Annotated in this window: 56 protein-coding genes (1 of these 56 running past the window's edge); 23 read left to right on the top strand and 33 right to left on the bottom strand. The window is 45.9% G+C overall.

Annotation, left to right across the window (positions count from 1 at the left end):
* From QUA00_RS08990 to nfi, 13 genes are all read right to left on the bottom strand, one after another.
* Positions 1-732, bottom strand: partial view of an HhoA/HhoB/HtrA family serine endopeptidase gene (locus QUA00_RS08990; protein ID WP_333409394.1) — the 5' portion only. The gene continues 558 nt to the left of window position 1, outside the view; only the first 732 of its 1290 coding nucleotides appear in the window; the start codon lies at positions 730-732; its stop codon lies beyond the left edge, outside the window.
* A gap of 91 nt (positions 733-823) precedes the next feature.
* Positions 824-1009 carry a hypothetical protein gene (locus QUA00_RS08985; RefSeq protein WP_333409393.1) on the bottom strand — a complete coding sequence of 62 codons (186 nt, stop codon included), beginning with the start codon at positions 1007-1009 and terminating at the stop codon, positions 824-826.
* Between the two features lie 764 nt (positions 1010-1773).
* Positions 1774-2856 carry an AI-2E family transporter gene (locus tag QUA00_RS08980; RefSeq protein ID WP_333409392.1) on the bottom strand — a complete coding sequence of 361 codons (1083 nt, stop codon included), beginning with the start codon at positions 2854-2856 and terminating at the stop codon, positions 1774-1776.
* A gap of 257 nt (positions 2857-3113) precedes the next feature.
* Positions 3114-4184, bottom strand: a complete 1071-nt coding sequence (locus tag QUA00_RS08975) for a D-alanine--D-alanine ligase family protein (RefSeq protein ID WP_333409391.1) — start codon at positions 4182-4184, stop codon at positions 3114-3116.
* Positions 4185-4381: 197 nt separating this feature from the next.
* Positions 4382-5722 (bottom strand): tRNA (N6-isopentenyl adenosine(37)-C2)-methylthiotransferase MiaB, encoded by a 1341-nt coding sequence (gene miaB, locus QUA00_RS08970; protein ID WP_333409390.1) that lies wholly within the window; start codon positions 5720-5722, stop codon positions 4382-4384.
* A 245-nt stretch (positions 5723-5967) separates the two neighbouring features.
* The gene (locus QUA00_RS08965) at positions 5968-7134 is read right to left on the bottom strand and encodes a DNA cytosine methyltransferase (RefSeq protein WP_333409389.1); all 1167 of its coding nucleotides are present in this window, start codon (positions 7132-7134) and stop codon (positions 5968-5970) included.
* 57 nt (positions 7135-7191) lie between these two features.
* Positions 7192-8880 (bottom strand): ankyrin repeat domain-containing protein, encoded by a 1689-nt coding sequence (locus QUA00_RS08960; RefSeq protein WP_333409388.1) that lies wholly within the window; start codon positions 8878-8880, stop codon positions 7192-7194.
* A 321-nt stretch (positions 8881-9201) separates the two neighbouring features.
* Entirely contained in the window at positions 9202-9630 is a 429-nt protein-coding gene (locus QUA00_RS08955; RefSeq protein ID WP_333143310.1) for a hypothetical protein, read from the bottom strand.
* Positions 9631-9689: 59 nt separating this feature from the next.
* Positions 9690-11693 carry an FHA domain-containing protein gene (locus QUA00_RS08950; RefSeq protein WP_333409387.1) on the bottom strand — a complete coding sequence of 668 codons (2004 nt, stop codon included), beginning with the start codon at positions 11691-11693 and terminating at the stop codon, positions 9690-9692.
* Positions 11694-11695: 2 nt separating this feature from the next.
* Positions 11696-11836, bottom strand: a complete 141-nt coding sequence (locus QUA00_RS08945; RefSeq protein ID WP_333409386.1) for a hypothetical protein — start codon at positions 11834-11836, stop codon at positions 11696-11698.
* 102 nt (positions 11837-11938) lie between these two features.
* Positions 11939-12469 (bottom strand): FHA domain-containing protein, encoded by a 531-nt coding sequence (locus QUA00_RS08940; RefSeq protein WP_333409385.1) that lies wholly within the window; start codon positions 12467-12469, stop codon positions 11939-11941.
* A gap of 621 nt (positions 12470-13090) precedes the next feature.
* Positions 13091-13321 (bottom strand): KGG domain-containing protein, encoded by a 231-nt coding sequence (locus tag QUA00_RS08935; protein ID WP_006631632.1) that lies wholly within the window; start codon positions 13319-13321, stop codon positions 13091-13093.
* 474 nt (positions 13322-13795) lie between these two features.
* Positions 13796-14449, bottom strand: coding sequence for a deoxyribonuclease V (gene nfi / locus QUA00_RS08930; protein ID WP_333409384.1), 654 nt, complete (start codon positions 14447-14449; stop codon positions 13796-13798).
* A gap of 784 nt (positions 14450-15233) precedes the next feature.
* On the opposite strand from nfi, the gene QUA00_RS08925 reads away from it, so the two are divergent.
* The 4 genes from QUA00_RS08925 (at position 15234) to QUA00_RS08910 (ending at position 21160) form a co-directional block, all read left to right on the top strand.
* Positions 15234-16067, top strand: coding sequence for a prohibitin family protein (locus QUA00_RS08925; protein ID WP_333409383.1), 834 nt, complete (start codon positions 15234-15236; stop codon positions 16065-16067).
* Between the two features lie 460 nt (positions 16068-16527).
* The gene (locus tag QUA00_RS08920) at positions 16528-19539 is read left to right on the top strand and encodes an EAL domain-containing protein (protein WP_333409382.1); all 3012 of its coding nucleotides are present in this window, start codon (positions 16528-16530) and stop codon (positions 19537-19539) included.
* 48 nt (positions 19540-19587) lie between these two features.
* On the top strand, positions 19588-20403 hold the full coding sequence (locus QUA00_RS08915; RefSeq protein WP_333409381.1) for a Uma2 family endonuclease: 816 nt from the start codon (positions 19588-19590) through the stop codon (positions 20401-20403).
* Positions 20404-20443: 40 nt separating this feature from the next.
* Positions 20444-21160, top strand: coding sequence for a Uma2 family endonuclease (locus QUA00_RS08910; protein ID WP_333409380.1), 717 nt, complete (start codon positions 20444-20446; stop codon positions 21158-21160).
* A 59-nt stretch (positions 21161-21219) separates the two neighbouring features.
* Here the strand turns inward: QUA00_RS08910 and QUA00_RS08905 are convergent, their stop codons facing one another.
* The 3 genes from QUA00_RS08905 to QUA00_RS08895 are packed head-to-tail and all read right to left on the bottom strand — an operon-like array spanning position 21220 to position 25441.
* Positions 21220-22689: a DUF1802 family protein gene (locus tag QUA00_RS08905; protein WP_333409379.1), complete on the bottom strand. Its 1470-nt coding sequence runs from the start codon at positions 22687-22689 to the stop codon at positions 21220-21222.
* Between the two features lie 2 nt (positions 22690-22691).
* Entirely contained in the window at positions 22692-24671 is a 1980-nt protein-coding gene (locus QUA00_RS08900) for a P-loop NTPase fold protein (protein WP_333409378.1), read from the bottom strand.
* Positions 24672-24718: 47 nt separating this feature from the next.
* Positions 24719-25441 (bottom strand): hypothetical protein, encoded by a 723-nt coding sequence (locus QUA00_RS08895; protein WP_333409377.1) that lies wholly within the window; start codon positions 25439-25441, stop codon positions 24719-24721.
* 413 nt (positions 25442-25854) lie between these two features.
* Here QUA00_RS08895 and QUA00_RS08890 point away from each other — a divergent pair, with 413 nt between their 5' ends.
* Positions 25855-26334 carry a rhodanese-like domain-containing protein gene (locus tag QUA00_RS08890; RefSeq protein ID WP_333409376.1) on the top strand — a complete coding sequence of 160 codons (480 nt, stop codon included), beginning with the start codon at positions 25855-25857 and terminating at the stop codon, positions 26332-26334.
* Between the two features lie 259 nt (positions 26335-26593).
* On the opposite strand, the gene QUA00_RS08885 is transcribed toward QUA00_RS08890, so the two are convergent.
* The 5 genes from QUA00_RS08885 to QUA00_RS08865 all read right to left on the bottom strand — a co-directional run bounded on the left by QUA00_RS08885 (position 26594) and on the right by QUA00_RS08865 (position 31502).
* Entirely contained in the window at positions 26594-27061 is a 468-nt protein-coding gene (locus tag QUA00_RS08885; protein WP_333409375.1) for an NUDIX domain-containing protein, read from the bottom strand.
* 37 nt (positions 27062-27098) lie between these two features.
* Positions 27099-27833 carry a peptidase gene (locus QUA00_RS08880; protein WP_333409374.1) on the bottom strand — a complete coding sequence of 245 codons (735 nt, stop codon included), beginning with the start codon at positions 27831-27833 and terminating at the stop codon, positions 27099-27101.
* 275 nt (positions 27834-28108) lie between these two features.
* Positions 28109-28348 (bottom strand): preprotein translocase subunit SecG, encoded by a 240-nt coding sequence (gene secG / locus QUA00_RS08875; protein WP_333103648.1) that lies wholly within the window; start codon positions 28346-28348, stop codon positions 28109-28111.
* 478 nt (positions 28349-28826) lie between these two features.
* On the bottom strand, positions 28827-30428 hold the full coding sequence (gene gpmI / locus QUA00_RS08870) for a 2,3-bisphosphoglycerate-independent phosphoglycerate mutase (RefSeq protein ID WP_333409373.1): 1602 nt from the start codon (positions 30426-30428) through the stop codon (positions 28827-28829).
* Positions 30429-30854: 426 nt separating this feature from the next.
* On the bottom strand, positions 30855-31502 hold the full coding sequence (locus QUA00_RS08865; RefSeq protein ID WP_333409372.1) for a retropepsin-like aspartic protease: 648 nt from the start codon (positions 31500-31502) through the stop codon (positions 30855-30857).
* 200 nt (positions 31503-31702) lie between these two features.
* Here QUA00_RS08865 and QUA00_RS08860 point away from each other — a divergent pair, with 200 nt between their 5' ends.
* The 4 genes from QUA00_RS08860 (at position 31703) to QUA00_RS08845 (ending at position 36235) form a co-directional block, all read left to right on the top strand.
* A complete protein-coding gene (locus QUA00_RS08860; RefSeq protein ID WP_333409371.1) occupies positions 31703-33637 on the top strand; it encodes a hypothetical protein in 1935 nt (644 codons plus the stop codon).
* Positions 33638-33853: 216 nt separating this feature from the next.
* Positions 33854-34618 (top strand): MORN motif-containing protein, encoded by a 765-nt coding sequence (locus tag QUA00_RS08855; RefSeq protein WP_333409370.1) that lies wholly within the window; start codon positions 33854-33856, stop codon positions 34616-34618.
* A 102-nt stretch (positions 34619-34720) separates the two neighbouring features.
* Positions 34721-35437 carry an MORN motif-containing protein gene (locus tag QUA00_RS08850; RefSeq protein WP_333409414.1) on the top strand — a complete coding sequence of 239 codons (717 nt, stop codon included), beginning with the start codon at positions 34721-34723 and terminating at the stop codon, positions 35435-35437.
* Positions 35438-35614: 177 nt separating this feature from the next.
* Positions 35615-36235 (top strand): DUF6391 domain-containing protein, encoded by a 621-nt coding sequence (locus tag QUA00_RS08845; protein ID WP_333409369.1) that lies wholly within the window; start codon positions 35615-35617, stop codon positions 36233-36235.
* 84 nt (positions 36236-36319) lie between these two features.
* Here the strand turns inward: QUA00_RS08845 and QUA00_RS08840 are convergent, their stop codons facing one another.
* Complete coding sequence (locus QUA00_RS08840) at positions 36320-37069, bottom strand: Uma2 family endonuclease (RefSeq protein WP_333409368.1); 750 nt, start codon at positions 37067-37069, stop codon at positions 36320-36322.
* A gap of 194 nt (positions 37070-37263) precedes the next feature.
* Between QUA00_RS08840 and cax the strand changes: the two genes are divergently transcribed.
* Positions 37264-38364, top strand: coding sequence for a calcium/proton exchanger (gene cax, locus QUA00_RS08835; protein WP_333143346.1), 1101 nt, complete (start codon positions 37264-37266; stop codon positions 38362-38364).
* 200 nt (positions 38365-38564) lie between these two features.
* Here cax and QUA00_RS08830 read toward each other — a convergent pair whose 3' ends face one another.
* The 4 genes from QUA00_RS08830 to QUA00_RS08815 form a co-directional block, all read right to left on the bottom strand.
* Positions 38565-39281: a Uma2 family endonuclease gene (locus QUA00_RS08830; RefSeq protein ID WP_333143333.1), complete on the bottom strand. Its 717-nt coding sequence runs from the start codon at positions 39279-39281 to the stop codon at positions 38565-38567.
* Between the two features lie 99 nt (positions 39282-39380).
* Positions 39381-40025 (bottom strand): hypothetical protein, encoded by a 645-nt coding sequence (locus QUA00_RS08825; protein WP_333143334.1) that lies wholly within the window; start codon positions 40023-40025, stop codon positions 39381-39383.
* 44 nt (positions 40026-40069) lie between these two features.
* Entirely contained in the window at positions 40070-40303 is a 234-nt protein-coding gene (locus QUA00_RS08820) for a hypothetical protein (protein ID WP_333143335.1), read from the bottom strand.
* A gap of 48 nt (positions 40304-40351) precedes the next feature.
* Positions 40352-42016 (bottom strand): DUF655 domain-containing protein, encoded by a 1665-nt coding sequence (locus QUA00_RS08815; RefSeq protein ID WP_333409367.1) that lies wholly within the window; start codon positions 42014-42016, stop codon positions 40352-40354.
* 191 nt (positions 42017-42207) lie between these two features.
* Between QUA00_RS08815 and QUA00_RS08810 the strand changes: the two genes are divergently transcribed.
* Together QUA00_RS08810 and QUA00_RS08805 are read left to right on the top strand one after the other, a co-directional pair.
* Positions 42208-42609 carry a DUF7682 family zinc-binding protein gene (locus tag QUA00_RS08810; protein ID WP_333143337.1) on the top strand — a complete coding sequence of 134 codons (402 nt, stop codon included), beginning with the start codon at positions 42208-42210 and terminating at the stop codon, positions 42607-42609.
* Between the two features lie 75 nt (positions 42610-42684).
* Complete coding sequence (locus tag QUA00_RS08805; RefSeq protein ID WP_333409366.1) at positions 42685-43875, top strand: cysteine desulfurase family protein; 1191 nt, start codon at positions 42685-42687, stop codon at positions 43873-43875.
* A gap of 30 nt (positions 43876-43905) precedes the next feature.
* Here QUA00_RS08805 and QUA00_RS08800 read toward each other — a convergent pair whose 3' ends face one another.
* Entirely contained in the window at positions 43906-44076 is a 171-nt protein-coding gene (locus QUA00_RS08800; RefSeq protein WP_333409365.1) for a hypothetical protein, read from the bottom strand.
* A gap of 39 nt (positions 44077-44115) precedes the next feature.
* On the opposite strand from QUA00_RS08800, the gene QUA00_RS08795 reads away from it, so the two are divergent.
* Positions 44116-45138 carry a tetratricopeptide repeat protein gene (locus QUA00_RS08795; protein ID WP_333409364.1) on the top strand — a complete coding sequence of 341 codons (1023 nt, stop codon included), beginning with the start codon at positions 44116-44118 and terminating at the stop codon, positions 45136-45138.
* Here the strand turns inward: QUA00_RS08795 and QUA00_RS08790 are convergent.
* The gene (locus QUA00_RS08790; RefSeq protein ID WP_333409363.1) at positions 45135-45290 is read right to left on the bottom strand and encodes a hypothetical protein; all 156 of its coding nucleotides are present in this window, start codon (positions 45288-45290) and stop codon (positions 45135-45137) included. The genes QUA00_RS08795 and QUA00_RS08790 overlap by 4 nt on opposite strands.
* Complete coding sequence (locus QUA00_RS08785; RefSeq protein WP_333409362.1) at positions 45275-45439, bottom strand: hypothetical protein; 165 nt, start codon at positions 45437-45439, stop codon at positions 45275-45277. The genes QUA00_RS08790 and QUA00_RS08785 overlap by 16 nt, the downstream gene beginning before the upstream one ends.
* Positions 45440-45773: 334 nt before the next feature.
* Here QUA00_RS08785 and QUA00_RS08780 point away from each other — a divergent pair, with 334 nt between their 5' ends.
* From QUA00_RS08780 to QUA00_RS08750, 7 genes are all read left to right on the top strand, one after another.
* Positions 45774-45902 (top strand): hypothetical protein, encoded by a 129-nt coding sequence (locus tag QUA00_RS08780; protein WP_333409361.1) that lies wholly within the window; start codon positions 45774-45776, stop codon positions 45900-45902.
* Positions 45903-45992: 90 nt separating this feature from the next.
* Positions 45993-47564 (top strand): CHAT domain-containing tetratricopeptide repeat protein, encoded by a 1572-nt coding sequence (locus tag QUA00_RS08775; RefSeq protein ID WP_333409360.1) that lies wholly within the window; start codon positions 45993-45995, stop codon positions 47562-47564.
* A 23-nt stretch (positions 47565-47587) separates the two neighbouring features.
* Positions 47588-48436, top strand: coding sequence for a CHAT domain-containing protein (locus QUA00_RS08770; RefSeq protein ID WP_333409359.1), 849 nt, complete (start codon positions 47588-47590; stop codon positions 48434-48436).
* A gap of 88 nt (positions 48437-48524) precedes the next feature.
* Entirely contained in the window at positions 48525-49352 is an 828-nt protein-coding gene (locus tag QUA00_RS08765; RefSeq protein ID WP_333409358.1) for an Rpn family recombination-promoting nuclease/putative transposase, read from the top strand.
* Positions 49353-49620: 268 nt separating this feature from the next.
* A complete protein-coding gene (locus QUA00_RS08760; protein ID WP_333409357.1) occupies positions 49621-49869 on the top strand; it encodes a hypothetical protein in 249 nt (82 codons plus the stop codon).
* Positions 49856-50053: a hypothetical protein gene (locus QUA00_RS08755; protein ID WP_333409356.1), complete on the top strand. Its 198-nt coding sequence runs from the start codon at positions 49856-49858 to the stop codon at positions 50051-50053. The genes QUA00_RS08760 and QUA00_RS08755 overlap by 14 nt, the downstream gene beginning before the upstream one ends.
* 242 nt (positions 50054-50295) lie before the next feature.
* Positions 50296-51336 (top strand): hypothetical protein, encoded by a 1041-nt coding sequence (locus QUA00_RS08750; RefSeq protein ID WP_333409355.1) that lies wholly within the window; start codon positions 50296-50298, stop codon positions 51334-51336.
* A 55-nt stretch (positions 51337-51391) separates the two neighbouring features.
* Here the strand turns inward: QUA00_RS08750 and thiL are convergent, their stop codons facing one another.
* The 3 genes from thiL to QUA00_RS08735 all read right to left on the bottom strand — a co-directional run bounded on the left by thiL (position 51392) and on the right by QUA00_RS08735 (position 54193).
* Positions 51392-52387 carry a thiamine-phosphate kinase gene (gene thiL / locus QUA00_RS08745; protein WP_333409354.1) on the bottom strand — a complete coding sequence of 332 codons (996 nt, stop codon included), beginning with the start codon at positions 52385-52387 and terminating at the stop codon, positions 51392-51394.
* 27 nt (positions 52388-52414) lie between these two features.
* On the bottom strand, positions 52415-52729 hold the full coding sequence (locus QUA00_RS08740; RefSeq protein WP_333143342.1) for a hypothetical protein: 315 nt from the start codon (positions 52727-52729) through the stop codon (positions 52415-52417).
* A gap of 339 nt (positions 52730-53068) precedes the next feature.
* Complete coding sequence (locus tag QUA00_RS08735) at positions 53069-54193, bottom strand: peptidylprolyl isomerase (RefSeq protein WP_333409353.1); 1125 nt, start codon at positions 54191-54193, stop codon at positions 53069-53071.
* Between the two features lie 565 nt (positions 54194-54758).
* On the opposite strand from QUA00_RS08735, the gene efp reads away from it, so the two are divergent.
* From efp to QUA00_RS08720, 3 genes are all read left to right on the top strand, one after another.
* The gene (gene efp / locus QUA00_RS08730) at positions 54759-55316 is read left to right on the top strand and encodes an elongation factor P (protein ID WP_333058573.1); all 558 of its coding nucleotides are present in this window, start codon (positions 54759-54761) and stop codon (positions 55314-55316) included.
* Between the two features lie 200 nt (positions 55317-55516).
* A complete protein-coding gene (gene accB / locus QUA00_RS08725) occupies positions 55517-56074 on the top strand; it encodes an acetyl-CoA carboxylase biotin carboxyl carrier protein (RefSeq protein WP_333143343.1) in 558 nt (185 codons plus the stop codon).
* Between the two features lie 30 nt (positions 56075-56104).
* Positions 56105-56497 carry an ArsR/SmtB family transcription factor gene (locus QUA00_RS08720; RefSeq protein WP_006631662.1) on the top strand — a complete coding sequence of 131 codons (393 nt, stop codon included), beginning with the start codon at positions 56105-56107 and terminating at the stop codon, positions 56495-56497.
* A gap of 129 nt (positions 56498-56626) precedes the next feature.
* On the opposite strand, the gene QUA00_RS08715 is transcribed toward QUA00_RS08720, so the two are convergent.
* The gene (locus tag QUA00_RS08715) at positions 56627-57397 is read right to left on the bottom strand and encodes a GerMN domain-containing protein (protein WP_333143344.1); all 771 of its coding nucleotides are present in this window, start codon (positions 57395-57397) and stop codon (positions 56627-56629) included.
* Positions 57398-57671 lie beyond the last annotated feature (274 nt).

Genomic DNA, 57671 nt, shown 5'->3' with positions numbered 1-57671 from the left:
GCCTGTAGCGCTAATAATGCCCACAGTCACAGTATTGTCCAAACCGAGGGGATTGCCGATCGCGATCGCCCATTCTCCCGGCTGTAATTCTTCAGATTTGCCCAAACTCACCACAGGCAAATTGTTAGCTTCTATTTTTACAACAGCCACATCAGTAACTGTATCTACCCCTAAAACTTTACCGACAAATTCGCGGCCATCCTTCAGTTTTACCGTCACCGTATCCGCCCCGTTAACGACGTGAGCGTTAGTCAAAATGCGACCATCAGAACCAAAAATAAAGCCCGAACCGGAACCCCTTTCTACCCGATTTCCCGGTTGAATGGGAGATTCTGAACCGAAGAAGCGGCGGAATTGCTCGGGTATCTCATCTGGAACTTGGTTCGTCACCGTGCGAGACGAATTTATCCGCACCACTGCCGGGCCGACTTCCTGCACAACTTTAGTAACAAAATTAGAGTCTTGAGAGGGCAGTATATTCGCAGGCAGTGCTGAGATTGGCGCTGGAGTTGAAGGTGCAGCTTGAATGGCGTTAGAACTTCCAGGAACTTGAGAAGTTAGGGCGTTGCACCCAACTGTTGCGGTGGAGCCGAGCAAAATGAGGGATAAAAAAGCAAGTTTTTTCGGCAAATAGAAACGGCGAGAACGCACAGTTGTAGCAGGCATATTTTTGGTTGACATAGTATTGAGTTGGTGGGAGTTAGAGGGAGAGTTATAATTATGGTTTTGCATTTTTAGCACCTACTGTAATTAAATTAGAACTAAAGGTTCTTTAATTTTTATTCAAGCATTGATGATATCTGCTTGACTGGTGGGGTTTACCCTACAAGCTGGGGTATAAACCGGACAGTCGCAGGCAAATTGTTTGTGGATTCGAGCTTTTGAGTGCGATCGAACTGGGTCTGCACTGGCGAATTGCTGTCTGAGTGCGATAATACAAACTACGGTAGCCAGCTCGCATATTCCGCATTTCCCGCGAACTTTTCACAGGATTGATATCCGAAGTCATTCGATTTTAGATTTTAGATTTGAGATTTTGGATTGACTTGCGCGAGATAAATTCGGGGGCTTGAGGATGTTAGATTTTAGATTTTGGATTGATTCCACGGATAAATCACGTGGCGGGTACCACCTTTGAAATTCTTGGTCAAAAATAATCCTGGACTCAACAAAACCAGGATTCTAGGCAAAATCTTCGTTGTGAGCGATCGACGTTAACGTAGAAACGGGATTTTTGACCGCGCCTGCATCCAGGAAGGATAGCAGCTAAAGCACCGGAAAGCCTCACCCTAAAGCAGGAAGTAAAAAACCTGTAATATCGTTTCCGGTTGTATCGGAATGATTTAACCGCAGAGGGCGCAGAGAACGCAGAGGGAGAGAATACAGAGAGGAATAATTCCGATGCTACCGGATTTGATATAAAGCCTCAAGCTAAAGTACCAACTAAACCTACAGCATATTCGGTGGTTCATGAAGTACAGTATCCGCCTTAATTGTTGGTACATTGTTATGTAGGGTGCGTCGCTGCTCATGTTTAATGAAACTTGCACATTGACTGGTGGCGACGCACCGATGCTTACGACAAGATTGTGTGTACCGCATATACATGGAATATGCTGTAAGTCAATCGATTGCGCGATTTTAGATTTTAGATTTTAGATTTTAGATTGACTTGCGCGAGATAAATTCGGGGGCTTGTATCCTGGATGCTCTCGGTCACAATAGCCTGCAAAAACTCTTTTCAAATCTAAAATTTGAACCTATGGAGGAATTTTATTGCTCCATAGGTTCAATGGAACTAACCGAATCGATTTCCCTCGACTTGTTCCTCGAACTTTCCAAAATATCAACAGTATTCTTAATAAAACCAGCCATCGGCACAGCAACTAACAAACCTGCTATTCCTGCCACCTTAACCCCCACCAGCAGCGCCACTAAAATCCACACAGGATTGAGACCGATAAAACCGCCTAATAACCGAGGAGCAACCCCACTTTCAATTATTTGCTCAATTACTGTAGCGACAGCTAAAACTGTGACGCCGAGCCAAAAGTTGCTTAATGTGATCAGCAAACTGACAATGCAAATACTGAAAGGTGCCCCGAAGGGAATCATAGTCATTACACCCACACCCAAACCGAACAGAAGTCCGAAGGGAACTCGCATAATTAAAAAAGCAACAGTGATAGACAATCCCATCAAACCCGCCAAAGTTGCTTGCCCGACGAAGTAGTTGTGGAAGCTGCGCGCCAGCAACTCTCGCAATTGAAGGCTATGCTTGGAAGGAAACCATTTAAACAATCCTTCCCATACGCGATCGCCGTGCAAGAGCAAGTAGAATGTCACGACTATTGTGAGGAGGAAATTCAACAGACTGTCTGCAGCACCCAAGCCAAATTTGAGAATTTCGCCAGTGAGAGACTGCAATTGAGATGAAAGTCGATCGCTCAATTGGGTAGTCAAACCGCTAACATCAATGCGGAGATTGCGATTTTCGGCCCAATTGTGGAATGCTTCAATCTGTTCTGTGCCAGAAACTATCCAAGTCGGCAGTCGGGTGGCGAGTTCAGTGATTTGGTTTAGCAGAATCGGGGCCAGAGTTAGACCTAAAACCACCAATAGCAGTAAAGTCAAAAACAATACCGATAAAACTGCTCGATCGCGCTTCAAGCCATATCTGTGCAGAAAGCGCACTGGATAATCTAGCAAAAAAGACAGCACTGTAGCCACTACCAAAACTGTAATCAGGGCGCGAAAATATTCAAAGACTAGGAGGGCTAACCAGCAGTTGAGTACCGCTAGGGGAAATACCAGTCCGTAAGTCCACCACTGCTGCAGTTGAGTGAAACGTCTCATCTAAGTTAACCGAGTTAAAATTTGAGATGCAAGATGTGAGATTGGCGCTGCTATTTGCCCTTCTCCGTTAACCATTTTATAGTGCATTTATTTATACCCGACTGCTGAAACTTCTCAGTTGCTCTGCCAGGGTAAATTGGGTTGCTGGCAGGCAGTGCCTGCCACAACTATGTTATATCGTTTCCGCTGGTATGGATATATTACCTGCGAAAATAATTTCTTTTCGGTTGGCACGGCAGCGGTTTGCAGCGCGCGATTCAACCTTTTTCCCCGTGCCGTTCGAGAGCTAATTGAATTAAACGGTGTACTAATTCAGGGAAAGAAATGCCGTCCGCTGCCCACATTTGCGGATACATACTGGTAGCTGTAAATCCGGGAAAAGTGTTGATTTCGTTAATCAAAACTTCTCCCGTTGATTCAATGTAGAAAAAGTCTACTCGCGCTAAACCTGCCGCGTCTACAGCCAAAAATGCTTGCACTGCCATTTCTTGGATTTGCGAGACGATCGCACCGCTGACTTTTGCCGGGATTGAGCAGTCGGCTTGTCCCTGGGTATATTTAGTTTCGTAGTCGTAGAAATCGCTTTGAAAAGTAATTTCTCCCACCGTTGAAGCTTGGGGATTATCGTTACCTAAAACTGCACATTCTAATTCTCTAGCCACCACACCCGCTTCGACAATTATCCGCCTGTCGTAGCTAGCGGCGCTGTCGAGAGCAGATTCTAACTCAGCGCGCGATCGAGCTTTAGAAATTCCCACAGACGAGCCCAAATTCGCCGGTTTGACAAAGCAAGGATAGCTCAAATCTGCTTCAATTTTATCGCAGAGTTTGGGGAAAACGCAAGGATTAGACCAGATTTCCGAACGGTTGACAGCGATGTATTTTACCTGCGGCAAACCAGCCTGAGCAAAAGCCATTTTCATGGCAATTTTATCCATTCCCAGCGCCGAACCTAAAACCCCGGAACCGACAAAAGGAACTTGCATTAATTTCAGCAACCCTTGCACCGTACCATCTTCACCGTTTGGCCCGTGCAAAACAGGGAACCAAACATCTACAGCATTAAAATTAGGAAACTGTCCAGCGGGAGAGTCGTCTTCTCCTGTTTGTTCCTCTATTTCCAGAGGTTTTCCGGTGGCTAAGACTTGTTGAGGTAATGTTCCCGACAGCCAGCGGCCGTTTTTTTGGATATAAAAGGGCAGAACTTCGTATTTAGACGCATTTTCCTCCGCAGCCAAGGCGCCGGCGATCGCCCGCGCCGAACTAATTGAGACTTCGTGTTCGCCCGATCGCCCCCCGAACAATAGCCCGATCCGCATCATTGTCATTTTTCACTACTCCTAGGACTTTTCGACAAATATACACGCAGAGAGCGCAACTAAGGCACATACGAACCGCTTTAAGACTACTTATCTCCTCCCTTCCACTCTTCCTCTGTGTCCTCTGCGCCCTCTGCGGTAAAAAAAATTACATCTTCTTAGAAAAGTTCACCAGTAAGCCGTCCCCTATCTCATTCCGGTGCTATTTAAAGCATTTCCCCCGTCAAACTAAAAGCGCGAATATCTGTAATTTTAACCCGCACAATTTTACCCGCCAATTCAGCAATATCGCCCTTAAAAAATGTGAGACGATTGCCGCGAGTGCGCCCCATCACCTGAGTTGAATCTTTAAGATTCTGGACTTCCACCAAAACCTCTTCAGTGCGTCCGAAATAGCGCTGCGATCGTTCCATCGCCGTTGTTGTCACCACATGATTGATTCGTTGCAGGCGATCGGCTTTCACATCCTCACTCAACTGATTTTCCCACAAAGCCGCCGGCGTCCCAGGGCGAGGCGAATAAGCCGCAGTATTCACCAAATCGAAACCAACCTCTTCGATCAACTTCAAAGTCTTCTCAAACTGCGCTTCTGTCTCCCCAGGAAATCCCACAATCGCATCCGCAGTAATCGAAGCATCCGGCATATAACGGCGAATTGTATCAATGATCCGGCGGTATTTTTCCTGAGTATAACCGCGCGACATCGCCTTCAAAATATCATTATCTCCCGACTGAAAAGGAATGTGAAAATGTTCGCAAACCTGCGGCAATTCAGCACAAGCCTTAATCAATCTTTCCGTAAAATAGCGCGGGTGGCTAGTAGCAAATCTGAGGCGATCGACACCAGGCACATCCTGCAAGAAATAAAGCAAATCCGTCAAAGTATGCTGGTTGCGGCCGTCCGGTTTTGTCCCCGGCAAATCGCGCCCGTAAGCATCAATATTTTGCCCCAACAAAGTTACTTCCTTGTAACCTTGACGGCCCAAATCCTCCATTTCCGCGCGAATAGCCTCCGGCATTCGCGACTGTTCAACCCCGCGAACATTCGGGACAACACAATAAGTGCAGCGTTCATTGCAGCCGTAAATTACATTCACCCAAGCAGTCACCTTACTATCGCGGCGCGGCTTAGTAATATCCTCCATAATTTCAACAGCTTCAGTCGCCACAACTTGATTGCCCTCAAAAACTTGTTCCAGCAAATCTTCAAGTCGGTTAGCGTGTTGCGGTCCCATTACTAAGTCTAATTCCGGCACTCTCCGCAGCAGCGCTTCACCTTCCTGCTGCGCCACGCATCCAGCTACAATTAAAGTTAAACCGGGTTCTTGGCGCTTGCGATGAGCTTGCCTTCCCAGGTTAGAATAAACTCTTTGTTCGGCATTGTCGCGAATCGTGCAAGTATTGTAGAGAATCAAGCTAGCTTCGTTCGGGTCTTCCGAGAACTCAAAGCCCATATTTTCCAGAATGCCGGCCATCCGTTCCGAGTCGGCTTTATTCATCTGGCATCCGAAAGTAGTGATGTGATAGCGGCGGGGTTTAACGGTCATGGCGAATTGCAGGCAAATAAAAAATATAGGTTTTCAACCTTAACCAACTATTATATAACAAGTCCCAACCATTTGTGAATTTTTATTTTTATTAGTTCATTTAAACAACCGCGTTCACCAATCTCTAGCGTGTGTGAGGCGCGACGATTAACTGTTACGGGGGGCTAGAAACCCGGTTTCTACGAGTTTTGGGATTAGTCACGACAAATCTAGCAAGAAACCGGGTTTCTGAGATACTTTTGCGCTTATTTATCTATTTGCTTTCTATATAAAAACTGTAAAATTGTTTTGGCAATACCTTGTGCAGCCAAATAAGGAACCCCATTGCCAACAGTTTTAAACATATTAGTCAACGTCATCTTTTCCGGCAGTGCAAAATCTTTTGGCAGTGACTGAATAGCCAGTGTTTCTGCAACAGAAAGCCGACGAAGTTTGTAAGGGTGCAAATGAACTTCGTTATTGCCGTAACAAGCTGTTGGCGAATAACGCCATCGGTGCAATCGCTTGAAAGATTTTTTTGAATCATCTCCTTCATCAACGGAAGCAAACCGCTTAATGCCTGCTTTGGGTTGGAAATAGTGTTTGGCATTAGGATGGTTGAGAACGTCATTTTTTTGGAACCAAAATTCTACCGTTAAATCTTGGGGAATGCCATCAGGACAAGGCACGAAACCATCATCTGCAAAGGCCGTTCTCTCTGGCCAAGGGTGAGAAAAAATTTCTGATTTGGGATATAATACCTGACTTTGCCAAGGAAATAAACTTTCGGCTAACATTGGGCTTTTTTCCTCTAGGGAAATGCCCATATTTTTGACAAGGTTTTTTCTAAGCCCAATCAAAATAATTCTATCCCTATCTTGCGGAACCCCGTATTCTATCGCATTAATTAAACGTTCGGCAAAAACGTATCCCGAATCAGCCAACTGATGTTTTAGTTGGTCGTAAAAAGATTTATGTTTTTTGGTTCTCCACAAACCTTTGACATTTTCAAATAAAAAGAAATCTGGCTGCTGCTGACAAATCAATTCAATGTATGAAGCTGAAAGTTGACCTTTATCTCCTTCCCCACCCCGGTTTTTACCACCAATAGAAAAGTCAGGACAAGGCGGCCCCGCGATAAATCCCACAATATCGTGATGCTTGCGGGCATCCTGCATCAATTCCCGCAGGCGAAAAGCTGGTTCTCCCCCTACAAGTCGAGTTACATCTGCTTCCTCTCCTTCGCAATATCCGTATTCTGGTAGCGGCAAATTCATGCACTGCCGAGAATAGCGGTATGCTTGCATGAAAGGTGGGAAAAGTTCATTGACATACGCTACATTAAAGCCGATCGACTCAAAGCCCAAATCGAGCAAGCCAGAACCCGAAAAAAATGAGAAAATACAGGGGATGGGGAATTGGGAATTTGGCATGGGGAATTGGGAATTGGGAATTGGGAAACAGAAAAGATTAACTTAATGGAACTCATTTTATTCATGCGTATTCGCTTGACTCCAAATTAAAGTTGTTAAATCCAAAATATAATCGATTGAGTTATCAACGTATTTTTCGGCAACTTTTCCACCAGTAATTAATATTTTTGATGGCTCTTTGTAATGCGCCTTGTGACAACAAATCAACTGAGGCTTATCTCCTGTAGTTGTCAGCTTTTCTATTTTGAACGTGTCGAGGTGAAGTCGATAAACTGGCGTTTCATTATAGTTTCTGTCCTTAAGATAGCCTAAATTGCCAATAATGTAGATATACTCTCCAACTAAGGTTGCAGAATGAAAATCAGTGGGAGGGAAAACCTCTTTGGGATAGCCTAAAATCTTAAAATTGCCATGTCCGTCGTAAACAACCACATCGTTATAGATACAAAAGTCTGGATCGTAGTAATCTTCGTGTTCGCCAGCAATTTCAATGATTCTTCCATCTGGCAATTCTGTAATTGTTCTCCCAAATCTTTGATAGCACCATACAGCAGGTCTATCGTAGTTATCCCCGCTAAACATTGAGTCCGCATCCCAAGCCCCACTACCACTCAGAATCATTGCCTTCCAAAAGTCCACTTCCATTACTTCTGGATTAGTTTTCCCAAATCGACGCTCTCTGCCAGACAAATACTGTTCTAGCGTTACTTCGAGATCGTAATTACCCACTCCAGTGAGATATGACCTCATATCATCGCTAATATCGCTTAAATCTTCGCCCACATCAACAAGCATTCGGACAATTTGTAGATTACTTGCCAATTTAATAGCATTATCAGAGCAATGATTTATTCGACTAGGATTTGCTCCATTCTCTAAGAGAATACGCACGCAATCAGTCGCGCCACATTCTGCCGCTAAAATTAAAGGAGTGCTATTAAAATCATCAGTAGCTTCGATATCAAATCCCTGCTCAATCAACCATTCTAAGACTTCGGTTTTATCGTTTTCGATGGGATACATCAATGGAGTCTGGCCACAGTGTCCACGATCGCTGCGATCTGCTCCTGCTGACAATAATAATTTGGCTGTTTCAAGCTTACCGACTTCCAAACTCAACAGCCAAGGAGTTCGACTCCAGCAGTCGCGCGCAGAAAGATCGGGATTTTGAGCGAGTAATACCTTTACATTTTCGACATCCTCACAGGCGATCGCTTGCATTAGTCCCGCCCATTGGTCACTAGCATCCGCACCTGCCTCTAGCAATAATTTGACAGCATCATAACGTCCCCTTTGTGCGGCGAAACTCACGGCGGACTTGCTGTAGATACTGACATTGCTAAGTTCTGCACCTCTTTCGATCAGCAAACTTAAAATTGATAAGAATTCTCGATCTGTTGAGATAGCGCATCCATTTATGGCATCGATTAAAACATGATAGCCATTTGGTCTCTGATAGTTTATGTTGGCTCCAGCATCCAAAATCAGTCGAACTTTATCGAGACTCCCTGACTGCACGGCTAAGCTGAGTACATTATTTTCATGCTCTCCACAAATCACTTCAATATCAGCTCCGTTGTCTAAAAGAAACTTAACCATATCGCTCGTTGCCTTTGAGCTAGATATCGCGCACATCAATGGTGTGTTTGAGTAAAAGTTATCTGTACTATCAATATCGACTCCACTAGCAATTTGGTGGGCTACACCTGGAATATTTCCTTGTTCGGCATCAATATGAATTTGCATTGCTTTGAGTTAAATTTACTAATCAAATATTCCTAAGATTTGTACCGCATTTTGGAATAGTGTTAAGGTTCCATTGCATTAGTTTCTCCAGCGAGGGGTGAATTCTCCATTATACACCCATCAGCTAATGCTGCTTTTGATTAGCATCGGTGCGGGTGTTGTGGTGTGGTTTCTGGTTTTTTCGATCGCCAAGTTCAAGAGCGTGTTGGCTAAATTCAAGAGAGGAAGATAATCAGGAAAGCCCAAGGGATAGTTTTGGCAAGGTGCTTGATGTGGATTATAAGATAGATTTGCCCGATCGCTCCCTGAACCAAACTATTGTTAGAACCATTGGCCGCCTCGGAAACGCCAGTAGGGAAACAAAATCCGCATTACTGTTTGCGATGCCAGATAAATAGCCAGCCATACAAAACTATAATGTAGAGCAAAAGCTCCTAAATCAAAGTCTAGCAGCGGTATCCCCGGTAAACCGATAGTTTTGATTAATAGCAAGACAAAAAGTGCTTCCCAAATCCCAGCGAGCAATTGAAATGCGCCGGGCCAATCTCGATCCCAGCGGTACTGCTGGATCGAGATATATAAGGCATCCCAGCCGATGCCAAAAATCGCTAGATACCCTAAAATCCCGAAAAATATCGAGCCTGATTTACCAGCGATTAAACCTAGAAAAAATGGCAGTGTTACTAAAACGCCGACTGTTGCAAATAATAAAATTCGAGTTTGCCATCGACCAAATAAGGTGGGAGTCATTCGATTTTAGATTTTAGATTTTGGATTTTAGATTGAATGCGAAAGGGTTTTGTTTTTAATCAATCTGGAGATTTATTGAAAATCCACTTAAACCACTGCACGAACGATCGCCAAACGCTCAATTTCCGCACACCAGCAACTCGGTTGGCGGCCAGACTTTCAACCGATCGCAAGGCGGCGTATTGCAAGCCCAAAAAACTATCTACCGGCGCGTAAGGCCCCCCCAAAGTAATCGCGCCGGCTGCATATACCCGGCCTTCTGTGTTGCTAGCAGAAGAATTCCGCAATTCGGGCACTTCAAAATCGTTGTTAACACTCAGCCGGCCCAAACCGTTGAGGGGAAGATTGTATTGAACTACCAAATCGTTTAACAGAGGACTGGTTTTTACCTTAGCGTCCAAACCCGTAGCATCAATAATAAAATCAGCCTCTAACTTAATTTGTCCCTTGAGTTCCTTCTCCTTAATGTACGTCACCGTGCGGTTTTGACTGTCGCGCTCGACTCGCTCGACTTCCCCGAAGGTAATTTGATACCATCCTTGACTTAAACCTTCTTTGACAATCCGCCGCCAGTCGCTGCGCTGGGCGGTGGTAGTGCCGCCCCAGTCTGTGAGCAACTGCGGCCGCAATTCCGGGGCGGCTTTTTCCAAAAGTACGCGGAGTTCCCCGCCCCAGCAAGCTTTCGGCCAGTTGAAAGGTTGAAATTCGTAGTGATTTTCGACTCTTCGCTCAGCGAGTTTAAATTTGTTACCTTGAGGTTTGGGCGATCGCATCAAATGCAATACTTGAATATTGCCGTTCCGCTGTCGCGCTTCGTAAATTCGCTGCACCACGCGGGAAGCCACTATTCCCCGGCCTCTAATTAACACGCTGCCACCGCTGGCCTCCAATTTTTCGTAAACGCCGTCGTGGCTTTCGTAAGCGTTGACAACCGACTCAAAATCCTGGGTTTTTTCGCGGTAAGCTTGCAAGTCTGGCAGAAATTGAATGGCGGGATAGCCGGTGGCTAAGTGTACGTATTTGGCGATTAAAAAAGCGTGATCGCGGTGCTCGGCATTCGATCGAGAATAAGCGATCGCGTACCTGCCGTCATCTGTTTTGCGAATTCCCCGCACTCTACCGTAGCGAAACATCTGATTCCACCCAATTCGATCGACTTCCCTGTCAATAGAATCAAACACATTCCCCGCGCGAGGCGTATAAGTTTCGGCAAAAGTCGGTTCAGCAAACACCTGCCACATCAACTTCAGTGATACTCCCAAACGCCCTTTGAGCAATTCCCGCCAAGCTTCCCGCAAAGCATAGGGAGGCCAGCCCCAAATGTTGTCTGGACAAGAGTCAGAATTCGATCGTAGGCGTTCTTGCAGCGGAATTTGAGAATTCAGGCAGAGACGCAAGTAGCGGGCGTAAGGCTGGTTTTCCATGCCCAAAACCGCAATTCGATCGATTTTCACGCCGCAAATTCTCAGCAAATCCACCCAAATAAAGCTGCCCAAACCGCCGCCAACGGCAGCCCAATCAACTTCTGTCACAGGCAGTCCCATAGATTGGAGCGATCGCATTGACACTTGAGAAGCTTGCAAAAATGCGATCGGCGGAAATTCTCCCCTACTACCTGTTTGAGGAACCTGCAACATTATTGGCTGGCCCAACGCGGGATCTGGCCCATTGGTCTGCGGGTTAAAGAAAATGTGAGAATTGACCGACGGCGTTTCAGGGAAATTAACAGCAAAAGAAATGCCGATCGCGTAGGGCCCAACTTGCAGCATATCCCCGTTTGCCAGCACGCACCGGGTTTGGCGAATGCCGTTAACAAAAGTACCGTTACGGCTACCCGTGTCAGTAAGTAAAATACTGTTACCTTCGGTGCCAATCACTGCGTGAAAGCGAGAAACTTGACTGCTGCTGAGGGCAATTCGAGAAACTCGTTTCCCGTTGATAGTGGCGGGCATAGCTTCAAAAATTCGTCCCAAAGCGATGGGTAAGTCGAGTATGGGGGATCGACAATCCCCCGTAGCTGTATCTGTCCAAGTCAGTCGCAGGCGCAAGGGTTGAGAATTCATGATTATTTTTTAAACATCAGCCGTCGGCTTTGAGCTTTCTGCAAAAAAAGATTTTTGAAGTTGAGAGTGTTTAGCGAATACCCTGATTTTCCGTTTTTCTTAAATCTTGCACCATTGTCAATTAGCCTTTTATGAACAGGCAAGATGCCTGTTCCACAAGAAAATTCACTCTTTGTGGAACAGGCATCTTGCCTGTTCCTAAACAAGTAATTGAGAATGGTGCAACATCTCAGTTTTTCCAACTTTCACGGAGACAGCATCACACTCGCCGCCGCCGCCAAAGAAGTACCGCACCACGGACACCCCGCATTCAACTGTTCGTAAGGCGAAATTCGGCTGCATTTGGGGCACTGCAAACCATATTTTGAAGGCCCCGTCGGTTGAAAGTTACCAGGTGCGGGAGGCCCAGACAGCAAAACAGTCTGGGGCGCGGCTACCTGCACCTGTGTCACATTCACCACCTCAATTTGCACTTGGCCTAAATGGATGTGGCTTCCCGAGTTCAATTTTGCTTCGCCTCGGGCGAGAATTTGTCCATCTACCAGCGGCGGATTGCTTTCGCGCAAATTCCGCACTGCATACTCCTGCAATTCCTGATTAAAAAATATTTCAACGTGCAGCCCCGATACGCTGGGATGCGAAAATACTATATCGCACTTCGCCGGATCGCGCCCTAGCCTCACGGTTCCCGGATTTTTGCTCGGCTGTCCGTTTTCAATTGTCAGAGTTTGACGAACCCCAGCTTCTGTCCATGCTAAAGTGAGCTGGTTTGTCATGATTGTATAGTGTGCTGCTCAAAAAGATAAAAAAATATTAACTGATTTATTTTGAGGACGGAGTTCCTCACCAAAAAACTTAATTATAATTATTGACCAAGAATTTCAAAGGTGGTACCCGCCACGTGATTTATCCGTGGAGTCAATCCAAAATCTAAAATCTAAAATCCTCAAGCCCCCGAATTAATCTCGCGCAAGTCAATCCAAAATCTAAAATCTAAAATCTAAAATCGAATGACGCCGACTCGATCGCACTTCTAAAAATATTATGTGCAGCTATACAAAAAAGCCCTCACTTCGGGGCTTTTAGTGCTCGTATTGGCTTTTTTTGACAGACTGAATCGCGCTTGCCAGCTTTTGTTTCCCGCAAAATTATTAACCCCAGTGCAGCTTGGTTAAAAAATTGCTGTTCAAGATTTGCCAGCGATTGCTAAAAACTCATTCCTGGGGGGTTTTCACATTTGCGAGGCTGTGGTGCGCTAGTCACCAATTTTGGAGGTTGGACGATCGAACTACCTTGGTAACTTCGATCGCCCAACCTCCTCAAACGTTTACTGTCCTCGTGCTATCTCTCGCGCTGCAACTGTGCAATCTTTCATTACAGGGCCAGCCTTCAGAGACTTAAGCTTCGCTCTTGCGGCTTTTCCGACCGCCTTCGCGACCAATTTGAGCCATGTGTTCGCGATTTCTGCTGACAGCTTCGCCGCCTTTTTGACCAGCTTGTCTGGCTTCTTCAGGGGTGAATTCGTGTGCAGTTCCTTTCTCGTGTGCAGCTTTTCCGCCTTTGCTAGCAATTGCGCGCTGTTTTTCTGCATCCATAGAAGCGAATCCGCGTTTGCTTTTCTCAGCCATGACTGTCTCCTTGTTTGTTTCTGATTTTTTAGCTCGATCGCGCCTTCGCCTCCCACTGTCATGGTTACTCCCAGTCAGTGGTGAGATATCCGACGGTAAATTATGAAACCTCATCTGACGAATCTAAGCTTTTGGTTTAACTCGCAGGATGAATCTTTCATAATTTACAAATGTGAACTAAAAATAGTTCACGCCCGGGCACTATAGTTAGAGCCGCCAATGTTTTAAGCTGGTTACTGTCTTTCAATCATTCTATAAACCCCCCCAACTTTTATACCTCTTTCTCAGGTATAGTCATTCTTTAGTTCGCTGGAAGGATGCTTTAGTTCGCAGGAAGGATGGAACCGAAAGCTGATTGGCAGTAGACTCAGAGGATTTTTCGACTCGGGCGGCGCCACCTCAAAAATTAAAAGTCCAAAGACGGATGCTTTTGTGGTCTTTTTACTTTTTTTTTTGGCATTCCGCGCTTGCCAGTTATCCCGATGTTAGTTGGTCTGCCGATCGAGTTGTTTCTGGTAAGCGATATTTTGGGGCGCAGCGCAGGACGTACTCGATCGCACTGATCAAGTTTACCTTATGACCTATCGACACATACATCGGCTTTATCCCTGTTTGCGTCCTCAGCGCTGCTCCTACCGTTGATCCCTCCAGCAGCAAGGGTTGCCAACTGCCCCGATCGAGTCCGACTTCTGAATGTTCTCCAATAAATCGATTTTTGGCAACTCCGATCGTGGGAATCCCTGTCAAAACCCCCAAATGGCAAGCAAGACCGAACCTGCGGGGATGGGCTAGTCCTTGACCGTCGCACAATATCAAGTCTGGTCTCAAACTGATATTTTCTAAAGCTTCGAGAACTGCCGGCACTTCTCGAAAAGACAGGAAACCCGGAATATAAGGAAAAGTTGTAGGACTGCGAACTACAGCTTGCTGCTGCAACTGCAAGTCGGGAAAACTCAGAACTGTTACAGCGGCCCGCGATACATCGTTTGCACTGTCGTAGCCGACATCTACGCCTGCGACGTACCGAACTGTGTCCAGTTGATTTGCGGTAATTACCTCTGACCGAAGCTGTTCTTGAATGGCGATCGCCTCTTCAACTGTCTGCGGCCAAGGGTGTCGCTGCAACATCTTGATTTCTCTTCAACCGTTCTCATCTAAGCTTAACTTATTTTCGGGCTTTTTTAAACTCGGAGTTTTATCGTTTGTAGCCATAAATTCCCAACTTGCCCAAGGAGTCTTTTTTTCTACTCAGGAGGGTTGAGCAAGGCCGGCCGATGCCAATTCTACATATAAAGTCTGTACGTCGGAGAGTGAAATTCTATCTTTCGCTTGTGCTGGAACCAACCCCCAAAGGTTTTATCGGCACGCTTCTCCAATTTTTTACTCAAAATTTACAAAAAATACCTATTTGATGCTGTTTTTTTAGCTTTCTAGAAAGCTTTCTCTTTGCGATCGCCCTTTTATCCATTGTCCCAGAGCGATCGAGCTATCTACTTACTTCTGCATTATCTAAAAAACTCCCGTTTGTCAAGATGATTGAAACATTTATTCATCAATAATCTCACCCAGCTACAAGTGCCATTGTACATCCCCGCTCATCGAGCTAAGAGGTTCCCAGACCCTCGCAAGTATATGACTTTTATGAAAAAGAATCAATTAATTTAGGGAGCATCTCATATTTGTAAAAATACTTCTTCTGGCTCCTTCCTTCTTGTGGCTCCTTCCTTCTTCCTCTTTCCTTCTGCCTCCTGCCTCCTGCCTCCTGCCTCAAAACTCCAATTTCTAGCTTGGCCGCAAAGGTGAGATGCTCCCTTAATTTATGAGTTGTTGCACGATTAACATGAAGCTATAATCTTAGATAAGATCGAATATAAAACTAACATCAATTAACACAACATAGGTGAATTCACATATGAAAACCATGCAAAGTGTTCAGTACAACCTAGCTCTCTACATCGTCGGTGGCATCGTCTTCATCATCGCCGCCTTAATTTTAAGACCTTTTGCCCTCGTCGGCCCAGGGGAACGCGGCGTTATGATGCGCTTCGGGAAAGTTCAAGACGCGATTTTAGATGAAGGCATTCACCCGATTTTCCCGATCGTCACCTCTGTAAAAACTCTCAGCGTGAGGGTACAAAAAACTGATTTGAAAGCAGATGCAGCATCCAAAGATTTGCAAAGCATTACGACCGATTTGGCAGTCAACTGGAATGTTGACCCCGCAAAAGTAAATCAAATTTACCAACAAATAGGAGACGAAGAACAAATTGTTACCAGCATTCTGAGTCCGGCAATTTCGGAAGTTCTCAAAGCAGCAACTTCTAAAAAGACCGCAGAAGAAATTATCACTAAGCGCACGGAACTCAAAACAGAAATCGACAACAGCCTTAAAAAGCGTTTGGAACCTTACGGCGTCATTGTCAGAGATGTTTCGTTAATAAATTTTGGGTTTTCTCCAGAATTTAGCAAAGCCATCGAATCGAAACAAATAGCCGAACAAGAAGCTAAACAAGCAGAATTTACTGTTCAAAAAGCAACCCAAGATGCTAAAGCTGAAATTAACCGCGCTAAAGGTAAAGCTGAAGCTCAACGCTTGCAGCGGCAAACATTAACAGCCGAAATTTTGCAGCAGCAAGCTATTGAAAAATGGAACGGCCAGTTTCCGACAGTAATGGGAGGAGGCGGAACTTTGCCATTAATTAATATTGCGCCGCCGACTTCTCAACCTGCAACTCCTGCTAAATAAGCTGCGGCAGATCGTGATGGCCAGGGTGCGGGGAGAAGGGGGGAGGGGGAGAGAGTCTGAGGGGGGGAAGAATAGAGGGTTTTTCACTGCGGATGTGAAGATGTGCTTTTTTAAATGCCGAACAGCAAGCGTATAAAATACAACTAACAACTAAGGTTGAATCTCAGATGTTGCACCATTGTCAATTACTTGTTTAGGAACAGGCTTTTCGGCCTGTTCCACAAGAAGAAAACTTATTCTTTGTGGAACGTTTAGGAACAGGCTTTTCGGCCTGTTCCACAAGAAGAAAACTTATTCTTTGTGGAACGGGCATCTTGCCCGTTCTTGACAATGGTGCAACATCTGAGTTAAATCCCGCTTACTTAAATACCAAGATACAATTTACGTTGCGCGAGTCCTGAAAAACGTTAGAGTAAGAAACAACTCGGAAATTGTAAAGGTTTGCTTGAAAGTTCGGCTGATGGGAGATCGGGAGAACCAGTCAATTTCTAATTTAGGTGAAGTGGGGAGTGCCGCCGATCGCCATAGTGCGTCAGAAGCCCTGTGGCTACGCGATCGAGCCTTGGCAGCTACTAGCAGTGGCATTGTCATTGCTGACGCCAAGGCACCCGATTGTCCCATAATTTATTGCAATCCGGCTTTTGAACGGATGACAGGTTACTGCGCCAGTGAAATCTTGGGGCGCAATTGCCGATTTTTGCAAGGGCCCGATACCGATCGAACTACTGTAGCTAAAATCCGCGACGCCTTGCGCCAAGGTCGAGCAATCCAGACACCAATCAAAAATTACCGCAAAGACGGCACTCCTTTTTGGAGCAAATTATCGCTATCTCCCGTGCGAGACGACAACGCTAATTTGACTCACTTTGTAGGAGTTCAGTATGATTTGTCGGAACCAATATGTGAAGTGCAGCAAGCATTGCAGCAAGCGAACGACCAACTGCAAACGATTTTGGAAGCAGTTCCGGGAACGGTATCTTGGATTAGCTCGGATTTGCGCTATTTGGGGGTTAACCAGCACTTAGCCAAACTGCATGGTTTGCCGCCGTCGGCTTTTGTCGGTCAAGATATTGGTTTTCTGGCTGCTAGCTCGGATTTTAACTCTTTTGTGGTGGAGTTTTTTGCCGACGACGCTACGGAAGCGGTTAAAGAACTCAACGTTAAGGTACAAACCGATGGGGGAGAGTCGGAGGGATACTATTTGATTGTGGCTCAAAAGTACGATGAGGGCAAAGCTGCTTGTCTGGTGGGGATTGACATTACCGAGCGCAAGCGGGCAGAAGAAGCTCTGGTGCTGACTCGCAAGGCGGTGGAAAGTTCGAGTGACGCGATCGGCATCAGCGATGCGAACGGCACTCACATCTATCAAAATCAAGCGTTTTCTCAGCTATTTGAGTGGGACACCGCAGAGGAATTTAAACTAGCCGGAGGTATATCGGCAGTTTTTGCTGACCCTGCAGTCGCACGCGAGGTACTCGACACGATCGCCCAAGGTTATTCTTGGTTTGGTGAAATTACCAACCGCACTAAAAGCGGTGAAACTTTGCAAGTGTTGCTGCGGGCCGATGCTATTAAAGACGCTACAGGGAAAATTGTCGGTCAGATTTACATGAATACCGATATTACCGATCGAAAGCGCACCGAACAAGAGCTGCGGCAAAGCGAAAAGCGCTTTCGATCGTTGATTGAAAATGCTAGAGACATTATTGTGATTCTCGACGAAAAAGGCTTTTGCCGCTATGTATCTCCTTCCCTAGAGCGGATTTTGGGCTACCCGACGGCGGAAGTCCTCGGCCGGTCTATATTTGACTTGATTCACCCTGACGAATTGCTGATAGTGGATCAAGTGTTCAAAGGTGTCATGCAAATGCCGAGAGTTAGCCTGGGAATGGCGGAATACCGAGTGCAGCACAAGGATGGTTCCTGGTGCGTGTTGGAAGCGGTGGCGACGAATTTGCTCAACGAACCTTCGGTGCGGGGAATTGTGGTCAACTGTCACGACGTGACTGAGCGCAAGCTGGCTGAAGAACAATTGTTGCACGATGCTTTGCACGATGCGCTGACGGAGTTGCCGAACCGTGCTTTGTTGACTGACAGGTTGGGGCAAGCTTTTGCCCGCGCGCAACGGCATCCAACCTATCAGTTTGCGGTGCTGTTTCTGGATTTGGACAGGTTTAAGGTGATTAATGACAGTCAGGGACACCGCACGGGCGATCGGCTGTTGGTGGCTGTGGCTCGCCGTCTCTTGACTTGTTTGCGGCCAGGCGATACGGTGGCTCGTCTGGGGGGAGATGAGTTTGTGATTTTGCTTGAGGAAATTAAAGGTGTTGATGAGGCGATCGCCCAAGCAAAGGCAATTCTCAAAACGATCGAACGACCGCTGAATTTGGAAGGTAATAAAGTTTTAATTACTGCTAGCATCGGCATTGCTTTGAATACCGACAAATATCAGTGGCCGGGAGATATTTTGCGCGATGCTGATATTGCGATGTACCGGGCAAAAGCTCTCGGTAAAGCTCGCTACGAAGTTTTTACCAGTGCGATGCACGCTCGCGCTGTGGCTTTGATGCACTTGGAACACGATTTGCGGGAGTCGGTTGAAGAACTAAATTTGAAATATTCGATAGTGGATTTCGCCTGTGGGACGGGGGCGGAAAGCTCGCCGCTGAGTGAAATCGATCGGAGATTGGAGCGCCCGAAGTCGCAATTGACTGCTTTAAAATTGGAATGTCCTTTTACTGTTTATTATCAGCCGATCGTTAGTTTGAAAACTGGCTCAGTTATCGGATTTGAGGCGCTGGTGCGCTGGCTGCACCCGGAACGGGGTTTAGTTTCCCCGATGGAATTTATTGCGATGGCGGAGGAAACTGGGTTAATTATGCCTTTGGGTTTGTGGGTTTTAAACGAAAGCTGCCGCCAAATTATTAAGTGGCAGAGTTTGAATTTACCTGGGGGAAATTCGCGGCTGACTGTAGCAGTAAATCTTTCCGGGAGGCAGTTTTCGGAACCGGAATCCATCCAGCAAATTAAGCAAGTTTTGCAGGAAACGGGTGTTGATGCTCGCTGTTTGAAGTTGGAGATTACTGAGAGTGTGGTGATGGAAGATGGGGAAGCGGCGGCGGCGATGCTTTCGCAGTTGAGAGACTTGGGGATTGATTTGTGCATTGATGATTTTGGCACTGGTTATTCGTCTCTGAGTTATTTGCACAAGTTCCCGATTAATATTTTGAAGGTCGATCGCTCTTTTGTCAGTCGCATTGGGGAAATGGGCGAAAATTTGGAAATCGTGCGGGCGATCGTCATGCTGGCCCGCAGTTTGGGGATGGAGGTAGTGGCAGAAGGTGTCGAAACCGCCGTCCAATTGGCTCAAATGCGGTCGATCGGCTGCGAGTACGGTCAGGGGTACTTTTTCTCTAAACCTCTCGACAGTGAGGCAGCTACAGCCTTGTTGAGGCGATCGCCCAAATGGTAATCCGATCTACAATAGGAATTGTATCAAGATAAACTCATACCAAAACCTATGTCTCAATCAATCGCCCCAGCTTTAGAAGAAAAGCAAACAGATACTTCTCCAACTTTAACCTTTGAAGAATACAGAGTTTATCAAGGAGAACCTGATGTACAATACGAACTGTACAAAGGCCAATTAATACCAATGGCAACAGCGACAGCATTACACACAAGCATCTGTGAATATTTGGTTTACAAATTGCAGCGTTACCTAGCTGCTCACAATCTTGATTTAGTAGTAAAAACTTCTGTAGGAGTGAGAACAGAAAATGCTACATCTTGCATTCCCGATGTACTTGTCTGCACTCAAAGTTTGTGGGAACAAATACTTGCCCAGCCTGGTTCAGGCATCCTTGACTTAGGAGAAACACCGCTATTAGTAGTAGAGGTAGTGAGTGAAAATCGACGGGCAGATTACATAATTAAACGAGCACAGTATGAATTAGCGAATGTGCCAGAATATTGCATTGTTGACCCTAAATGTGGGAAGCAAAAAATCAGAATTTTAGCATTTATTGAAGGTGAAGATGGTTACACGCATACAGATTTCTTTCCAGGTGAAGAGATTGTATCTGTAGTATTTCCAGATTTCGTTTTATCGGTGGATGAAATACTAAATCCGCCATTGGTGGAGGAGTTAGTGAAGGCAGAACGAGCTGAGTTGCAGGAATCACAGCAACAAGCCGTAATCGAACGTCAACGCGCTGAGGAGGAGCGTCAACGCGCTGAGCAGCAAAGTCAACTCGCTGAGCAGCAGAGTCAACTCGCTGAAAAATTGGCGGCTAAGTTGCGGGAATTGGGAGTAGATCCTGATACTGTCGTTTAAATTTAAAATAATCAGAAATACTCGCTGAGGTGACAAAGATATGTCTCAATCAATTCCGCCAGTTTTAACAGAACAGCCAGTTGATAATTTACCCACACTAACCTTTGAAGAATACCGATTTTATGAAGGGGAACTTGATGTACAATATGAACTGTACAAAGGCAAATTAATTCCGATGCCAATAGCTACAGTTTTACACACCAAAATTTGCGAATATTTAGTTTACCAGTTGCGGCGTTACGTAGTCACCCACAATCTTGATTTAGTAGTAAAAAGAGGCTTAGGAGTGAGAACCGAAGAAATTTCGTCCCGTATTCCTGATGTAGTTGTCTGCACTCAAAGTCTTTTGGAACAAGCTGGTGCTAGACCCGGAGGAGGCAATCTTGGCTTTGATGAAACGCCGTTAGTAGTAATAGAAGTAGTCACCGAAAATCGGCGGGTTGATTATATAACTAAACGAGCGGAGTACAACTTAGCTGATGTGCCAGAATATGTAATTGTTGACCCAGCAGAAAACAGACAGCGGGTGCGAGTTATGGCATTTGTCGAAGGTGATGACATTTATACAGAGGTAAATTACTGGCCGGGTGAGGAAATGGTATCTGTAGTATTTCCCAATCTGAGATTATCAGTCAATGAAATTTTAGAGCCGCCATTGGTGGAAGGGTTAATTAAGGCAGAACAAGCTCAATTGCAGAAAGCTGAAAGGTTGGCGGCGAGGTTACGGGAACTGGGCATAGATCCTGATGCTGTGTAGGAAATTGGATGAAGTACATGAAGCGAAGATATCCCGCAGGGAATCGCCCTTGACCTATCTCAATCATCTAGGGACAAGTCGCGCAGGAAATAAAAGCGATCGCGCCCTAAATCTTCGCCTTTAATTCGCCCTAAGTAACCCGTCAAAGGTGAGGAAAGTTCTATTAAAATTTGGTGCATTTCTTCATATTTTAAAGGTTGGGGCGACATAGAAAAGGCATAAGCACCGTGAAGCTGATTAAATTCAACGCTTGTTGATTTTGTTCTTTCCAAAAAGTCTTTGACTAGCTGAACTATGTGCGATCGCACTTTAAGCTTTTCCCGCACCTCGTCAATATAGCGATTAACCTTAGCATCGGCTTCCTCACCAAACGGCTTTTGTTCTAAACAAGGTTTTAACTGTAATAAATCGATCGAACCTGGTTGCTTAGCTTTCAATTCAACTAATCTTTGCAATGTTTCAGGGCGAATTACATTCATTTTACTACCAATAGCTGCTTGATTAGCTGGATTAGTTAAAGGCCCAGCCGCCAAAATAATTTTAACCGATCGATCGAACTTATCTTGACCCAAGTGAGTCAAACCTAAATGAATTAGTTGAGCCGTTACACTATTAGGTACACTTTCATGTTTGCTAGCTTTGCACTCTCCCGCTACTGGATAGGGAGTCTCGCAATAAAAGTCCAAACCACCAGCGCCACCTGTTGATTCGGGATTGAGACTAGCTTTGGGATTGGTATTAGAATTAGCAAATCCTAGCTTGAGCAAACTTTTGCGTACTAACTTTTCAAATGTATTACCATCGCTAGAATTGCCAATTTGTGCGATCGCACTTATCCATGCTAAATCCGGGTCTGGTTGTGTTGTGGGTAATTTTTCCGACCAACCTAGAAACATTTTGATTTCTGCCTCTAATTGTTTGGCTTTTGGGTTGGTGGTGGATAAATGCACTAATGCACTTTGCAACTCTTCCAATTCTGGATGTTCAGGAGGCTCTAGTTTTTCCAGCTTGTGACTGCGTTTAGCAAAGATAGATTCGCTCAACACAGGCGTTGAATCAGTAACAGTTAGGGATTTTGGCAAAGATACAAAATTGCCGCTGGGATGCACAGGCATTTCCAGCGGCTGAGGTAGCAAATAAACCCGCAGGTAAGCTAGAAAAATAAAAGGACGCTGCTGGAGAATTTGCTGTAATGCCTCTGTTTTCCAGACTGTTAACCGCGACAAAGCCTCTAATGATTCAGGCTCATTCACCATTTGACACAGTTCGCACCTAGCCCAAGCTTTAATCAAAACTTTCTCAGCATTTAACTGAGCAAGTGCCTTTTGAGCGACGGGCAAAAAATGCGATCGATAATATCCATCGCCCGATAGCAAATCCACCGAAAAATTAGCTGGATATAAAGCAAATGTCCGCCCCGGATTCAGAAACATCCGAGGCATAGCTGCAATCATTTGTCCTTGGATTAAAGCTTCAATATCTGGAACTGGTAAAGCCAGTGCTGTTTGAAGCAAAATTGATTGGTTCATACTTAACTAAATTGGTCGCTTAGATCGCCATCATCTGTATCATCAATGCTGGTAGGGTTGAAAAGAGCTTCTAAAACTTGGAGTTCATCTTCCTCATCAACCACAGGCATTTGATTCGACGGATCGCTCAAAATTTCTCGGAGTAAAAGATTGTCAAAAGTGAGCTTTTTCTGAGATATGAAATCAAAAACCTCGTCTTCGGTTAAATTATACTCTGTGCATTTTTCATAAACAGCACGGAGAGCAAATAACGGTTTTATTTGGTCTTCAATCAAGTACACCAACTCACCGCCTTTTTCTACTGATACGAGTTGTTCTAGTAGCTTGTATGCTGGAGAGTTTTTGCTCATTTTCTCTATTTTTGATTGGGAACGGACTAAACAACCGCGAGTCAAATCAAATTTTTGATAATCAATTAAGCGTTTTAATCCAGCAACTAAGTCAGATTGAGAAGTTTGAATGACTGAAACACCAATCTTGATTTTTTTTCCATTTTCGACACCAATTATCTTGAAATTAATCAAACCTGCATTTTGTAATTTTGGTTTAACCTCTGTCATAATGTTATTTATTTTTACATTATCCACAGTCTCATCTATCAGGGTTGCAAAACCAAAGTAAATAGCATTAGCAATTGTGAAACTATCCTTCATCTCTTCTCGAATATCTGCATTAAGTTCCTTGGTTAACGCTAACTCAAACCGCTCAACAGGAGCTTCTGGAAGTTTAGGCACTGGAGGCATAAAAACTTTAAAATTCTCGGCACACCATGTCAAAGCTTCGCGTACAGTTGGCTTACCTCTGCCATATTCTCTCAGTTGACTTTCCTCAAATGGGTAGACCGGATGAGGAGGATTTAAATTTCTGACCTGATAAAAATCTTGCAACCATAGTTTGACTAAATCAACTAAATAATCACCATTCAACTGGTTTAAATCGATGGGTTTTCGCTGCGTGTATGTTGAAATTCGATCGGGTATACTACCAGGCATCAGATTAACTGTTTTCCAAGCATCGGGTGCCATTACTGTGATAATAACTAAACCTTGACTGAGTTCTGATTGTTCGAGAGTATCGTACAAACGCTTAACTAGAGCGGCAATTACGTGCACTGTTGTTAATCCATCATCGCTACAACAATCTCGATTTACATCTATTTCATCAAAACAAATGATTACAGGACGGTAGTAACTCACCAAATTTAAAATTTTCTGGACATTGTTAAGAGATTCTACTTCTCTCTCCTGATTAGTCTTGCCGGAATTAGTCGGCAATCCTAGTTCCTCAGCTTTAGATTTATCTAACTCTTCACCAGACAACCATTTGATAGCAAAAGGTGTTTCAGTTTCTGATAATGTCCACAAAACAGCTCGAAGAATATAAGGGTCTACATTTGATCTTATCCTAAGAAATTGCTTAGTTAGGGCTTTCATGTAATTTTTATTTTTAGTAGCCCAACTAGCACATACTTGATCAAATTGATCTAGTAGTTTTTGAGGAGAAAGATTTGGTGTAGCAGGATTAATAGCTTTGAAACATTCGTTAGCCATTGCTGCTGCTATTTCCTGGCATTGCATGACACCTTGGCTACTTATTCGACTTAAACTGTTAACTAAAGTTTGCTGAAATTGGTATTTGATAAAGTTCAAGTCTGTGTAATTATTAACACTCGCATAAACGAATAAAGCATTACCATTGCTTTCTAGCCTGTGGCGAGTACGATTCAAAATGTGGCTTTTACCCACTCCCATTGAAGCAGTTAATACCAGTGAAGTCACCTTTTCTTGACTAGATGAACTTGTCTTTACTTTTTCAACTGCCTGAAAAATTGCATCGGAAGCATGAGCATTTAGAGTAGGAAGGTCGGGGAACCCTTTCCCCCAAATATCTTGCTCTTTGACAATCCCAGCTTTGCTAAATGGATTGTGATTTTGAATTGCAGCATTCAGGGCTTCTATCGGGGAAACTGGTATATTGTTCATGGTTATCGGGTGTGAGGTAACGAACTACAAAAAGATTGAGAACAATTTTATGGATTTAAGCGCTTGGCGTAGTAACGCAATGTACCACCAGGAATGATGATTGAGTCTTCACGTTTATCTGGAGTGATGTCTGGGGTTTCCCCTGCCATTAGCTGAAAAATATCAGTAGCCTGCATTTCCAACAGCCATTCATTGAACTCCGATCGCCCTACCCTTTCCCCGATCGCCCGCCGCATCCGATAAATCGGGACTAAATCATCTAAATTATAATCCCGGTTCAAGCTGTCATACACATCGATCGCCACAGCCTTAAAATCGTTATATGATGCGATCGCCCCTACATCCCCTTTCCCTTTCTCAACCCGAACACTTGCCGCACTATCCTGATGCCGAATCCACTTCAACAAAGAATTTCCCAGCCGAGTACCAATTTGAGAACCATCAAACTCAAACAAAGAATCCTTACTTTTCAAGCCTTCCGCTAAAACTTCTTTCCCCTTCGCGCTCAATTCCACCAGCGTCACCCGATTTACCAGCGAATACTCGATCGCCCCAGTCGCCTGCAACTCGCCGAGCACTCCCAGATATCTCTGACTCGTCTCATTAGTGCGAACAATCCGCTTAGTCAAATCCCCCTTTTTCACCTTCATCTTCCCGCCGCTCAAATCCCACAAATTCAGCAGTACCCGAACTTTCGCCTTCGCATCCCACACCGCTTGCTCTTCCGGTGTCAAAGTTATAGGCATCGCAACTTCACTTTTCTCAGACATATCCATACCTTTAAATGCTTGTTTTTACTCTTAAATTTTACCAGAAACCTTGTTGAGAATCATTTAAAACTTTTCCGCAAAAATCCGCGCGAGGCTACGCACAACTTATGCAAATTTCATTTAAAAATAATAGGTATTGACTAAAAGGTGATTGTTTGATAAAATATCGGATCGAAAGAGCGATCGCAGTTCAAATTCTCTGCACCAAATGCGATCGAAACCATTTTAAGCACAGCCCGCTACACTCTAGCAACCTCAACAAATGTAGCGATCCCAACCGCAGCTAACAACCCACAAACCAGCTTAACTGCGACTTTAGTTCAATGCCGGATTCTGCCTTTAGAAAGACGAATTCAACCTACACATCTTGTTACATTGCAATAGCAATCAAAACATTGAACAACATTTTACTCATGAAAACTATTCCCGATCAAATTTCCGACATCAAAGAAAAGCTTCCCGATTTGACTCCCACCCCTCCTGGTTTAAAAGCTCAAGCATCTAGCCACGACCTCAAAGCCCGTTTAGATTGGGGCGAACCCGGACTCACAATCATCGACGCTCGTGATTTTGAAAGCTTCACCAAAAGCCACATTACCGGCGCGGTAATGATGCCAATGGACGAATTAGTTGAGCGCGCACAATCGAGTTTAGAACCCATCCGCGATATCTACATCTACGGCGAAAACGACCAACAAACCGCCGAAGCTGCCAATCTTCTCCGCGCAGCAGGCTTTCAAAAAGTAGCCGAACTAAAAGGCGGAATTCCTGCTTGGAAAGCCATTGACGGCCCTATGGACGGCTCTGGCGAACACAATACTCCCGGCCCCGACGCCTACAACGTTTTCTCTCGCTTGCAACACCACGCCGAAGCCCAGAAAATCAACAAATAATCACACCGAATACCTAGATCCCCGGCTTATTGAAGAAGTTGGGTATCTAACAAAATAATTTGTTTGTAGTAAGGAATCAAGCTCTCTCTTAAAGCTTGCAGTCACTAAGCACTAAAGTCCTTACTACAAACTTAATTGCGATCGTAGAACCGGACTAGATATTAACATTCGCGGACGCAAAAGTGCTTTAACAGGCTACTTATAGCGTAAAGTGAATAATGCACATCCTACATAAACAAGTGTGTGTATCCAAGACTGATTAAGACTCCTTCCTCGCGTCCAAAAATGCTTTGACTTCCCTTAAAACTTGCCGATTCCCATCAAAAGTAATCAGCTTAACTGCATCCTCAAAGGAACTCCAGGTCGAGTTTTGAACTTCCTCTACTTGCAACTGAACTTCCATTGAATTTACAAAAGCCAAAAAGTAAGTAACAGTCTTTTCAATTGATTCTCCTTCCTTTGCAGAGGAATAATGTTCCACAGAACTAGGCTTCCCTTCCTTAACAAAGGAATAACGTTCCACAAAACTAGGCTCCTCAAGCACTTCACAATCGCGGATGCCAGTTTCCTCCTCAAACTCCCGCTTCGCCGTTTCTAGCGCCGATTCTCCCTGATTCGCGTGACCTTTAGGAAACGCCCAATGTCCCGCTTGATGTTGAATCAACAAAAACAAACTATCAGTTTCAGTCGCAAAAACTGGCACAATGCCAAAAGCTTCATCTTTCATCTTTTTACTGACACGATTTTACATATCAAAACTAATATTACCACCCCAACCGAGTCGGCTGTTCATAAACGCGCTTCAAAGTATTGACATCCCTCGCAGAAATAGGCGGAGGATTTCTCACATGAGAATAATAAAGCACATCAGTTTCCATCAAACTGTGGCCCCAAATTCCCAAAGCGTGACCCAACTCGTGCCGCGCCGTCGCCGCCGTCGCCGGAACATACTTACCCACTTGAGTCGGATTCAAATAAACCGAAAACCGATGAGATAACACAGTTTTATCCCCATCCCTACGGTCGTACAATTCATAGGTAGCCTCTCCAGAACGCGATCGCAAAACCCCTTGACGCAAAGGCGGAGCCCGACGTAAAATCCTAATATCAGCCACCTCCGAACTATCCACCACTTCCAAAGGCAAATAAACCCCCCATTCTCGCACCACATCCAACACAGCCGCCATCCATTCTTCAGACTTATTAGCATCAACTGGACGCTCAACATAAACCTGAATCGGAAACTTCGACCACAACAAATGACCAAAATTCGGTGGCTTAACCTGGTCAAAATAATCACCGCTATCGGTGGAATCTTGCCAATTGGCCAGCGTGGGCGGCAAAGGGTGAACCTGTGGAGGCGGAAAACTATTCGGGAGAGAAGAAAGACTCGTTGCCGGAGTATTAACCTGAGTAAAAACTATCAGGCTAAAACAACATAAAGCCAATCCCAAACCAGCCAGCAATCGAGGTTTTAATGTCACTTTCCCCAACCGCATTTTTGCAACCGCACTTAAATTTCATCTTTAGGGCGGGCTAGAAGCCCAACCCCTACACCCCACAATATTTATTTATGTGGCACGGGCGTCTCGCCCGTGAGCTAATGTGGCACGGGCGTCTCGCCCGTGAGCTAATGTGGCACGGGCGTCTCGCCCGTGAACTCATGTGGCACGGGCGTCTCGCCCGTGAGCTAATGTGGCACGGGCGTCTCGCCCGTGAACTAATGTGGCACGGGCGTCCCGCCCGTGAGCTAATGTGGTTAAAAATCCGAATTTTATAACTTAGGGGTCAACCAACCAGCACTCAAAATCACAGTCAAACCCATAAAAACAATAGACAGACCCCAAGTAATCCGGTTCAGACTCGTTTCTGCACTCTTGGCGCTGGTAAACAATTGAGCTTGTCCGCCAATCCCTCCAATACCATCGCCTTTAGGACTGTGCAGCAACACAAAAATCACAAGTCCTAAAGCAGACAAAGACCAGATAACTTGTAACACAGAAACAATATCCATAATCGGGGGTAATTGGTAATTAGTAATCGGTAATTTATTATCATATCAAATTCGGTCGATCGCACACAATCTCCTCCGGGACACAGCATCGTACCCATTGTTGTCAAATTAAGCTGTTAGTCCGCCAGTCCGGCAGGGAATGAATTCCCTGCCTCAAAGCGAAAGTCCTCTTAAGAGGACTGAAAAGAAGAATTTTGGTACTGCTGAATCCAAGTATGATTTTGCCTGATGGGGTAATTCTAAGTGCTTACGCTGTCAGCAGTGGGGCAACCACGGGGGGATTGCCCCTACAAATTTCATACCCCAATTCAGCAACGCCGAATTTTTAAACTCATTAGTCCTCTTGAGAGGACTTTCGCTATTAGACAGGGAATTCATTCCCTGGCGGACTACCGGATGGGCGGGAGGACTGGGCGGATGACAGCTTAAGTTGACACCAATGCACGACGCCTTTGTCCCTACTGCTGCTGCGTCCCTACTACAATCGGACTCGCACCGGAGTGCGATTGGCGCGAACTTCAAAATTAGCGGGTTCAATCATAGAACGTCCCGTCATCTCCGGGGGCTGAGGCAACCTCAACAGCTCCAGAATCGTGGGCGCAATATCCGCCAAACAACCATCAGTCCTCAGAGGAACATCCGTTCCGTGACCCGGAATCTTCAGACCTTCACCTTCTACCAGAATAAACGGCACGGGGTTAGTAGTGTGAGCCGTCCAGGGATTCCCGTCATCGTCAAACATCTGCTCAGCATTTCCGTGGTCAGCAATAATAATTGCCGTACCTCCAGCTTTACTAATGGCGCTTACCAGCCGCCCCAAACATTTATCCACAGTTTCGATCGCAATTATCGTCGCATCCATCATGCCCGTATGACCAACCATATCCGGGTTAGCGTAGTTAATCACCATCAACGAATAGATGCCTTTTTCCAAAGCCGTCACCACCCCATCCGTCACCAAATCCGCCGACATCTGGGGCGCCTCATCGTAAGTCCCCACCATCGGACTCTGCACCAACTCCCGGTGTTCTCCGATAAAAGGCTCTTCCAGACCCCCATTAAAAAAATAAGTCACATGAGCGTACTTTTCAGTTTCCGCCGTCCGCAACTGCTGCAAACCGTGCTTAGAAATCACCTCGCCCAGAATATTGTTCAAATTCTGCGGTTCAAAAGCCACCATTACTGACGACAACTTCGGGTCGTACTGAGTAAAACTCCCAAACGTCAGCGGCTCAATTAACTGCCGTTCAAACCCCTTAAAATCGGGAGATACAAAAGCCTGAGTCAATTCTCTAGCCCTGTCCGGGCGAAAATTAAAGAAAATTAGCCCATCGCCGGATGCCACAGCCCCCGGAGCAATCCGAGTCGGAACTGCAAACTCGTCGGTCACTCCTTCAGCATAAGAGGCCTGCAACACATCAACCGCCGATCGACCGTCAGGCGCACCCTCAGTCGTCATCATCTCGTAAGCGCGCTGCACCCGATCCCAGCGTTTGTCCCTGTCCATCGCGTAGTAGCGGCCGCTGATGGTCGCAATCCGACCCACCCCTACCTCTGCGATATAACTTTCAATCTTGCCTAGAGCTTCGACACCCTCTTTCGGAGTAGTATCACGGCCGTCTGTAATCGCGTGAATGCAAACATCCGAAATTCCCTGTGCTTTTGCTAATTGCAGCAAACCCTTAATATGACTCAGATGGGAATGAACCCCACCTTCAGAACAAAGACCAGTCAGGTGCAACTTGCCGCCCGTGGCGCGGACTTTCTCGCAAAGCCCAACCAGCGCTTTATTGTTGAGCAAAGAACCGTCTTCCACTGCATCCGAGATCCGCACCAACTCTTGAGGAACCACGCGGCCCGCGCCCAGATTCAAGTGACCAACCTCTGAGTTACCCATTTGCCCGTCTGGCAGCCCTACCGCCCGACCCGATGTTTTAATCAGAGTTCTGGGATAAGCGGCCCAGAGACTGTCCATCACGGGTGTTTTCGCAGCGGCGATCGCATTTCCGTCTTTTTCTTCACGATAACCCCAGCCGTCTAGAATAATCAGCACTACAGGAGATACAGACGCTTGTGCCATGTGAATACCTTATTTACAATAATTAATTTCTCGATTTTCATGATTTCCGATTTTGCGGAACATCTGCCGCTAATCAGTTTACATATTTTTTAGGCTCCGGCTGAACAAAGCCCACCAAAATTCCCTTAGCCACAGCATTGTGGGAACTAATTTCGACCTGCTTTGGGAATTGTTTAATTGATTGCCTTGGCCTGTACTGTGAATGCACAGTCGGAGGCTGTTACCTATCTCACCAACAGCGACCCTGCTTTTGCGGCCGCATTTTCACGAATTGTTCAACGGTAGGTTGCTATTGAAACACTAAAAAGAATACCACAGATGGCGGAGTTTTACTACTGCCTCAAGGAATAGATTAAACAGCTTTGACTGGGCTGGGAATAACTTTAAACCAGTTGAGCAAAAATCCGTTTCCGAATCAGCTCCCTCTCAGCGGACATAAAATTCTACAACATCTTTTTTAATTTTGACATCGTAATTGCCAAAGAAATCGTGACCGAGCAGACCTATTGGCATTTGTTTGGCGATCGCCACTTCGACATTTTGGATCGCAGCACCCCCAACCCGAATCGATCGCACTACGCCGATGGGGAACTCGACAAAGCTACCGTCAGCGATCCCCGCTCTGATGGTACGCACCGGCCTCACTCCCAGTGCAGTAGCCATCCGCTGAGAAATCAAAGTGCCACTGGCGCCGGTATCGAGAATCATCTCAAAAGTCTGGTTGCCGTTAAATACCACATCAATCACCGGCGTCCCGCCTGCGCGACGCTTGATTTTAGCTTGAAATACCTGTGGATTCCCCCGTGGCTTCGCCGGTTGATTTGCTGGGGCTTTGGCACCAGGATTTGACGGGTTCCAAAACTGAGAGTACAATTCGCCAGTTGTCAATCCCGATCCCGTTATAGTGCGATCGAGCTGCTGGAAACTCACATCGGGCATCAATGTCATCACCTGGGTTTCTGGCTGATGTGAATCAGAATGCACCTCGCCGCCCCCCACCGAACCCACACCCACCAAAACGGTCGCAAAAACCAAGCCCGATCGCCAAATCCGCTTGAGAATCACTTTTGCCATTATTTAAATACCTTAATTAATTCAATATGTCGAACAACGGCCACCATTGATATCCTAACTTGATCCACAAAACCCAGCGCCCGAAGAGCCCGATCGGATCGTCAGGAAAACTTGGCAATTTTCAAGCGATCGCATAACATCGAACACAGATAAACTGATAAACGGCAACAGGCTGTAATTGCAGAGCCTTGTTGGATATCTTGAAATTAAGCATTTGGGGACGATCGGCAATGTACAAACTTTTATATTTTGCAACTATAGGACTACTAGCTTTCTCGATCGCAGGCTGCGGTGGCGAGGGCAGCAACACAGCCAGCCCCAGCCCCAGCCCCAGTGCAGCCTCTCCATCTCCGGCAGCCTCTGCCAGCCCCACCCCAGGAACTCAGACATTCCAGTCTCCAGTAGTAGCGGCCCAGCCTCCAGGGTTAATTCGATCGACCAACCCAGACGAACGAGCCAGACAGGCTCAAACAGGCATCGGCAACAACAAAAACAGGAATCCAACGCTTCCGCTTCAGCCGGTGCCCCAAGGCCCTTTGACAGCGAATCCTTCTCAGTTAGACCCCTTTGGGCCGCTGCCGCCGATCGCAGTTCAAAACCCTCCCGGAGTTGGCGATGTCCCCGGTGGAGTCCCAGCAGGGCCGATGACAGCCAATCCGTTGCCCAAACTGCCGCAGCGACAGGTGGCGATGATACCTAAACTGCCAGAACTATCCCGCCCAGTCCAAATTGGAGGAACTAAGCTCAGAGGCCCGGCCGCTCCCCAAATCAATCTCAGCCCGACAGCAAGAGGCGTTGTCAGCGAATTCAGGACGCTTCAGGCTTTGCTAGACGACACCACACAAAACTCTGAGTACGGTACGGATGTGGATAGATTGGTCGAAACTATCTACGGAAGACCAGGAACAAGAAGTTTTGGTGTTACCAGACGAGAGTTACTACTAACTAACCGACCATTGTTCCGAAGAATAGAAAAAGCCCTGGGTGAATATGTAATAGCCTCAAACTTGTGGGCTCTTTACGGAGATCAATCACCTCCTGACGCTCTCCGGTGTTCCATAGTGCCGGAAATTGCCGAGGCAATTGAGGTATATCGACCGCCGACAGTAAGAAGGGGGGAACTTTCTTGTGTGACGCGAGGAAATTTGCTGCAAGCAGTTTGGCGGCAGGGCAAGAACAGACTTGATGCAGCCCTCCGCGATCAAGACTATGAGGCTCGAACTATCGCAAAAGCGCCTCTTCTGCCAGTTCTATCCGAAAGCAGGATAAATCGTCAGCCTGCAGGCGAGAGGGCCCTGGGTCGGGAATTAGCCCGGTTGCCAGAAGTGCCTGGGCTAAGCCCCCCGCCAATAGGGCGCCGCTCAGCGGGAGATCCGTTAATAGCAGTGGGCCCCGGAGATCCTTCTCTGCCGGGAGGCGAAGGCGCGCAAGTTGGCTCCCCGCGCCAAGTTCCGGGACTCAATGCGCCTCAATTGGGCAGTCGCCCCGGACAGCCAGGTTTTCCCGGAGGCGAAGGCGCGCAAATAGGCTCGCCGCGCCAAGTTCCGGGACTAAATACTCCTCAATTGGGCAGTCGCCCCGGACAGCCAGGTTTTCCCGGAGGCGATGGAGCGCAAATAGGCTTGCCGCGCCAAGTTCCGGGACTCAATACGCCTCAAGTGGGCCGCCGTCCTGCACCCCCGCGCCCGCCCCAGCCAATTGCAGCTAGACCCATAGGAGTGCCGGATCTGCCGGAACTGCCAGTAGACAAGCGCCCGCCCCAGTGGAGAGACCCCAATCCCCCACCTCCTCCGCAGATCCCAGTAGTTCCTGCAGCACCGCCACCGCCTTCTACTGACCTCGCTACAGGCACTGAAGTCAGCGGGGTGGTAAAAGTCGGGAACGAGACGCAAGTGATTGTCAAAGTACCGAATGAACCAACCAGCCGATATGTCAAAGTCGGGCAGCGGTTGTCTAACGGGCAAGTGTTGGTGAAGCGGGTGGATATCAAGCCCGGAGCCGATCCAGTCGTGATTCTAGAGGAAAACGGCGTTGAGGTAGCCAAAGGTGTTGGCGAAAAACCCGCAAGTCGCCAACAACCCGCCAATGCAGTTATTAGCCGTCTGTCAAATCCGAATAGCTCAACGCGACGCTGAAAATTGACATTAAAGTATGAAAAATGCTAAGGGCAAAAACTCTAATTTTTGCCTTTTTGCATTTATGGCTGATATCGAATCTGAATGTAAAATTAATATAGAGTGAGTTAGTCGCTTCTGGGAAGAAACATTAGGGATTAAAAAATAGAAGACTTTTCAGCGAGTCTTAGCGTCTATAAACTCCCTATTAGTAATGGAAGTCAAAGGAGATTTCTCATGCTCGGTTCAATTCAAAAATTAGGGATGGTGATATTAGTTGCTTCTGGTATCGGAAGCGCCACTAATCTCTTGAATCCCCAGCCATCAATGGCTCAACCAACACCACAGCCAACACCAGAGGCCAAACCCGAAGAAGAAAAACGCTCTCCCTTCTGCCAAGGAAATCCTCCGACGGGAAGAGTGAAATGCAATTACGAGACAGGCGATAACTACGAGGGAAACTTCGTCAACGGCCTGCCCGACGGCAGTGGAGTCTACGTTTACGCTAATGGCGATCGCTACGAAGGACAATTTCGGAAGGGAGTGCCCAATGGTAGAGGGACATTCATTTTTAAAGATGATGCCCGCTACATAGGCGTGTTCCAAGACGGCACGATGAGATCTGGGACGGTGGTTTTCCCCAACGGTGAGCGCTACGTGGGAGACTTCGGAGTCGTCCAGAACCTTCAGACTAATGTTATTAGCAGCCAACCAGCAGGGCGGGGTCAATTTTTTTACTCCAACGGCGATCGCTATGAAGGACAATTCTTTGCAGGTTCGCCCTTTGGCCCAGGGGTATTAGTACGCAAAGACGGCACTCGCTGTTCTGGCAGGTTTTTTAATCAAGAACTAGACGCTAGTGTCACCTGCACTTTCCCCAACGGTACGCGCTATGAAGGAGAATTGCGAAAGGGAGTGCCTCACGGTGTCGGAACGATGATCGATGCTAGCGGCAGGCGCTTTCCGGGGGTATTTCGCAACGGCAAACCCGGAGTTTCGTAAAGGATAAATTCCGTTTTTCCGGCCACTTTTGACAAGAAATCGGACAAAAGACAAATGACGAAGCAAAATAATATCCAGAAGCGTATAGGAGAGACTTTGTTAATGATTTCCCGTTTTAAAACCAGTGGAATCGCTCTATTAGTTACATCAGTGTTGGGAATTGGTAGTTACGCGACTTATCCCTTGCCATCAATGGCGCAAGTAGGGGTAGGAGCTCCGAGTGGTCGTTGCGTCCCAGCTATCGCTACAGGTAGAGTTAGGTGCGATTATGACGGCGGTGATAGCTACATCGGACAGTTCGTTAACGGTTTGCCGAGTGGCACGGGGGTATACGTATATTCCAATGGCGATCGCTATGAGGGGCAGTTCCGTCAAGGCCAGCCAAACGGTCGAGGACAATTTATATTTAAGGACGACGCCCGCGTCGAGGGCATATTCCGAGATGGCAGAATCAGCTCCGGGACCGCTATTTTTACTAATGGCGATCGCTATATAGGGCCGTTTTCTCTGGATTGGAAAGTAGGTACGCCGACTGGACAGGGGCAATTCATTTTTGCTAACGGCGATCGCTTTGTCGGTCAATTTTTAGGGGGCAAGCCTTTGGGTACGGGAGTCTTCACCCGCGCTGACGGTACCCGGTGTTCGGGACAGTTCTATAATCAAGACCTCGATGCTAGGGGTAACTGTTCGTTCTCCAACGGTATCCGCTATCAGGGAGAGTTCCGCAAGGGATTACCTCACGGCAAAGGCACAATTATCGATACCAGTGGCCGGCGGTTTCCGGGAGTGTTCCGCGACGGTCAGCGGCTCGAACGATAAACTGGGAATAAGTCCGATCTATTAGTAAGGGCAGGTTGAGGGCTAATAATTTTTGCACAAAACCTGCCCTTGCTAGGTTTTAAAGTCAAAACTATTGATAATTTATGATCGCCTTTTTCTCAACCCAATTGCTAATTTTAAATATCCACTTAATCGAGTTAATGGAGGCGTTTTGATATGACAACTACTGCTTCTGCTTCCGGCCGCACCGCCCAGTTTCCCTTCGACTTTGCCCCGCAGCGGACTCAAGATGCTGATTTGTTGCGACAACTCAATTTTGTGCCCGGTTTGAAGGAAGTCTTGACTTTGCGCCAAGTTCATGCTTTGGAACACGCTACGGTTTGGGTACTAAGCCAATCGTTTGGTGCGACGACAGGAAGAACCGATAATGAGTTATTGGGCGGAATGTCCACAGACCAAGGGTTTTATCTTTATGGCCACGTTAACATTGCACAGTTGCGTCAGGCTGTGCGCGAGGCTTTGCAGCGGATTGCCAGCGGAGAGTGGGATTTAGCTGTACATCCCCGCTGTGGCACGAATTTGTCGGTGGCAATGCTGCTAACGGCAGGCCTTGCTGTTGGCATCAATTTAGCCCTGCCTCGCGGGCCGATTCTACAACTTTTAGGTTTGGGTGCAGCGGCTGCGACGGCGGCTCAGTTAGCCCCTGATGTGGGATCTCTGGCTCAGCGGTACGTCACCACTGCTATTCCGTTTAATTTGAGTGTTGTTGATATTACTGTAAGTCACGACTTCTGGGGACGCGAAGCTCATTTTGTGCGGGTGCGTTGGGTTGAATAGTTGCACAGTATCAAGCCCACCTCAAACAACAGAATACCCAGATCCCCGACTTTTTTAAGAATTCGGGGATCTGACAGAAACCTCCTAAATGCGATCGGGATCTACTCCTAATTCTCGCAACCTCGCCGCCAATCTTTCCGCCCGTTGGCGCTGCTCATCAGCTTGCTGCTCAAGTTCCTGGAACCGAGCTTGTTCTGCTTTAATCAACCCTTCAACTAATGGCGGAGACAGTATTTCATCCACTGATAATGTCAGATTAGGAAATACTACAGACACCATTTGTTGCCCCGGCACAAAATCTGTTTGTGTATAGATGTCTTCACCTTCAGGAAAGGCTAAAACTCGCACCAGTTCTTTGTTAGGTGTAGGGTCAACAATTACATATTCAGGTACGTTAGCTAGTTCGTACTCAGCTCGTTTAACCACATAATCGGCGCGCCGATTTTGACTCACTACTTCTATGACTAACAGGGGCTTTTCCTCAAAATCCAGGATACCAGAACCTGGTCTAGCAGCAGCTTGTTCCAAAAGACTTTGAGTGCAAACAACTACATCAGGAATCCGAGAGGTATCTTCTTCTGTTCTTACTCCCAGACCTGTTTTTGCTACTAAGTCAAGATTGTGTTCAGCTAGGTAACGCTGCAATTGGTAAACTAAATATTCGCAAATTTTGATATGTAAAACTGTGGCGGTTGGCATCGGAATTAATTTGCCTTTGTACAGTTCATATTGTAGATCGGAATCAGTTTGATAAAATCGGTATTCTTCAAAGGTTAAGGTTGGTGAAGTATCAATTTGCTTTGATTCAACAACTGGCACTACAGATTGAGACATATCTTTTCACCGATGTCGATATAATTCTATTATATTCAATCTGCCTCGCTCTGGGTGCATTTCCGGTTAAAAATTCCCAATTATCGATCGCACTTGCCAGCAGAATTGTCAGAGAATAGTTGAATAGTGTAAAATCAACTTTGCGATCGCCCCGACAACTCGACATCACCCTTCCTTACACCATCCGAGTTCCTATGTCAATCAAAAAGATTCTTTCCATAGCGCTGTTAATTTTCATCCCCATTTCCATCGCCGCTGAGTATTTGCACTGGGGTTCCCTTGCAGTTTTCATTACATCCGCTTTAGGCATTATACCTCTGGCGATTTGGTTGAGTACAGCAACAGAAGAAGTGGCGATCGTTACAGGCCCCTCCATAGGCGGCTTATTAAATGCAGTCTTCGGCAATGCTACGGAATTAATTATTGCCATAGTTGCCCTGAAAGCTGGCTTAATTGACATTGTGAAAGCCAGCATAACCGGTACAATTATCAGCAACTTGCTCTTAGTCATGGGATTTTCCATGCTGTTAGGAGGAATCCGCTACAAAGAACAGGAATTTAAGCCAATAATCGCGCGGGTGAACGGTTCCACAATGACTCTAGCAGTGATTGCCATCCTGCTGCCGACAATGGTAATTTACACCTCCAATGGAGTCGAACCCGCAGCCATTCAAAATCTTTCCTTAATAACTGCGATCGTCCTAATTGCAGTTTATGCTTTAACTCTGCTATTTTCATTAAAAACGCACAGCTATCTTTACGATGTTGGCTTAGTAGAACTAGAGTCAGAAAATCCTCAAAATACCAAAGAAGAATCTACTACGCACAAACCGAATTTGTGGTTGTGGATAGGGGTGCTAGTTGCCTCAACTGTTGCCGTTGCTTTTGAATCAGAAATTTTCGTTGGTGTTGTCGAAGAAACTACCAAAGGATTGGGATTAACGCCACTGTTTACAGGGGTAATTCTGTTGCCGATTGTTGGCGGCGCCGCTGAATATGTAACTGCGGTGGGAGTTGCGATGAAAAACAATATGGATTTGTCAGTTTCTGTCGCAATGGGTTCGAGTTTGCTAGTTGCTTTGCTGGTAGCGCCGGTGTTGGTGATTATCGGATTAGTGATTCATCAGCCGATGGATTTAAACTTCAATCCCTTTGAAGTAGTTGCAGTTGCCATCGCCGTGACAATTGCCAATTTGATCAGTATCGACGGCCGCTCTAATTGGCTCGAAGGAGTGCTGCTTTTAGCAACATATATCGTGTTAGGAGCAGCATTTTACTTTCACCCCATTACTTAATTCTCGCGGCACAGGCACTCCGGCCTGTTCCACAAAAACTCAATTTTCTTAACTGGTTCCTAGGCTGTGCCTGGGAACCGATGTAAGCGAGGCTCTGCCTCGTTTGCTTTCATGAAAATTGGAGGCAGAGCCTCCGGATCTGCGTTACCAGGCTCTGCCTGGTAACGAGTAATTCCGAATCTCAAAAGGACACTTTAGTGCTAAATAGCGTCCGGGTCTATTCCCATCTCCCGCAAGCGCGCCGCCAGTCTGTCAGCTTGCTGTAATCGAGATTGTTCTTGTCTGATTAAATCTTCGACAAGTGGGGGAGAGAGAATTTGATCCACTGATAAAATCAAATCTGGAAACTGTAAAGACACGATGTTTTGCCCAGGGAAAAAATTCGCTTGTTCGTAAGCAGTCTCATTTTCCGGCAAAGTTACAACTCTGACCCTAGTCCGGTTAGGTTTAGGGTCTGCCATCCAATATTCCGGCACTCCAGCATTTTCGTATTCTGCTCTTTTTGTCACGTAATCTTGACGCTCGTTTTGGCTGACAACTTCAACAATTAACACTGGCGTTTCATCTAAATCGAAGACGCCAGCACCAGGTCTGGCAAGCAGTTGTTCCCAAAGACTTTGAGTACAAACAATCACATCAGGAATCCGCGAGGAATTCTCTTCCGTTCTCACTCCCACATTAGTTTTTGCCACCAAATCGAGATTGTGTTCAGCTAAGTAACGCTGCAATATGTAAACTAAGAATTCGCAGATGCTTGCGTGTAAAGCCGTTGCGGCTGCCATCGGTATTAATTTTCCCCTGTGAAGTTCGTAGAGAACGTCAGGTTCTCCCTCATAGACAAGATATTCTTCAAAAGTTAAGGTGGGCGAAGCATCAACTCGATCGGTTTCCGAAACAGGTAAAACAGACTGAGACATATTTATCCGCGCTCCGGTTTTAGTTCTCTTAATTAATTTTAGCCTCTCTTCTTTTATTCCTCTGGGGTTAATTAAAAGAATTAGGTATTTTTCAAGCAGTTACGGACAGCGACACTGTTGAACAGGAAAACACTCTCGTCGGCAACTTCTTTTTCGGCCTTTACTGTCGCGACAATCAGATGTATCCCGACATTCTACCTGATCTTGACAAATTTGCTGACGGGGAAAAGTACCTAAGTTCTGTATAGAAACTTCAGCCGTAAGCGCACCCTGTTCTCTAACTTGGTCATTTTCTTTAATTTCATAGAGAAACTTATTTTCTCCCTCTAAAACCGAAAAAGTTCTTGTTTTATGACTGTTACCCAACTTAAATGCAAAATCCTCGGAAAACTCGCCTTTGTCGTAACTTCTGTCGGTGTAGGGATAGGGGTTAGTTTCCATGCCATCAGTCACATTTTTAATCATCACCCTCCTGTTAGGGGCCGGAGGAGTTTTGCTGGAGACAAATCGAGCGCTTTGCGAATCAGGGGAGAAGACAGTACCAGCACACGCACCTACATATTCAGTGCGCTTAAATTGAATCAAATTAATATTAAAAGCGTTTTCGTTTTTGACCCTAAATTGTGCTTCGCTCGTCTGCTGGGCGCTAACTGTGAAAGCTGCTAGCGTCAAAAAAAAAGCCCCCACCAAAATAGCTAGGAATTTGATTTGTGGCCTCCCCGTAATAAATCTGGCGTGTTTCATCTCTCTATACCTCTCAGGTGAATAGATAGCATTTTGTTTAGAAGTTATCTTAACTTGAGAGCTGATGTGTTGTCAAAGTAGATCCAATAGGTTTCTAGTGAGGACTTGAGTCTTTGATGCTGAGTTGCGAAAGCAAGGACGGAAGTTATGACTGTGAACTTTTTAGAGTCAGGAATGAAGTCCTGATTACTGAGATGTTGCACTATTGTCAATAAGCCTTTTATGAACGGGCAAGATGCCCGTTCCACAAAGAGTGAATTTTCTTGTGGAACAGGCATCTTGCCTGTTCTTGAGAATGGTGCAACATCTCAGGAGTACGAACTTAATTACCAAGTTACTCGATCGCGCCATCTCTCTAAAATCTTGTCCCCAATGCCCTGAACCCGCGCCACGTCGTCCAAAGAGGTGAAAGGTTGCTGTTGCCGCGCTGCAATAATTCTCTCGGCTAACTTCGGGCCAACCCCAGGCAAGGTTTCTAATTCTTCCTGACTCGCTGCATTCAAATTAACTAACTTTTTACCCGCACCAATTTGAGGTTTAGCACTCGTAGTTTTTGATGCTGCTTGTAGTGAATCACACTCTTTTTTCTTAGCATCAATTCTCTGTTTGATTCGGGCGGGAATTCCCATGATTGCACCTTTGTAAAGCCGATCGAACTCCCGCTCAAAATGGGCCGCAACTGTGGGACTCTCGATCGCCAGCAGCGTCTCATCATTCCCGTGATTTGCCGCCTCACTCCAGTTGTGAGAACCTGTAAGCACCGTTTTGCCGTCCACAACGCCGAATTTGTGGTGCAGGCGATCGCCCATTGGTAACAGCGGCACTCCCACCGTAGTCAGCGGCTTTCTCCAAGGGCGATTGTCAGCTTCTAACTTGCAATCTTGGATGAAAGTCGCACCCATCATATCCAAACCTTCACTGTAAGAGCGATAAATAAAATTAGAGTCAATTAAAGCTCGCACCGCAACTCCCCGGCTAGCTTCAATTTCCAAAGTATTGGACAACCGCTGAGCCGAAAATACAAACAATGCCAAATCAACCGACTTTTTCGCACTACCCAAATTTCGATTTATCAAACTGTTAACGCTTTTTTCCCAAGGCAAAGTCTGGGAAGTCGGCGAAAATTGCACCGCCACTGTCGAATTCCCTACTCTTACTTTTTGCACTTGACGAAACGGCTTTTTGATGCCAAACTTGCTGTCCGGTTTGCCTCCGGGCCCGTCGCCCCACATGATGTTAAATTCTTGAGTAAATAGTTGCGCTATTTGAGCATTTTCAATTTTTAGCAAATTGTTCGCATTGCCGCGACTTGCGGCTGTCTTGAAATCGCCATGTATATCGCTTGTGGTAAAATTAGCAGAAGTGACGATTACGGTTTTGCCATCAATTACCACAAATTTGTGGTGCATCAAACCGCTGCCTTTACTGCCGTCAGCAGTATCGTCAATTACAGGAATACCCGCATCCTTGACAATTACCAAAGCATCATTTTGCTTGATTTCCTCGGCGCTTAATTTACCGTCTTTATTGCGATCGGCAAGTTGCACAAATTCGCTATAACGATCGCGCTCTCTTTCCGGTAATTTCGCCAACTCCTGAGCTGTAAAATCGCTCCAAGGGCGACTATACATATGTTCGACAATTAATCTCACTTTAATTCCCGATCGCTGTCGATCGGCCAAAACCCTCGCAATACCGGGCAAGCGAAACTCCTGAACCGCAACATCTACCGTCGATCCAGCACTAGCGATCGCCACTGCGATCGAGTTTTCTAAATCATCTCCGGGTCTAGTTTGCTGGCGGTAAGGCTCTGTATAACTCGAAGCGATCGACTGATTGAAGTATACTTGCAACAAGGGGTCTTGAGGCAATGGAGCCAGACTGAGAGGTAAATTCTGCACGTCTTGCTTTGTTTGTCCGCAGCCCGCCAGATTGATCGCCACCAGCCCAGCACAACAGAAACCGAGTAAATGATAATACAATACAGCCACAAAATTTTAAAAAATATAGAGGTTATTAGCCATCCCACAGTTCAAACCTATTCGATCAAGTAAAGTTACAACCTATTAAATTTATGCAAGGGAATAGATTTTACGTCTTGTAGAACTGCCTCGATGCCGGAAGCATCACTGGTAGGGTAGCAGCATTCAGGGGCGTGGGTCAAACCCTATACCGCTGCTTTATGGCTAAAAGAAAAAGAATTTTTCCGTGCGGTCACAAAGGATATGGTAAAGCGTGCCATCGCTGCACGCAAGAGTTGGTGGCGCAGCAGCAGTACGTTGAAGTGCTGACACAAAAACAAACCAAAAAACAAGAGAGGGAAGCATCATTTGCTAGAGATATCATCGATCTCAGAGGTCTGCCCGACCACGTAGTCACTAAAGCCAGGGCAATTATAGCAGCTTTGGGCGAAAATAAGAATTACAGAGATTTCGGCGGCAAACGCCTGCGTCACAACCGTTTAATAATCAGTATTCCTGTAACTCGCAACTACAGAATGCTTTGTGAAGATTGTGGCACTTTCTTAACTCCCCAAAAAGTTTTGTCGCACGAAGACTACAACGTCTGCAAACCAGGAAGTTAGTTATCAGTCATTAGTCATTAGTCATTAGTCATTAGTCATTAGTCATTAGTCCTTAGTCATTAGTTATTTAAAATCATGCAAATTTACCTCGACTATAGCGCCACAACGCCCGCACGCCCAGAAGCGATTCAAGCCATGCAAAAAGCCCTGACTCAGCAGTGGGGCAATCCTTCGAGTTTGCACGAGTGGGGACAAAGGGCGGCGACAGCTTTAGAATTAGCAAGAATGCAGGTTGCTAGCTTGATTAACGCGCTACCGGAATCGATGATTTTTACCAGTGGCGGCACTGAAGCGAACAATTTGGCAATTATGGGAATTGCCCGTCTTTATACAAAGCCGCAGCATATCATTATCTCCAGCGTAGAGCATTCCGCAGTAGCAGAACCGGCGCGACAACTCGAACAGTTGGGATGGGAAGTGACGCGCCTACCAGTGGATAAATTGGGGCGAATTCACCCTTTGGATTTGCAAGAGTCGCTGCGATCGAATACAGTGTTAATTTCAATCATTTACGGACAAAGCGAAGTAGGCACGCTGCAACCAATTGAGGCATTAGGACAAATTGCGCGCGATCGCAATATCATGTTTCATACCGATGCAGTTCAAGTGGTCGGCAAGCTGCAAGTAGACGTGCAGAAACTTCCCGTAGACTTGCTTTCGGTTTCCAGTCACAAACTGTACGGGCCGCAAGGTGCGGGGGCGCTTTACGTGCGTCCGGGAGTAGAATTAGTGCCAATGTTAGGCGGTGGTGGCCAAGAATTGAAACTGCGTTCCGGGACACAAGCGCTGCCGGCAATCGTCGGTTTTGGGGTGGCTGCAGAGTTAGCATTGCAGGAAATAGATGTGGAAACGCCGAGGTTAATTGCATTGCGCGATCGGCTTTTTGACCGATTATCCCACGTACCCAGTTTAGTACCAACTGGCGATCGATATTGTCGGCTGCCGCACCACGTCAGTTTTTGCATAGTCTCCCCTTCCTCCCGCCCTTATCAACAGAGAGATACAGGGCGAATAACAGGCAAAACTCTAGTGCGGCAGCTAAATTTAGCAGGAATTGGCATTAGTTCCGGTTCTGCTTGTAGCAGCGGCCAACTAACTCCTAGTCCGATATTATTAGCAATGGGATATGACGAAATCGGTGCCGTTGGTGGAATTCGGTTGAGTCTGGGACGAGAAACCACAGAAGCGGATATTGATTGGACAGTAATTGCGATCGAGCAAATTTTGGATAGATTAATGCCCAAGGTAGCATTGTGTCGGAATTAGAAAACCGGGCGGTTTGTCTGCACACACAATCTAAGAAACCGGGTTTTTTCCGATATCTTTGCCTCCGATCAAATATTCTCGCAAAAACCCGGTTTCTGGCCACCCACCGACAATCTCAGCAACCGGGTTTTTTCCGATATCTTCGCTTCCGATCAAAGATTGTCGCAAAAACCCGGTTTCTGGCCACCCACGCACAACCATGATAAAATAAATCTCGATATTATTCGCAACTCCCCAACAATGGAAGAAAGCCGCGCCCAAGCCTACCTAGAACTAATTCACACCCTGCTGAATTGCCCCAACGGCGAAGAACCGCAGATATTACAAGATAACTCAGAATTGTTGGATGTCCACTTTCTGGAAACTTGCGAGTTGGTAGCCGAAAAAATGGCACAGCAAGGAGGACAAAACGGCGCTAATTTCCTGCGGAATCTGATCGGCCAGCTAGCACAATTAATCGATCTCAACGATGGCGATAACTCCGAAGGTGAAAATCCCCAAGAGTATGCAAACTTTATTCTAGAATTATTGCAAGCAGAAGATGGTAGCAATAGCAATACAGGAGTAATTCACTCCATGCTAGCTGAACGAAAACATCTCATCAATGCTCGTTTTTCTGACATTTTAGAGCAAGTAGTCGAGAGGTTAGTTGGTGGGGAAAATGCAAAAACTATTGATTCAATTGTCAGTCTCGTTGAAGACTTGAGCATTAATATTAGTAATTTTTCCGGTGGGAATAGAGCCGATAATATTGAAATTGCCATTGCCGCTTATCAACTTGTTTTAAATAATCGGCAGCCCGGAAGCGAAAAGTTTGCTCAAACTCAAAACAACTTAGCTGCTGCCTACATTACCAGAATAAAGGGTTCGCGGGCCGAAAATGTGGAAATGGCGATCGCCCTTTATGGCGCTGCTTTAACAGTATATACCCTTGAGGCTTTCCCGGAAGATTGGGCAATGGCTCAAAATAACCTAGCTGCTGCTTACGCCAACAGAATCAACGGTTCGCGGGCGGAAAATATCGATCGCGCGATCGCGTTTTTTGAGGCTGCTTTAACTGTTCGTACCCCTGAACACTTTCCTGAAGATTGGGCCATGATTCAATATAATCTAGGTAATGCCTATAATGACCGAATTAACGGTTCGCGGGATGAAAATCTCGAAAAGGCGAGATCCTTTTATCAAGCAGCATTAACAGTATATACCCGTGAGGATTTCCCTGAGTATTGGGCAATGATTAAAAAGAAGCTGGCTAATGCTTAAAGTGATGCAGCTTTAAAAATCTCAGAAACCGGGTTTTTTCCGACATCTTCGCGCACAATCTCAAAAACCGGGTTTTTTCCGATATCTTCGCGCACCATCTCAGAAACCGGGTTTTTTCCGATATCTTCGCCTCGGATTAAATATCTTCGCAAAAACCCGGTTTCTCGTCACCACGCACCATCTCAGAAATCGGTTTTTTTCCGATATCTTCGCCTCTCACCAAAAAATCTCGCAAAAACCCGGTTTTTCGCCATTTGGAGAATTGGCAAACGGTCGATCGCTCCCTAGCACCTTTTGCCATAATTATGCTAAAATAAATTCACTCCAATTATTAGTTTGTCATACCATTAATTGTGTAGGGGCGGGTTCGTCAACCATCTCTAATAAGTACCAACAATTGAAATAAACCCGCCCCCTCCCAACGACAATTTCCCGTGAAGCGAAGCTATCCCGTAGGGAATCGCCCTTTCGGGAAAACCGGAAAACGACCATCGTATTTGTAGGAAAATTGGAAACAAGCGATCGAATTTCTTCGGTGGGGTGGGGGCGGGTTGATCTGGATTGTTTGTGGGTATTAAAGATGGTTGGCGAACCCGCCCCTACAGCAATTATGCCAACACTATTAACTATAACCTATGAATGAAAACGGCGATCGAGTTCACTCCGAAGGTGAAGATTCCCAAGAATATGCAGAATTTATCCTAGAATTATTGCAAGCAGAATCAAGCTATAGCGGTATTCAAGTAATTTACCCGATAAGCTGAAGTGCATTTAAATTGTATAGTCAAATTTAATAAAATTCTTGTGGGGAGTAGGGGTTGAGCCAGAAAGCCCGCCCAAAAAATACAATTTAGATGCCCAACAGCTTACTAAAACAACGGCAACATCTCCTCAATGCCCGTTTTGCCGAAATTTTACAGCAAGTATCCGAGCAGTTACTTGATGGCGAAAATGCAGAAACAATTAGCTCAATTGTCGGCATCATTGAAAATTTAAGTATTGATATTAGTAACTTTCCCCGTGGGAATAGAGCGAATAATATTGAAATTGCCATTACTGGTTATCAAATAGTTTTAAGTAATCGGGAACCGGGAAGCGAAAAATATGCTCAAACTCAAACTAACCTAGCGAATGCCTACAGTGACAGAATCAGCGGTTCGCGGGCGGATAATCTGGAACGGGCGATCGAGTTTTTGCAGGCTGCTTTAACTATTTTTACTCGCGAGGTTTTCCCGTTAAATAATGTAGAAACCTTAAATAACCTGGGTTGGACTTATCTGGCAAAACTAGACTACATCAACCGAGAAAAACCAGAAGACACAAACCAAAAAGCAGCAACTCTCCAAACTGCCTACGATACCTTTAAAAATGCCATATTCAGAGCCGCAGAACTGCGGAAGTTGGAATCGGGGAATGAAACCAAACAAAAACACGACTTGCAGTGGGATAGACTCTACAGAGGCATGGTGCAAGTATGCCTCGATCGCCAAAGCAATCAAGAAGCACTCTTATATGCCGAAGCCAACAAAGCCCGCAACCTTGCCGAAGTCATCGCCCAAAAACAGGAAACCCCCCAAGTCCTAAAACCCATTACCTTCACCGAAATTACCCAACTCCTCACCCCAGACACCGCCTTAATTGAGTGGTACATCACCGACAAAGAAATCATCACCTTTGTCCTCACTTACCCCGACGTGCTGACAGTGCATCGCAACCGTCAATGCGATGAATTAATCGATTTAGTTAACGACTACCGGGCCGACTACAAACAAAGCAAAACCCACTGGCAAACCAAACTCTCCGACTATCTCCAGCGTCTTGCCGAAATCCTCCAAATCACCACAATTCTGCCCCCAGAAAGTACCCGCTTAATCCTAATTCCCCACTGGTTGCTGCACCTGTTCCCCCTCCACGCCCTACCCCTAACCGACGACGAATTCTTGTTAGATAGATTCACCCAAGGGATTCAATACAGCCCCAGTTGCCAACTCCTGCAACAGATTACAATCCACCCGAATTTTGACCAACTCTTCGCCCTGCAAAACCCCACCTCGGATCTTCCCTACACCGATGTGGAAGTGGCCAGCATCGCCCCCAAATTCGCCATCAGTCAAATTCTTCCGGGTTCACAAGCGAGTAAAACTAATCTTTTGGAACAATATTTAGAGCAGTTAGAAAATGCTCATTGCGCGCATTTTTCCTGTCACGGCTCGTTTAATGCTGACGATCCGCTGAAGTCGTTTCTGATTTTGTCAGGGGGTATCATCGCGGCAGATCCCCCCCAGCCCCCCTTAATAAGGGGGGAGCAAGAACAACTCAAAGTCCCCCTTCTTAAGGGGGATTTAGGGGGATCAGATTTAGGGGAGCAAGAAGAGCTCAAAGTCCCCCTTGCTGAACCCGGAGATCCCCCCAGCCCCCCTTCTTAAGGGGGGAGCAAGAAGTTGTCAAAGTGCCCCTTCTTAAGGGGGATTTAGGGGGATCGAATTTAGGGGAGCAAGAAGAGCTCAAAGCGCCTCTTGTCGAACCCGGAGATCCCCCCCAGCCCCCCTTCTTAAGGGGGGAGCAAGATGTTCTCAAAGTCCCCCTTCTTAAGGGGGATTTAGGGGGATCGAATTTAGGGGAGCAAGAAGAGCTCAAAGCGCCTCTTGCTGAACCCGGAGATCCCCCCCAGCCCCCCTTAAGAAGGGGGGAGCAAGATGTTCTCAAAGTCCCCCTTCTTAAGGGGGATTTAGGGGGATCGGATTTAGGGGAGCAAGAACAACTCAAAGTCCTTCTTAAGGGGGATTTAGGGGGATCAGATTTAGGATCATCCGAGCGTTATGTTGAATGGCGCGAAGGCAAAACAGCCGATATTGACAAATGCCTGACTTTGGCTGAAATTTTTGGACTGCGACTCAAACAGTGCCGCCTAGTCGTGCTTTCCGCCTGCGAAACCGCGCTAATTGATACGCAGAATCGCTCCGATTATATTGGATTACCGACGGGATTTCTCTACGCGGGAGCAATGGGAACTTTGGCCAGTCTTTGGGCAGTCAATGACCTCTCGACAGCCTTGATGATGGTAAAATTCTATGAGGTACTGCAACCAGGAGTTAGCATTGGTCAAGCCCTCCACGATACCCAGCGCTGGTTTAAGTCTGCTACTACTTCAGATTTGCTAGAATGGGTGGAAGGTTCGGAGAGTTTCGAGGCTTCCCAGCAAAAGCGGATACTCAGGGAATTAGGCGGATACGATCTGGGTGAAAAACCCTACGGCGATGTTTATCATTGGGGAGCGTTTTGTGCCATAGGTTTATAATCCAGTTGTAGGGTGCGTCGCTGCGAGATTTTCGAGTTTATATGTAGATTGTCGATAGCGACGCACCCTACGGCATTTACTGTAGATCATGAAAACCGATAGCCTATTTTACAGCATCTTCCAAGAATTCCCGTTTATTTTCTTTGCCCTGCTGGGCATACCTGCCGATGCTACAAACCAATACCAATTCACATCCCAAGAGGTCAAACAATTAGCCTTTCGCCTAGATGGTTTGTTTCTGCCAATTGTCGCAGATTCTCAACTACCATTCTACATTGTGGAAGTCCAATTTCAACCCGACCCAAATCTGTACTATCGTCTATTTGCCGAACTATTCATTTATCTCAAACAATACCAACCGCCGCACCCTTGGCAATTGGTAGTCATTTACCCAAATCGGCAAACAGAAAGAGAATGTGACATCCACTTTCAGGAAATACTGGCACTCCCAAAAACCACCCGCATTTACCTGGATGAACTTAGGGAACCAGAAACAGCATCTCTACCGATAAAATTACTTAAACTGGTAATCGAACCAGAAAACACGGCCTCAGATTTGGCTATAGATTTAGCCAGACAAGCAGAAACCGAAATACCAAATATCGCAGTCAGAGAGAGCTTCATCAACTTACTAGAAACTATCATTTTTTACAAGTTACCCCAAAAAACCCGAGAGGAGATTGCCGCCATGTTTAACCTCAGTGACTTAAAGAAAACCAGAGTTTATCAAGAGATTCTTGAAGAAGTACAAGCTGAAGCACAAGCTGAAGCTAAACAACGAGAAAAAGCTGCAATCCTCAGAATGTTTAATGTGGGATTAGCTACGGAACAAATTGCTATATTCTTAGACTTGCCAGTCGCTGAAGTAGCAGCGACTATTGCCCAAGCTCAAGAAAAACAAGCTGAACAAAATTAATCAAACTACAGTTTGATTTAAATACGACTTACGCGGGGGCCCAGAAACCGGGTTTTTCACGAAAATACTTCGTTGGAATCGGCAGATTATGTAAAAAACCCGGTTTCTTTGATCCAAGTGCATAAGTCCTGTTAAATTCAAAGTACATCTCGTGAGGTAAATTTATGAATGAAGTCGATATTTTGTCCCAAATCTACACAGCCATTACTACCGCGCCCGCAATTCTTACTCCCCGTTTGTCGAACAATTACTCGCAGAAGTCCTACCTTTGGCAGAATCTGGTGCTGATAACGATACCGTAGAAAATACTATTAATGCACTCTATCGCCAGTTTAAAGATGTCCGAGACAAAATCAAAGGTCTCAAACGCAAAAATCTCGATGATGCAGAATCCGAAGTCACACCGGGCTATGACACACTCACGAATACCTATCCTGATATCAAAAAGCTAGAAGCAAACTTGAAAACACCCATTCACACAGCCTCAATTCCCCCCGCATCAGATGCTAAAAATTGACCATCCCCAAATCTATATCTACAGCTACCAACTCCGCAGCGAAAGCAAAACCGAAGCTAACTCAATCTGGACTTGGGCAAATAACTTCTGGCAATATTTTAGCCCCGACAAAAGCAAAGTTTTTTCTCAAGCAAACCTCAGTTATCCCCTCACGATAGCCGAGAAATTCACGCATTCAAATTAAATCGATGGTTCCTTAAAATTTTGCCGTATCGATGATAGTGAAGGCATTTTAGGGAGAATTGGCAGCCCAGAAACTGAGGAAAACAAAGACCGAGAAATTACAGCATTAAAACAATTTAGTGTCAATAATCTCCTAGTTGCTGATAGTCATGAAAATTGGCTAGGACAAACCCTTTTGATTACCTACAAATCAAAAACTTATTCACAGCCAAGTAAAAATGACTTCCGCAAAGTTGCAGATGAATGTTTAAAGCATCTCTTCCCAGAAGTATCTGTACTGTACGTCCACCTTTTTACCATGCTGATGAGTTATTCGCTTCTCGGATTTTTGAGTATAGTTCTCCCAAAAAGGAACTACAGGTGTTTGTTTATCTGGTTGATGATGACATTGAGGGAAAATTAGCCAAGATTGTTCAACCTTTATTTGAGCTATTTTATCACCGCCATAAAATCACTAAAGCTTTTATGGATAGTCGCAGAAATTACGCTCTACTTAAGGAACGATATTTAGAAATTGAGCAAACAATCGAAAGCTTGGAAACAAAAATCACAGAAGTGACTCGGATTGGATTGCCAACGGAGGTTAATTCGTGGCCAAGTGTTAATATAGATGAATCTTTAAAGTATCTGAAAATCAAACTAAAAGAGTTACTTCGAGAAAGTTTGAATTATGAAAGAGCATTGGAATATTTAGAAGATTTCAATAACACGATTAGTATTCAGGTTTATAATTATCAAGAAAAGTTGTTCCAAATTGGGGATAAATGGCAGATACCAACTGAGGATTTGACAACATTTAAGTTTTTTGTTGAGAGAAGTTGTCGGTATTTTCAAGAACAAATTAAGGGCCATTTAGGCTATTTTAAACATGGCACTGATTTGATTAAGATTGCGGTAGATTTAGTGGGAGGCATTGTAGAAATTGAACAAACAGAAAGCGATCGCTCTTTGGAAAAAACTATTCAAATATTAGGTGCTGGCTTAGGGGCTGGAGGGATTGTGGTTTCTGCTGTTTCTGCTTATGTTCAGACACCGCTAGTTATCAGAATACCTCAAGCGGGCGATCGCATTCATCCTGCTATAGCTAGCCTGTTGTGGAGTCTCCTGGCTGTGGTAATTGTTGCTGGAGTTGTTGGTTTGATTAATGGGAAATGGAAAATTAATGGTAGATTGAGATCGCTTGCTCGTAAATCAGTTTCACAATTACCCGCTTCCCAAAGTCCACCAGTTAATCATACCTTGCCGGAGGTGGAAGAACTGTCGAATCAGGAACCAGGCGGTTGAAACCGCGGCTACACAAACGATGTCCGCGCAACGCGAGACTAAGATAAGAGATAATTCAGAAGTGTTGAAATCCTCGATCGAGCTTTAATATAGCATCAGGATAAATACCGCTGCTATCAGTTAACCAGATATCGGTGCTATCCGTAGCAATTCCCACAATCGCAGCGCCCTCAACCATTTGTTCTACTAATAACTGAGCATTTGCGATGGGCAAAAACAGCACTAACTCGAAGTCTTCTCCGCCGTACAATGCCCAATCTAAAGCTTTTTCGCTTGATACAATTTCGCTGAAAATATCGGGAATTGGTATTTTTGTACGATCGATCTTTGCGCCAACACCGCTAGCCCGACAAATTTGAATAATCGCATCAGCTAAACCGTCGCTACTGTCCATTCCGGCTATTAAAAATTCACCTTCACAACCTAATATTTCCCAAACCACAGGCAAAACATCCAGCCTCGGTTTAGGGCGCTGGTGAGCGAGAATTAAAGAAGCTCGATCGACCTTTTCCAGATTTTGCCCGAATTCTGGATTTAACAGCAATTCTAATCCCGCGCGCGATGCTCCGTGAACCCCAGTAGCCACAATCGCCCAGCCCGATCGCGCATTTGACCGACTAATGGTACGATCGCACTCAACTTGTCCAAAAGCAGTAATCGCCACAGTCACCACGGGCGATCGCACAACATCGCCACCGACGATCGGCGTATCATATTCTTGCAAGCAAGCCGTCATTCCCCGATAAAACTCTTCAACCCACTCCACAGCCGTATCCGCCGCCACAGCGAGGGCTACAGTCACCGCCAGAGGCGTTGCTCCCATCGCTGCGAGATCCGACAAATTCGCTGCTGCAGCCCGCCATCCTGCGTAATAAGGCCCCGTAGTTCGATCGCTAAAATGCACTCCATCCACCAACATATCGGTAGTGATAGCCAGAGATTGGTTGGGATTTGTCGGAACTACGGCGCAATCATCACCCACTATTTCTGCGGGGCAGAATTTTTGCAATATTCTTAAAAGACCTTGTTCACCGATATCTTTAACTTGCATAAATTTGAATTAGTCGATCGCACTTTCTTACCATTCCTTACCCGAACTCGGCGGCAAGCGCAACCTAGGAAACCTATAAAAAGTATCTCCTTCATCATCTACCTCTAAAACCGCCGAAAAAATCTTAACTTGGCGATTTAAATACTGCTGAGCAACTTCAGCCTCAACCCTAGCACTAGCCGCCAGTTGAATCAGCGAAATTTGACTGTTTTGAGTTTCCAACAACTGATAAAAAGCCTCATCCAACCGCTGCTTTTGCTTGTTTTCATTCACATTTTTTACAATCAACAAACCTGCGAATCCCCCCAAACCCATTACCAATAAAAATTGTAAAATAGCCATATTCTCGATTGAATTCCTATTTTCAATAACGTAACTATAGCGGTTCTCAAAAAAGTGAGGTATGCCCTATGCCCTATGCCCTATGCCCTATGCCCTATGCCCATGAGTACCTCATCTTTCTGAGAAAGGCTATATAAAAATTATCTCTTCTTCCAGCATGATTCCGGCGGGCTTTGTCTGTGTAAAAGTGATTTCAATCGCCGTTACCTTTATTTAGAAAAGATTTCAATGCCTGTCACTATAGATTTTTTCAGCCCGCGCAGGCGGGCTTTGTTTCTGTAAAAGCGATTTCAATCGCCGTCACTTTGGTGTAAAAGCGATTTCAATCGCCCTCATTAATTAAACTTGAGGTCGCACCAAATTTTCGATTCCTTTAACTACCTTAGCAGATACAATCTTGTCTCCCTGCTTCAGTTGCTCCAAAACTTCTTTTCCTTCAATCATGTAACCAAAAACAGCATAGCGGCCGTCCAACAGATTCAGGCCAGCGGGCGTGAGTTCAGGTTCAAACAAGAAAAAGAAAAACTGAGAAGAAGCGCTATCAGGGTCAGTTTCTGTACGGGCCATAGCCACTGTACCGAAAGCAGAAAAAGGCAAAACAGGTTCGTCGCGATAACGCCCCGCATCTTCTAGAGTAATCCCGTAAATAGGTTCTTTTTCCTCCCTGACGAGCACTTCTAGCGGTATATTCCGGTATTTGCCAGTAGCTGGGTCAATAAAACCCTCTTCCTTGCCTTCGGGGTCTCCCGTTTGCAAAACGTAGGATTCTTCCGATCGAATAAACGGCAAACCGTCATAAAAACCTCGATCGACTAAATCCACAAAATTACCAGCCGTAACCGGGGCGCTGTAGCCGTCAACCACAACAGTAATTTCCCCTTTTTCAGTTTGTACAGCCACAGTAGCGCGCCCTTTCAGTTGAGGCAGATTAGCATACTTGGCAGGCACTTCAAACGGAAACTTTGTCACCATCAACTCTTCGATTTCGCCTACCGAACCTAGGATTGTGGCTTTCAAGTCAATCACTTTGTCCCTGTCTTTAGCCTCAACAGCCTTTTCCAGTTGAGCAACTTTCTCCTTGACTCCTGCAACTAGCGCCTCAGCTTGCGGCTTTTTGGCGTCGGGAATACTCTCTAAAAGGTCAGATTCCCGAAGGTTGAGAATCCTGGAAGCCTTGCTGACATCGCTACTAATAGGCCCCCAACGTTTAGATCGTATGTGGTTGCCAATGTCTTCGAGACTGATTTGCAAATCTCGCACAGTCTGATTGTCAATAGGTAAAGCGAAGCGCAGCAGCGCCCGGCCGTCGGTAATCGCATTCCCAGCAGGCATACTGCTGCTGGGGCGTTTGGCATGGGAGACTGCACTGAAACTCAGGGAGAGAGTGAACAGCAGAAGCGCTAAAGCGACGGTTTTGACCCAGCGCTTGCACGTATCGATCGAGAAATTAGGCCAATGCAACATAACTTTAACTTTTATTGCCTCTCTTATCTTCCCACAGCGCTGCCCGCCCGCCTTTGCTGCTACCCATCTAAAGTGTCTGTTGGTTTGGCTAGGGAGGATCTGCCCACTAACAACAGTCAATCGATTTTAGATTTTAGATTTTAGATTTTAGATTTTAGAGGCGACCCCACGGATAAATTCGGGGGTTCCTTTATCGGATACAGGTTTTTTATTTCTGGACGGATGAATCCGGGGGCTTGTATCCTGGATGCTTTCGGTCAACTGACAACAGCCCACTGCCCCCTGCCATTAACATTTCAGTACAGCACTTGCTCCCTTTGAACGGTAAAATAAAATGCCAATTGCTTTTTGATGCCGTCAGCTAGACTGCGGCTTTAACCTGACCCGCTCAAAAACGGATACAATCCCCAGACTCCTGTCGTGGAGAGATCAAAATTTTAGACCAAGGTTCAATCTCCCAAATTCATCTGTGGAGTAAATCTAAAATCTAAAATCTAAAATCTAAAATCGACTGACTGTAGTTCCCCCGTGCCCCAAGGCGACGGGATTGCCCACAAAAATTTATATGATCTCCAGTAACGACTTTCGACCAGGTGTTTCAATTGAATGGAATAACGGCGTGTGGCGGGTTATCGAATTCCTCCACGTCAAGCCAGGAAAAGGCTCGGCTTTCGTGCGGACAAAATTAAAAAACGTCCAAACCGGAAACGTAGTAGAACAAACCTTCCGGGCGGGCGAGACTATGCCTCAAGCCAACCTGGAAAAGAGTGTGATGCAGCATACCTATAAAGAGGGCGACGAGTTCGTCTTTATGGATATGGAAACTTACGAGGAAAGTCGCCTCAATGCTAAGCAAATAGGCGATCGTGTCAAGTACCTCAGTGAAGGGATGGAAGTTAGCATCCTGCGCTGGAACGACCAAATCATGGAAGTGGAACTGCCCAACTCTGTTGTCTTGGAAGTGCTGCAAACCGATCCCGGAGTCAAAGGAGATACTGCCACTGGTGGCAGCAAACCCGCGATCGTCTCCACCGGAGCTCAGGTTATGGTGCCTCTATTTATTTCCATTGGAGAACGGATTCGGATTGATACTCGTGAAGACAAGTACCTCGGCCGAGAGTAGAAACGAGGGAGAAAAAGGGAGTTTTTAGTTTTTAGTTCTGAGTTATGAGTTAAAGAAGTTAAAATTCAATACTCATCGCTCACAGCTTAAAAACTATCCCTTTTGCCTCCAAACTCGGTTAATTCTCCTAGCTTCGCCTGATTCGGAATTTTCAATTTTCAATTTTCAATTTTCAATTCTCAATTACCCTTGAATCTGCTGTGCAACTAGACATAAACCAGCTTTGTGACCTGCTAACTGTATTAGACAAAACTGGCATTTCGGAACTGACATTAAAAAGTGGGGATATTGAACTGACAGTACGCAAAGGCATTCTGGCAAGTTCACCAGGCACCTCTGCTGCGCTCCCTGCTGCCGTGGCGACTGTCGCTCCGATCGCCTTGGGCGCGGTTCCTAGCCCCACCTTAGCGTCACCTCCTGCTGTTGACCAAAATTTAGCAGCGGATCTGGCTGCCCCAGTACCCGTCGCCCCTGTCGCGGCACCTGCTGCCGTACCTGCTTCTGTAGATACGAAATGGGTGCCAATTATCTCGCCGATGGTAGGAACGTTTTATCGCGCTGCTGCTCCTGATGAGCCACCTTTTGTCAATGTGGGCGATCGCATCAAGGTCAGCCAGACAGTCTGTATTATCGAAGCGATGAAGCTGATGAACGAGATCGATGCTGATGAAGTCTCCGGTCAAGTGATGGAAATTTTAGTTCAAAATGGCGAACCTGTCGAATACGGTCAAGTGTTGATGCGAATTAATCCGGATTGAAGGATTACTTTATTGTTATGGACAGAATAAATGCTAATATTTCCCGATCACTTCTCTCCGGTGAGTTTGATGAAGTCATCCCAGCCTGTCCCGCAAGAGGTTGTGCAACAAGTTGCTGAGTATTTCAGTATTTTGAGCGAACCCATGCGTTTACGAATTTTGAACTTGCTTCGCGACGGCGAAAAATGCGTGCAAGAATTGGTGGAAGCTACTCAAACGAGTCAAGCCAATGTTTCTAAGCACCTAAAACTCATGCTCCAAGCTGGTATCCTCACTCGCCGGAGTGAAGGAACTTCAGCTTATTATAAGGTGCAAGACGAGCTAATATTCGAGCTGTGTAATATGGTGTGCGATCGGCTTGCCAGCCGGATCGAACAGCAAGCCCTACACTTTCGGGCATTTAGCCTAACTACGAAGCACTGAAAATTAGTTGCCAGTCCTCAATCCTCAATCCTCAGTCATGAGTCATCAGTTATCAATCCCTACTCTCTGCCTTCAGACCGATGACTAATGACTCCTAACTAATGACTTCTAACTAATGACTCATAATTACTAAAGGGGAAAATTTTTGTCAAAACTTTGGCGGGTACTCGGCTGAGCCACCTCCAAACCTTCGCCACCCAAAAGTTCTAAAGGCTTGCCTTCTACCGAAATCCAAACCTTGGTATTCGGTTGTAAACTCGTAGCCGTATAGATAACTTGCCCTAACCGGCCAGTCATCGAATTGCTCCCTCCCCCGGAAGTAAATTCTGCCGACAAATCGACATAAACTCCGTCATTCTTAACACTCAAACCCCTGAGTTTTGTCCCATTAGGAATTTCGCTAGAAACAGTTGCATCCTTTGGCCCAGCCAACAAACTGTTAAAAGCAGCTTGTAAAGCTGCATCAGGCTTGTCAGCTTGTTTGACAGCTACTTTCGTAGGAACTCCCTCAAATTTGCCGATCGCATCTTTAACCCAGTAGACTTGCACTGTCTGGACATCAGTCTGCGGCAAAGGCTTTGGCTGCGGTGACTTTGGGATCAGAGCGTTAGGCGTCTGAGCTGTAGGCGTCTGAGCTGTAGGCGTCTGAGCTGTAGGCGTCTGAGCTGTAGGCACTTGTACAGGATTTGGAGGGGGTACGGGGATAATTACAGCAGGAGATTCCGCAGGACTTGGGGACAGCGGCGGAGCCGTAGTTTGAGCAGAAGACTGCGTATCTGCGGGGCTGGGCGAACGGTTCGCTGTCCACCAGGCAATGCCCCCTCCCGTTAGTAAAGCCAACCCGCAAACACCGGCAATGACGGCTGTGGAGACGCGGCGTACTTCTTGTCCATCTTTCATAATACAAATTCTCCTTACAGATAGAGCGCTTGGGACGGTGAGGAGCGACTCTTGATCAGCTACATTTGTCTATGGTTAGATTCTGGAATTGACACAATTGCATTGCTGCTAGCGAACACTTTATAGCAAGCCCAACATATTCTGAATCCGACTATGGGAATCCTAGACCATAATATAAGATTTCGCCCGTGGAGTATGTCACCAAAAAACTGGGTCTGAAGCCCCGTCCTTATAGGACGGCTTTACATTGAATTAAATCCCCTTTCGGGGTCGG

Origin of the sequence: Microcoleus sp. T2B6 (genome assembly GCF_036700475.1) — a bacterium.
Classification (GTDB): domain Bacteria; phylum Cyanobacteriota; class Cyanobacteriia; order Cyanobacteriales; family Microcoleaceae; genus Microcoleus.
Note: the sequence above shows the minus strand (reverse complement) of the source record. Positions and strands in the feature narration are given on the sequence as shown.

What these genes read in the sequence shown, in the direction of transcription:
- QUA00_RS08785 (WP_333409362.1), bottom strand. Translation starts at nt 45,439, where the DNA reads ATGGCAAAAGGTGCTAGGGAGCGATCGACCGTTTGCCAATTCTCCAAA.
- QUA00_RS08720 (WP_006631662.1), top strand. Translation starts at nt 56,105, where the DNA reads ATGCTAATATTTCCCGATCACTTCTCTCCGGTGAGTTTGATGAAGTCA.
- QUA00_RS08820 (WP_333143335.1), bottom strand. Translation starts at nt 40,303, where the DNA reads ATGCCTGTTCCACAAGAAAATTCACTCTTTGTGGAACGGGCATCTTGC.
- QUA00_RS08895 (WP_333409377.1), bottom strand. Translation starts at nt 25,441, where the DNA reads ATGTCTGAGAAAAGTGAAGTTGCGATGCCTATAACTTTGACACCGGAA.
- QUA00_RS08795 (WP_333409364.1), top strand. Translation starts at nt 44,116, where the DNA reads ATGGAAGAAAGCCGCGCCCAAGCCTACCTAGAACTAATTCACACCCTG.
- QUA00_RS08765 (WP_333409358.1), top strand. Translation starts at nt 48,525, where the DNA reads ATGAAAACCGATAGCCTATTTTACAGCATCTTCCAAGAATTCCCGTTT.
- QUA00_RS08715 (WP_333143344.1), bottom strand. Translation starts at nt 57,397, where the DNA reads ATGAAAGATGGACAAGAAGTACGCCGCGTCTCCACAGCCGTCATTGCC.
- QUA00_RS08885 (WP_333409375.1), bottom strand. Translation starts at nt 27,061, where the DNA reads ATGAAAGATGAAGCTTTTGGCATTGTGCCAGTTTTTGCGACTGAAACT.
- QUA00_RS08915 (WP_333409381.1), top strand. Translation starts at nt 19,588, where the DNA reads ATGTCTCAATCAATCGCCCCAGCTTTAGAAGAAAAGCAAACAGATACT.
- QUA00_RS08750 (WP_333409355.1), top strand. Translation starts at nt 50,296, where the DNA reads ATGTTTAAAGCATCTCTTCCCAGAAGTATCTGTACTGTACGTCCACCT.
- QUA00_RS08900 (WP_333409378.1), bottom strand. Translation starts at nt 24,671, where the DNA reads ATGAACAATATACCAGTTTCCCCGATAGAAGCCCTGAATGCTGCAATT.
- QUA00_RS08905 (WP_333409379.1), bottom strand. Translation starts at nt 22,689, where the DNA reads ATGAACCAATCAATTTTGCTTCAAACAGCACTGGCTTTACCAGTTCCA.
- gpmI (WP_333409373.1), bottom strand. Translation starts at nt 30,428, where the DNA reads ATGGCACAAGCGTCTGTATCTCCTGTAGTGCTGATTATTCTAGACGGC.
- QUA00_RS08960 (WP_333409388.1), bottom strand. Translation starts at nt 8,880, where the DNA reads ATGCAAATTCATATTGATGCCGAACAAGGAAATATTCCAGGTGTAGCC.
- QUA00_RS08780 (WP_333409361.1), top strand. Translation starts at nt 45,774, where the DNA reads ATGAATGAAAACGGCGATCGAGTTCACTCCGAAGGTGAAGATTCCCAA.
- QUA00_RS08975 (WP_333409391.1), bottom strand. Translation starts at nt 4,184, where the DNA reads ATGACAATGATGCGGATCGGGCTATTGTTCGGGGGGCGATCGGGCGAA.
- thiL (WP_333409354.1), bottom strand. Translation starts at nt 52,387, where the DNA reads ATGCAAGTTAAAGATATCGGTGAACAAGGTCTTTTAAGAATATTGCAA.
- QUA00_RS08955 (WP_333143310.1), bottom strand. Translation starts at nt 9,630, where the DNA reads ATGACTCCCACCTTATTTGGTCGATGGCAAACTCGAATTTTATTATTT.
- QUA00_RS08880 (WP_333409374.1), bottom strand. Translation starts at nt 27,833, where the DNA reads ATGCGGTTGGGGAAAGTGACATTAAAACCTCGATTGCTGGCTGGTTTG.
- QUA00_RS08850 (WP_333409414.1), top strand. Translation starts at nt 34,721, where the DNA reads ATGATTTCCCGTTTTAAAACCAGTGGAATCGCTCTATTAGTTACATCA.
- QUA00_RS08925 (WP_333409383.1), top strand. Translation starts at nt 15,234, where the DNA reads ATGAAAACCATGCAAAGTGTTCAGTACAACCTAGCTCTCTACATCGTC.
- QUA00_RS08910 (WP_333409380.1), top strand. Translation starts at nt 20,444, where the DNA reads ATGTCTCAATCAATTCCGCCAGTTTTAACAGAACAGCCAGTTGATAAT.
- QUA00_RS08940 (WP_333409385.1), bottom strand. Translation starts at nt 12,469, where the DNA reads ATGACAAACCAGCTCACTTTAGCATGGACAGAAGCTGGGGTTCGTCAA.
- QUA00_RS08985 (WP_333409393.1), bottom strand. Translation starts at nt 1,009, where the DNA reads ATGACTTCGGATATCAATCCTGTGAAAAGTTCGCGGGAAATGCGGAAT.
- QUA00_RS08980 (WP_333409392.1), bottom strand. Translation starts at nt 2,856, where the DNA reads ATGAGACGTTTCACTCAACTGCAGCAGTGGTGGACTTACGGACTGGTA.
- secG (WP_333103648.1), bottom strand. Translation starts at nt 28,348, where the DNA reads ATGGATATTGTTTCTGTGTTACAAGTTATCTGGTCTTTGTCTGCTTTA.
- QUA00_RS08965 (WP_333409389.1), bottom strand. Translation starts at nt 7,134, where the DNA reads ATGCCAAATTCCCAATTCCCCATCCCCTGTATTTTCTCATTTTTTTCG.
- QUA00_RS08865 (WP_333409372.1), bottom strand. Translation starts at nt 31,502, where the DNA reads ATGGCAAAAGTGATTCTCAAGCGGATTTGGCGATCGGGCTTGGTTTTT.
- QUA00_RS08735 (WP_333409353.1), bottom strand. Translation starts at nt 54,193, where the DNA reads ATGTTGCATTGGCCTAATTTCTCGATCGATACGTGCAAGCGCTGGGTC.
- nfi (WP_333409384.1), bottom strand. Translation starts at nt 14,449, where the DNA reads ATGTTGCAGCGACACCCTTGGCCGCAGACAGTTGAAGAGGCGATCGCC.
- QUA00_RS08830 (WP_333143333.1), bottom strand. Translation starts at nt 39,281, where the DNA reads ATGTCTCAGTCTGTTTTACCTGTTTCGGAAACCGATCGAGTTGATGCT.
- QUA00_RS08775 (WP_333409360.1), top strand. Translation starts at nt 45,993, where the DNA reads ATGCCCAACAGCTTACTAAAACAACGGCAACATCTCCTCAATGCCCGT.
- QUA00_RS08825 (WP_333143334.1), bottom strand. Translation starts at nt 40,025, where the DNA reads ATGAAACACGCCAGATTTATTACGGGGAGGCCACAAATCAAATTCCTA.
- QUA00_RS08800 (WP_333409365.1), bottom strand. Translation starts at nt 44,076, where the DNA reads ATGGTTGTGCGTGGGTGGCCAGAAACCGGGTTTTTGCGACAATCTTTG.
- QUA00_RS08810 (WP_333143337.1), top strand. Translation starts at nt 42,208, where the DNA reads ATGGCTAAAAGAAAAAGAATTTTTCCGTGCGGTCACAAAGGATATGGT.
- QUA00_RS08845 (WP_333409369.1), top strand. Translation starts at nt 35,615, where the DNA reads ATGACAACTACTGCTTCTGCTTCCGGCCGCACCGCCCAGTTTCCCTTC.
- QUA00_RS08950 (WP_333409387.1), bottom strand. Translation starts at nt 11,693, where the DNA reads ATGAATTCTCAACCCTTGCGCCTGCGACTGACTTGGACAGATACAGCT.
- QUA00_RS08840 (WP_333409368.1), bottom strand. Translation starts at nt 37,069, where the DNA reads ATGTCTCAATCTGTAGTGCCAGTTGTTGAATCAAAGCAAATTGATACT.
- QUA00_RS08935 (WP_006631632.1), bottom strand. Translation starts at nt 13,321, where the DNA reads ATGGCTGAGAAAAGCAAACGCGGATTCGCTTCTATGGATGCAGAAAAA.
- QUA00_RS08855 (WP_333409370.1), top strand. Translation starts at nt 33,854, where the DNA reads ATGCTCGGTTCAATTCAAAAATTAGGGATGGTGATATTAGTTGCTTCT.
- QUA00_RS08890 (WP_333409376.1), top strand. Translation starts at nt 25,855, where the DNA reads ATGAAAACTATTCCCGATCAAATTTCCGACATCAAAGAAAAGCTTCCC.
- QUA00_RS08740 (WP_333143342.1), bottom strand. Translation starts at nt 52,729, where the DNA reads ATGGCTATTTTACAATTTTTATTGGTAATGGGTTTGGGGGGATTCGCA.
- QUA00_RS08920 (WP_333409382.1), top strand. Translation starts at nt 16,528, where the DNA reads ATGGGAGATCGGGAGAACCAGTCAATTTCTAATTTAGGTGAAGTGGGG.
- efp (WP_333058573.1), top strand. Translation starts at nt 54,759, where the DNA reads ATGATCTCCAGTAACGACTTTCGACCAGGTGTTTCAATTGAATGGAAT.
- QUA00_RS08805 (WP_333409366.1), top strand. Translation starts at nt 42,685, where the DNA reads ATGCAAATTTACCTCGACTATAGCGCCACAACGCCCGCACGCCCAGAA.
- miaB (WP_333409390.1), bottom strand. Translation starts at nt 5,722, where the DNA reads ATGACCGTTAAACCCCGCCGCTATCACATCACTACTTTCGGATGCCAG.
- QUA00_RS08755 (WP_333409356.1), top strand. Translation starts at nt 49,856, where the DNA reads ATGCTAAAAATTGACCATCCCCAAATCTATATCTACAGCTACCAACTC.
- cax (WP_333143346.1), top strand. Translation starts at nt 37,264, where the DNA reads ATGTCAATCAAAAAGATTCTTTCCATAGCGCTGTTAATTTTCATCCCC.